The following is a 57,671-nucleotide window of genomic DNA, read 5'->3' on the forward strand; positions in this document are numbered from 1 at the left end:
GCCCCAGGCCGGAGTTGAGGCCGCGCCAGCCCCGGGGGCGCGGCCGCCCGCGACTGGAGCCGGGCCGGGGGCCCGGGGGCTTGCCCTCGGATTCGGGAAGGGGCGGGGTAGGGGAACAACACCCCCCGACCGACAGCACGCCGCCGTCCCACCCGCAGCCCGGGCCGGGCGTGTGCGGCGAGGGCCGGGGGCCGGGCCCGGCCCCTGTTCCGCGGCCTGCGAGGGAAAGGCCACCGCTAGCGCCACTGCGTGGCCGACCCGCCCACCCTCGGGGCCACGGCCTCGATCTTCTCGCGAATCTCCCGCATCACCGCCACGATCCGCTCCTCCCGGCCCGCCGCCCCCAGCCGGGCCGTCGGCACCGAGCAGCTGATGGCGTCGACCGCCGGGTCGTCGTACCGCAGGGCGAAGCCGAAGCCCACGATGCCGGTGACGCCCTCCTCGCGGTCGACCGCATAGCCCCGTTCCCGGGTGCGGGCCAGGTCGGCGGTCAGGGACGCCCGGTCCCGGTGGGTCTTCGGGGTCAGCGGCTCCAAGGGGCCGTCCGGCAAGGGGAGTTCGTCGTCGGGGCGTTCCGCGAGCAGCGCCTTGCCGAGGGCTCCGGCGTACGAGGGGAGGCGGCGACCGACCCGGCTGAAGGGCCGCAGGTATTCGTGCGACTCGCGGGTGGCGAGGTAGACGACGTCGCCGCCGTCCAGCCGGGCGAAGTGGATGGTCTCGCCGAGGGCGTCGGACGCCTCGTCCAGGTAGGGCCGTGCGGCCCGCACCCGCGGGTCGCTGTCGAGGTAGCTCGTCCCCGTGAGCAGGGCCCGGATGCCGATGCCGTACAGCGAGCCGGTGACGTCGGTGCGCACCCACCCGCGGTCGATGAGCGTCTGGAGCAGCGCGTACATGCTGCTGCGCGGCACGTCCATCTCCTCGGCCAGCTCCCGGAGCCGGGCGGGCTGGTCGCCGCGGGCCGCGAGCAGTTCGAGGAGCTGCACGGTGCGGCCCGCCGATTTCACTTCGCGTACGCCACCGGTTTCCGCCATGGGTCGCATCGTAATGCTCGGCCGCCGTGCACAATGCCGGCAGGAGGATGCGATGACAGACCCGGACCCACGCGGCCTCGGTCGGGTGTTCAACGAGGTGCCGGAGCTGTACGACCGGGTCCGGCCGGGATACCCCGGTCAGCTGTTCACGGATCTCGCCGCCGTCACCGGCATGGACGAAGGGTCGTCGGTGCTCGAGGTGGGCTGCGGTACCGGGCAGGCGACGCGCTCGCTGGCGGCGCTCGGGTGCCCGGTGACCGCCATCGAGCCGGGAGCGGACATGGCGGCACTCGCCCGCCGACGACTGGCCGCCTTCCGCAATGTCGAGGTCGAGAGGTCGACATTCGAGGAGTGGGACGACCGCGGCGGCCGCTTCGACGTCCTGGTGGCCGCGTCGTCCTGGCACTGGGTGGACCCGTCGATCGGCTGGCGGCGCGCGCATGACGTGCTCCGCCCCGGCGGCTGGATGGCGCTGCTCGGCCACGTCGTGGTCCGCCGGCCGGGAGTGCCGGAGGTGTACGCCGAGACGGCCGATCTCCACGAGCGGTTCTGCCCCGGGAACCCGGACTGGGGTCATCCGCCGCTCGAGGACGAGGTGCGCACCACTGACAAGGGCTGGGGGCTGGTCGGCGATCCCGGCGGATGGTTCGGCCCGACGACCGTGCGCTGGTACCCGACCGTGCAGTGGTGCGACGGCGACGGCTTCGCCGATCTCCTCCGCTCGACGTCGCCGTACCGGAGGCTCGACCGCGACGTCCGCGAACCCCTGCTCGACGCCGTCGCCGAGCGCATCCGCACCCGGATGGGCGGCCGGGCACCACGCCGTTATCTGAGCGTCCTCCGCGCCGGACGGCGCGCCGGGTGAGACCGCGGCGGTGTTCTAGGATTTCGAGGGAAAGTCCGGAGCAAGCGAGGAGTTCGTCGTGGGGCAGCCGCGGTACGTGGTGATCGCCGACGACCTCATGAAGAAGCTCGCCGCCGGGCGGTGGCCCGTGGGCGAGCTGCTGCCCACCGAGCCCGAACTGGCGGCCGAGTACGGCGTCTCCCGGGAGACGCTGCGGCGGTCGCTGCGCCGTCTGGAGGTGGCCGGGCTCATCTCNGCGGTCGCTGCGCCGTCTGGAGGTGGCCGGGCTCATCTCCCGCCATCCGGGGACCGGCACCCGGGTGGAGCGCTCGACACCGGTGGCCGCGTTCACCACGCACCTGGGGAGCGTGGAGGACCTGACCCAGTACGGCGAGGCCGCCGTGCGGAGCGTCCTGTCGGTGGAGCCCGTGACGGTGGACGCCGAGCTCTCGGCCGTCACCGGACTCGCCGAGGGGGCCCGGCAGGTGTGCATCACCTCCACCCGGCGGGATCCCGGAACCCCTGACGAGGTCGTGTCCTGGGCGCGGGTGTATCTGGAGCCGGGGGACGCCAAGGCCGTCGCCGGGGATCTGGAGGAGAGCGGCCGACTGATCGCCGACTCGATCGAGGCCCGCACGGGGCGTGCCGTGGAGCGGGTGGTGCAGCAGGTCCGGGCGGTGGGCGTTCCGGCGGAGGCGGCGGCGCACCTCGGGGTGGAGCCGGGGAGCCCGGGGCTGGAGTTCGTACGCCGCTACTACGACGCCTCGGGCGCCCTCTTCGAAGTCACGGTGAGCACCCACGCCGGTGACCGGTTCGTCTACGAGACGGTTCTCCAGCGGCGGTAGCGCGACGCGCGACCGCCCGCTCATGTGTGACACACCCCTTGACACACGCCTCGCCATGGCCATCCTTGTCTAGACATGATTTGTGTCTAGACAAGAAGGTGCCGCATGACAGCCCGCACGGCGCAGACACGCTGGTACCGGGGCCTGATGGCGCAGGTCGTCATCGCGATGGCCCTGGGTATCGCGGTCGGCTTCGCCTTCCCCGGCTTCGCGGCCGACCTGAAGATCGTCGGTGATCTGTTCCTGGCGCTGATCAAAGCCGGGGTCGCGCCGCTGGTCTTCTTCACCGTCGTCATGGGCATCGCCTCGGCCGGAGATCTGAAGAAGGCCGGCCGCCTCGGGTTCGTGGCGCTCGTCTACTTCGAGGTCGTCTCCACCGTCGCCCTGCTCCTCGGCCTGGTGGCCGCGAACCTGTTCGGCGTGGGAAAGGGCGCGGGCCACCTCTCCCCCGGCGCCGACGCGGCGCAGGCGCCCTCGGCGGGCGAGGGCGAGCACGGGGTCACCGCCTTCATCCGGGACATCGTCCCCGACAACTTCGTCGGCGCCTTCTCCTCCGGCCAGCTCCTCCAGGTCGTCGTCGTGGCCGTCCTGTTCGGCATCGGTCTGCTGGCGCTCGAGCCGCATATGCAGGAGCGCGTCAACTCCGGCCTCGAAGTCGTCTCGGAGGCGTTCTTCGCCTTCGTCAACGTCGTCATGAAGCTCGCCCCGGTCGGGGCCTTCGGCGCCATCGCGTACTCGGTGGGCACCAGCGGCGGCACGATGCTCCTGGCCCTGACCGAACTCGTCCTCCAGTACTGGCTGGTCGTCGCCGTGTTCGTGTTCGGCGTCCTGGGGCTGGTCTGTCTGCTCGCCGGATTCAACATCTGGCGCATCCTGCGGTACGTACGCGTCGAGATGACGCTCGTACTGGGCACCGCGTCCTCCGAGGCCGCGCTGCCCGGGCTGCTGAAGAAGCTGACCAGGATCGGGTGTTCGAAGCAGAGCGTCGGCCTGGTCGTGCCCACCGGCTACGCCTTCAACCTCGACGGCACCTCCCTCTACCTCTCCCTCTGCACCCTCTTCGTCGCCAACGCCTACGGCATCCCGATGGGCCTGCCCGAGCAGCTCGGCCTGCTGCTCATCATGCTGCTGACGTCCAAGGGCGCCGCCACCGTGTCCGGCGGCACCGCTGACCAGCGGCACCAGGCCCCCGGATCCGACTGACGGCTCGGGTCCGGGGACCTTTCGCGTCGCCGCGGGCGAGTCCCGCCTATTGACGCCCCCGCCTGCACATTCCTAATCTCTATCTTCATACGTAGACGCCATCTACATAGGGAGACGAGTCATGACGGCCCTCACGGCCGATGCGGCGACGACGGCGGCCCGGCTGCGCGACGGGATGGCGAGCGGCGTGCTCTCGTTCCCGCTGACCAGCTTCACCGGCGACAAGGGGGACGAGGGCGGTAAGGGGGGCGCGGGCAACGGCGCGGCCGCGCTCGACGTGCCCGCGTTCCGCGATTACCTCGCGATGCAGATCGAGACCGGCCCGGGCGCGATCTTCCCGGCGTGCGGCACGGGGGAGTTCTTCTCCCTGGACGAGGACGAGTACCGCGAGGTCATCACCGCGGCCGTCCGCGAGGCCGACGGCCGGCTGCCGGTCGTCGCCGGGATCGGCTACGGCTGGGCCCAGGCGGCACGGTTCGCCCGGATCGCGGAGGAGGCGGGCGCGGACGCAGCGCTCGTCCTGCCGCACTATCTGGTGAAGGGCCCGCAGTCGGGGCTGGTCGAGCAGATCCGGCAGATCGCCGCCCGCACCCGGCTGCCGCTGATCGCGTACCAGCGCGACCAGGTCGCCTTCACCATGGACGGGCTGCGCGAGCTGGCCACGATCCCGGGTGTCATCGGACTCAAGGACGGGCACAGCGATCTGGACCGGCTCCAGCGCCTGAAGCTGGCCGCGCCGGAGGACTTCCTGTTCTTCAACGGCGCAGCGACCGCCGAGGTCCAGGCCCGCCCGTACGCCAGCATCGGCATCACCGCGTACTCGTCGGCCGTGCACGCCTTCGCCCCCGAGATCGCGAACGCCTTCTTCACCGCCCAGCGCGACGGCGACGACGCTACGGTGGAGCGGCTGCTGCGTGACTTCTACGTACCCCTGGTCGAGCTGCGCGACCGCGTCCCCGGCTATGCCGTCTCGCTGGTCAAGGCCGCGGCGCGGCTGCGCGGGCGGCCGGTCGGCCCGGTGCGCGCACCGCTCGCCGACCCCGGCCCGGACGATCTGGCCGACCTCGAAGCCCTTCTGACCACCGGACTCGACCTCGTGGGAGCCGCACGATGACGCAGACTCAGGCGCAGACGACCGGCACGACCCCCCAGACGCCCGAGGCCCAGGGCCTGACCATCGCCGAGGTGCGGCTGACGCCCATCCTCGTCGCCGACCCGCCGCTGCTGAACACCCAGGGCGTCCACCAGCCGTACACCCCCCGGCTGATCATCGAGGTGGTCACCGAGGGCGGGACGACCGGCATCGGCGAGACGTACGGCGACACCAAGTACCTCGACCTGGCCCGCCCGCTGGCCGAGAAGCTCCCCGGCCACAGCGTGACCGACCTGAACGGGCTCTTCACCCTGGCCGACGAGGTCGCGGTGGACGCCTCCCGGGTCGAGAACTCGGTCGACGTCGGCGGCCTGCGCGGCGTCCAGACGGCGGACAAGCTGCGGCTGTCGATCGTCTCCGGCTTCGAGGTGGCCTGTCTGGACGCCTGGGGCAAGGCGGCGGGCCTGCCGGTGCACGCGCTGCTCGGCGGCAAGGTCCGCGACCGCGTCGAGTACAGCGCGTACCTCTTCTACCGCTGGGCCGAGCACCCGGACGGCGTCGCCTGTGAGCCCGACGACTGGGACGCGGCCGTCGACCCGGCCGGAGTGGTCGCCCAGGCCGAGCGCTTCGCCCGCGACTACGGCTTCACCTCCTTCAAGCTCAAGGGCGGCGTCTTCGAGCCCGACCAGGAGATCGCCGCGATCCGCGCCCTGGCCGAGCGCTTCCCCGGTCAGCCGATGCGGCTGGACCCCAACGGCGCCTGGTCCGTGCCCACGTCGCTGCACGTGGCGGAGGAGCTGCGGGACGTCCTGGAGTACCTGGAGGACCCGACCAGCGGTACGCCCGGGATGGCCGAGGTGGCCGGGTCCGCCGGGGTCCCGCTGGCCACCAACATGTGCGTGACCACCTTCGGGGAGATCCGGGAGGCGTTCACCAAGGGCGCCGTGCAGGTCGTCCTCTCCGACCACCACTACTGGGGCGGGCTGCGCAACACCCGTGAGCTGGCCGCCATCTGCCGCACCTTCGGCGTCGGCCTGTCCATGCACTCCAACACCCACCTGGGCATCAGCCTGGCCGCCATGACGCATGTCGCGGCCACCGTGCCCAACCTGGACTACGCCTGCGACAGCCACTACCCGTGGCAGACCGAGGACGTGATCACCGAGCGCCTCACCTTCCGGGACGGCCGTCTCGACGTCCCCGACGCCCCCGGGCTCGGCGTCGAGCTCGACCGTGAGCGGCTCGCCGTACTGCACCAGCGCTGGCTGGACGACGACGGCACGATGCGGGACCGCGACGATGCCGCGGCGATGCGGGTCGCCGACCCGGATTGGGTGACCCCGGCCATTCCGCGCTGGTAGTACGCCCGCTCGGCCTTCAGTCCGGTCCGGGCCGCCGAGGGGGCGGCCCGGGCCGGATGTGCGCCCGAGGTGTGCGCTCCACCTTGACGTTGAACCGATTCATCGCTTCCATCGTGACCGCACCCCGCGCCTGGGAGCGCTCCCAGGCATCCCACCCCCCTCCGCGAGAGGACCCCGTCCCATGCGCAGACTCTTAGCGTTTGTCATGGCCACGACCTTGCTCCTGCTGGGGCTGAGCCTGAGCACCGCCACCGCCCACGCGGCGCCCGCCGCCCCCACCGCCCCCGCCAAGGCCCTGGGGGACGGCTCGGTGACCGACCCGAACATCGTCTACACCGGCCGCTGGGACCTCAGCTCCGCCACCGCCGCCGTCCCCAACTGGACCGGCGGCTACCTCCAGACCGCGTTCACCGGGACGACGGTGAAGGTCAAGGCCCGGAACGCGGTGAACTTCTACGTCAGCATCGACGGCGGCGCCGATGTCTTCCACGCGGGCGTCAAGGGCACCGTCAACCTCACCCCGACGCCCCTCCCCCAGGGCACCCACACCCTCCGCGTCTCCTACCGCTCCGGTGACACCGTCTTCCAGGGCCTGGTCCTCGACGCGGGCGCGGGCACCACCGCCCCGCGCGTGCCCGGCAAGCTCGTCGAGTTCGTCGGCGACTCCATCACCGCCGGCGCCCTCACCGACCGGCTCGCGCTCGACTCGTACGGCTGGAAGACCGGCGAACAACTCGGCATGCGCCACACCCAGATCGCCCGCGCGGGCTACTGCCTGGTCGGCAAGGACGGCTGCGTGGGCCTGGCCACGCAGTTCTTCAAGACGGGCTCCACCGGCGACCAACGCTGGGACTTCTCGCGCTACCAGGCGAACGCCGTCGTCATCAACCTCGGTACGAACGACATCGGGCACGGCGTCACCGGCGCCGAATTCCAGACGGCGTACACCGCCCTCCTCCGCGACATCCGCGGTACGTACCCGAACGCGGCGCTGTTCGCCGTCCAGACCCTCAAGAAGCGCTACCTGACGGAGACCAAGGCGGCGGTGAGCGCGCGCAACGGCGCGGGCGACGCGAAGGTGACTTACGTCGACACCAGCGGCTGGCTCACCGACGGCACCGACTACGAGGACGGCAACGGCCACCCCAACGAGGCGGGCCACACCAAGTTCGCCAACCGCCTGGCCCCGGTCGTCAACGCCAAGCTGTCCGCTGCCACCGCGAAGGCCGCCGCCCCCGGCCAGCCGGGCGACCCCAACATCAAGTTCAGCGGTCGCTGGGACACCACGACCTCCGCCACCGCCTACACCCCCTACTGGGCGGGCGCGTACTTCCGCACCGGCTTCACCGGCCGCACCGTCAAGCTCAAGCAGCGGAACGCCATCGACCTGTGGGCCAGCATCGACGGCGGCCCCGCCGTCTTCTTCGACGAGGCCAAGGGCACGGTGAACCTCACCCCCACCCCGCTCGCCGCCGGAAACCACACCCTCCAGGTCAACTACCAGGTCATCGCGGGCAGCTACCACGGCGACGCGGTCTTCCAGGGGCTGACCCTCGACAGCGGCGCCACCACCTTCACCCCGTCCGCCCCGAAGAAGCTGATCGAGTTCGTCGGCGACTCCATCACCGTCGGCACCACCACCTCCCAGAACGCCCGCACCGCCTACGGCTGGCTCATCGGCGAACGCCTCGGTGCCGACCACACCCAGATCGCCCAGGGCGGCGCCGCGCTCGTCGACACGGCGGACGACCGGATGAGCCTGGAGCAGCAGTTCACCAAGCTCAACCCCAACGCCACCACGCCCACCTGGGACTTCTCCCGCTACCAGGCGAACGCCGTGGTCATCAACCTCGGCACCAACGACGTGGGGCGCGGCGTGAGTTCGGCGCAGTTCCAGGCGTCGTACACCAGCCTGCTCCGCAAGGTCCGCACCGCCTACCCGGGCGCCTGGATCTTCGCCCTGCGCACCTTCAGCGGCCGCTTCGGCACCGAGACCCAGGCCGCCGTCACCGCCTTCGGCGACGCCAGGGCCAGTTACGTGGACACCACCGGCTGGCTGGCCGCCGGTGACCTCTCCGACTCCGTCCACCCGAACGACCAGGGCCACCGCACGATCACCACCCGCCTGGCCCCTCTCATCTCCGCCAAGCTCGGCTGACGGACCAACCGATGAGTTTCCCGTGCCCCCGAGGTCTACCTCTTCGACGACCGAGCGATCTCCAGAAGGGTGAGGCGATGAGCTACGCGAACGTGGGCGGGCTGTCCCTGTACGTCGAGGAACACGGCTCGGGGCCGGGCGAACCGCTGGTGCTGCTCCACGGAGGGTTCGGGGCGGGCGAGACGTTCGCCCCGGTCCTGCCCGCCCTCTCGGAGCGGCGGCGCGTGTTCCTGGTCGACCTCCAGGGGCACGGGCGCACGGCGGACATCGACCGCCCGCTGCGCCCGGAGCTGATGGCGGACGACATCGCCGCCCTGATCCAGCACCTCGGCTTGGCGCGGGCGGACGTCCTGGGCTATTCGGTCGGGGCGGACGTCGCGCTACGCACGGCCATCCAGCACCCGGACCGGGTGCGCCGCCTGGTCACGGTTTCCACCCCGGCCCGCCGGGACGGCTGGTTCCCCGAAGTCGTGGCGCAGATGGACCAGATGACCGCTGCCGCCGCCGAGCCAATGAAGCAATCCCCCCTCTACGAGCTGTACGCCCGGCTGGCACCCCGGGTGCGGGACTGGCCGGTGCTCGTGGCCAAGCTCGCCGAGATGAAACAGCAGGACTACGACTGGACGTCCGACATCGCGAAGATCACCGCCCCCGTCCTGCTGGTCTACGCCGACGCCGACGCCGTACAGCCCGCCCACATGGTGGAGTTCTTCACCCTGCTCGGCGGCGCCCAGCAGGACCCCGGCTGGGACGCCTCCGCCCGCCCTGCATCCCGGCTCGCCATCCTCCCGGACGCCACGCACTACGACATCCTGATCTCGCCCCTGCTCCCCGGAGCGGTCCTCCCGTTCCTCGACGCGCCCGATGCCGCCACGGCCTGACCCCGCCCGTTCCTCGACGGCTGGAGCTGAGCGCCTGCGGCGGCGTGCCGCGGTTTGACGGCCCGTTGGGCCGTGACGCGTTCAGGCGCCGGGGGCCGTTTCGCGGAGGAAGCGTGTCAGCAGGTCGGCGACCGCGCCGGGTCGTTCCAGGCCTGGCAGGTGGCCGGCCCAGGGCAGTTCCAGGTGGCGGGCGCCGGGGATCCGGTCCGCCAGGTGGGCGGCGATTTCACGGAAGTCCGGCAGGTCGTGCGCGCCCGATACGGCCAGGGAGGGTGCCTCGATCCGCGCGAGGTCGACCTGCCTTTCGGCGGGGGCGAATTCCGCCGTCAGTTGCACCTCGAAGGCGTGCCGCTGCATCCGGCGGACGCGCTCCCTGACCCCGTCACCGGCCTCCGGCCCCAGCCACGTCGCCACGTTCAGCTCGACGGCTCCCGCGAGGTCCCCGGCCTCGAACAGGGCCTCCTCCCGTTCGGCGAAGGACCGCAGCGCGGGGCCGGGCGCGTGTCCGGGCAGCGCGGAGCAGAGCAGCACCAGGGCCGTGACGGCGTCCGGGCGGGCGGCCGCCACCTCCAGGGCAACCTGGCCGCCGTACGAGGCACCGGCCAGTGCGGCCCGCTCGATGCCCAGGTGGTCCAGGAGGTCCATGACGTCCCCGGCGTCACCGTACGGGTGGTCGGCCGCCGGGGAGTCGCCGAATCCCCGGAAGTCGCACCGAATCACCCGGTATCCGGCGGCGGCCAGCACCGGCCACTGCGGGTCCCACATGCGCCGGTCACACACTGAGGAGTGCAGCAGCACCAGGGCCGGACCATGCCCTGACACATCGTGAGAGAGAGTCATCCGGCGGAGGTTAGCGGACACCACGTCCGGAGGACACACCTCACCCGGCCGCCTGGTGTGCCAGGATGCGCAACGCGTCCGCGGATGCCGGGTCGTCCGGGGTGTAGATCTCCAGCCGGTGGTCGGGGCTGTCGGGCTGGAGCCAGACCTGGTAGGACACGTCCAGGGCGCCGACCGTGGAGTGGCGCAGCCGCATGGTGCCGGTGGTGCAGTCGGCGACGTCGCCGGTGGCCCACATCGCCGCGAAGTCGTCGCTGCGCATCGTGATCTCCCCGATCAGCTCGGCCAGGCGCGCGTCCGTGGGGTAGCGGCCCGCGGTGAGGCGCAGGTAGGCGACGTGGATACGGGCGAGTTCGGGCCAGTTGCGGTGCAGGTCGCGGGTGAGGGGGTCGAGGAAGAACATCCGGGGGATCGACGGGCGCCGGGCCGGGTCCCGGGGTGCGTCGAAGGCGATGTGCTCGGCTACGAGGGCGTTGCCTGTGCGGTTCCAGGCGAGGACGTCTCCGCGTCGGCCGAGGACGATCGCCGGGGTGGCCTCGCCGAGGGACTCCAGGAGGGCGAGGACGCGCGGATGGGGCTGCTCCGGCGGCGGTTCGCGGAGGCCGGTCTTCGCGGATTGCCGGGCGAGGTTGTGGAGGTGGACGGTCTCGACCCGGTCGAGCCGGAGCACCCGGGCGAGTGCGCCGAGAACCTGCTCGGAGGCGGTGTCGGCCTGGCCCTGCTCCAGGCGGGTGTAGTAGCCCGCGCTCATTCCGGCGAGCTGGGCGAGCTCCTCACGCCGCAGTCCGGGGACGCGCCGGGAGGTGCCGTACGTGCGCAGGCCGATCTCGGCCGGGGTGATGCGGTCACGGCGGCGCTTGAGGAACGTACCCAGGTTCTCCACGCGGCCGAGCCTAGGCCGTCGTCACGGCCGGTGGGTGTACCTGCTGGGGATACCCACGGCATGGGGATGGCTGCCGCGCCCGGGCCGAACGACGGTCGGCACCATGACTCAACAGCGTGCGCACCACTCCCCCGGCCTGCGGTCGTGGCTCGGGCTCGTGGTGATCCTCGGACCGGTGCTTCTCGTCTCCATGGACGGATCGATCCTGTTTCTGGCGATGCCACGGATCAGCCAGGCCCTCACCCCGACCGCCGATCAGGCGTTGTGGATCCTGGACGTGTACGGCTTCGCCGTCGGCTCCCTGCTGATCGCCTTCGGTAACCTCGGCGACCGCTACGGTCGGCTGAAGCTGCTGCTGATCGGGGCGACCGTGTTCGGCGCGGGGTCCGCCGGGGCGGCGTTCGCACCGGGTCCGGAGCTCCTCATCGTGTGCCGGGCGGTCATGGGCGTGGCGGGGGCGACGCTGCTGCCCTCGGCGCTGGCCGTGTTGAGCGAGCTGTTTCCCGACCCGCGGCTCCGGGCGCGGGCCATCGGCATCTTCGCGGCCGCGTTCGCCGCGGGGTTCGCGGTGGGTCCGATCGTCGGCGGCGCGCTGCTGGAGCGGTTCTGGTGGGGGTCGGTCTTCCTGGTCAACCTCCCGGTCATCGCCGTGTTCGTCGCGGTCGCGCCGGTCCTGCTGGGCGAGGTGCGCGAGACGCGCCGAGGCCGGGTCGACGGGCTCAGCCTGGTGACGTCTGCCGGTGGTCTGCTGCTCACGGTCTACGGGCTCAAGCGCGTGGCCGCGCAAGGGGTGTCGGTCCCGCCGGTCGTGGCGATGGCTTTCGGGGCCGCGTCGCTGATGTGGTTCGCCCGTCGGCAGCGGCACCTCGACCACCCGCTGATCGACTTCTCGCTCTTCCGCGACCGCGTGTTCACGATCGCGATCATCACCGGTCTGCTGCCGCTGGCGGCGTGGTCGGTGGCGGCGTATCTGACCGGTGTCTATCTCCAGTCGGTCCTGGGCCTGACCGTTCTGCACGCGGCGCTCCTGGCGCTGCCCGGTGCGGTCGTCCTCACCGTCGCGTGCGTCGTCACGCCGATGGCCGTCGGCCGCTTCGGCAAGCGGGCCGCGCTCGTCGTGTGCCACTTCTCCATCGCGGCCGGTGTGGTGCTGTTGCTGCCGACCACGGTCGCCGGCGGGGTCGGCTGGTACGTCGGGTCGACGGCGCTCGCGGGCGTCGGCTTCGGCATCTCGTTCAGCGTCGTCGCCGACACCGCGGTCGCGGCGGTCCCCGCGGAACGGGCGGGGGCGGCGGGCGCGATCGCCGAGACCAGCAACGAGATAGGTAACGCCCTCGGGATCGCGCTCCTCGGCTCGCTCGCCGCACTGGTCTTCCGGCTCCAGGGGCCGGACCTCGCCCCCGCGCTCGATGAAACCCTCCAGCTGCCCGGCCTCGCCCCCGCCGCGGCACACGACGCGAAGGCGGCCTTCGTCACCGGTCTGCACACCGTCGCCGCGGTGGCCGGGTTGCTGCATGCCGCGCTGGGGGCCGTAACCCTGCGATGGCTACCCACATCGCGGTCGGCGGGCCGTCGGCGAACTGAGAGGATGGCGCGCACTACAACTGAAGGAGCGTGAAGAGCGTGATCGTGCTCGCCTTGGCCTGCGTCCTGTTGCTCGTCGTCGGAGGGTGTGTCTGCGTCGTGTGGGCGGCGCGGGGCGGGCCGCGTTGGGTGCGTGCGGTGTCCGCCGTGACCTTGGCGCTGGGTGAGGTGGCGCGCGCGTCGGGGCGCGGGAGCCGCAGCGGAAGCGGGAGCACGGGGGACGACGGGGACAGCTGAACGCGACGCCTCGGCGAGACCTCCGCCACCGTGAGGACTGCGGCCACATCGCCCCTGGCCGCGGTCCGGGCGTGGCCGAGGAGTACAGCGCCGAGATCGACCGCGCCAACAGGCTCGGCCAGGAGCCCGGCGGGACGTCACCGACGTCACGCTGACGACGCGGCGCGCAGCAGGCGGAGTTGGCCGATCTCGGTGGCGTTCTTCATGAGTTCGGCGTTCACCCAGCCGACCATGTGGGCGACGGTGTACTGCGGGTCGCCCTGCCAGGGGAACGGGGCGGTGGCGTCCAGTTCGGCGTCGGCGAGCCCGTCCAGCACCGCCAGCCAGTCGTCGCGCAGCCCGCGCAGCCACGCAATGGCCGCCTTCCCGCCACCCGGCCAGACGACCTCGGTCCGCTCCCGGGGCACCCGCCCCCGGGCGTGGTCGATGGTCACGCTCCACCACCAGCCGATGTGCCAGCTCACCCAGCCGATCGTGGGAACCGGAACGGGGTCGGGTTCGGTCTCGGCCCAGTCCGGTGCCCAGGTGCCGTCGGAGGTCCGACGCATCGTCCAGCAGAGGGGCGCAGGTTCCCAGAGGAAGTCCTCGGGCTCAAGGCGCTCCAGGTGGTACTCGAAGAGCGACCAGGTCAGGTCGAACTGCCAGTGCAGCAGCTCACATCGGGAAGCAGGGGAAACACTCATCCGCCGACCCTGGCACGCCATCACCCACCCCGGGAAACGGTTATCACCACCGCGCTCCGACCGCCCTGTGCGGAACATCCACCTTTACCGCAAGTAACTCCAGGTGGCACGGGCGGCAACGAGGACCCGGGAGGCCGGTTTGAAAGCGGGGCAAACCGGTACCCGGGAGCCATGCGATGGGGGTACACGATGATGACCGAGCAAGCCGGACCACGCCAGCTCGTGGAGGACGTGGTCCGGGCCGAGCAGGTCGGTTTCGACTTCTCGGTGACGTCCGACCACTACTTTCCGTGGCTCGATTCCCAGGGGCACTCCCCCTACGCCTGGAGTGTGCTGGGGGCGGCCGCGCAGGCCACGTCGCGGATCCCGCTGACGACGTTCGTCACCTGCCCGAGTGTCCGCTACCACCCGGCGGTGGTCGCGCAGAAGGCCGCCACGATGCAGCTGCTGTCCGAGGGCCGGTTCCGGCTGGGCCTGGGCTCCGGCGAGAACCTGAACGAACACGTCGTGGGCACGCGCTGGCCGTCGGCCGACATCCGGCAGGAGATGCTGGAGGAGGCCGTGGAGATCATCCGCGAGCTGTTCCGGGGCGGCTACGTCAACCACCGGGGCACCCACTTCGACGTCGAGTCCGCCAAGCTGTGGGACCTGCCCGACGAGGCGCCGCCCATCGGGCTGGCCGCCTCCGGAGAGGCGTCCTGCAAGCTGGCCGGGCGGCTGGCGGACATGCTGATCGCCACCGAGCCGAAGCCCGGCCTGGTGGACGCCTTCGAGCGGCACGGCGGCGGCGGGAAGCCGCGCATCGGACAGCTGCCGATCGCGTACGACACCGACCGGGACGCGGCGATCACCCGGGCCCATGACCAGTTCCGCTGGTTCGGCGGCGGCTGGAAGGTCAACTCCGAGCTGCCGGGTCCGGCCTCCTTCGAGGGCGCCACGCAGTACGTACGGCCCGAGGACGTGGCCGCGTCCATCCCGTGCGGCGATGACGCCACCGAGTTCACGGAGAAGATCCGCCCCTTCGTCGACGCGGGCTTCACGGACGTGGCCCTGGTCCAGATCGGCGGGGACCACCAGACCCCCTTCTTCGACTGGGCCGAGAAGCGGCTGCTGCCCGCGCTCAGGGAGCTGTAGCGCCAGGGCGACGCGACCAACACCGGCTGGGCTGCGGGATTCCGCGGCCCGGCCGCTTTTTTGTGTGCGTGTCCGGGATATGGAATCCGGGCCGGGACTTCTTGACCGGCCGGACTTTCCCCTGCTTGTATCGATGCCATGAATCGACAGGACCTCACGCGGCGACGCCACGTCGACCTTGCGCGTGTCTCCAGCGCGTCCTGTTGCTGTCGGGCCTGAGCGAACGCCGACGGATCTCCGCAACGCCCTTCCGCGTCGCCGCCCCTCTCCCTCCTCAGCATCCCTGACCAGACACGGTCCAGGGCCGTTTCGCACCGGCCGCCGCCCTACCGCGTCGCCATCCGCCCTTCGCGCATGACGGCCTGACCGCCACGTGTCGGCCCTTTTCCGCGCGCGCCTGAATTCCCCGCCAGGCGCTGATTCGCCATGCCCGTATGCACATTCCGGGAGTTCCCCATGCCCGCAGATCCCGCCACCGAATTCCGCAACGACCCGCTGCGTTTCGCCTATTGGGTGCCCAATGTCAGCGGCGGTCTGGTCACCAGCACCATCGATCAGCGCACCGACTGGGGCTACGACTACAACCGCGAGCTGGCCGTGCTCGCGGAGAACAACGGCTTCGACTACGCCCTCAGCCAGGTGCGGTACATGGCCGGCTACGGGGCCGAGTACCAGCACGAGTCGACCAGCTTCAGCCTCGCGCTGCTGCTCGCCACCCAGCGGCTGAAGGTCATCGCCGCCGTCCACCCCGGGCTGTGGCATCCGGGCGTCCTTGCCAAGCTGGGCGCCACCGCCGATCAGCTGTCCGGCGGGCGGTTCGCGGTGAACGTCGTCAGCGGCTGGTTCAAGGGCGAGTTCACCGCGCTCGGCGAACCGTGGCTGGAGCACGACGAGCGCTACCGCCGCGCCGAGGAGTTCATCCACGCGCTGCGCACCATCTGGACCGAGGACCACGCCGAAGTGGCCGGGGACTTCTACCGGATCCGTGACTTCTCGCTCAAGCCCAAGCCCCTGAACAGCACGGAGCGCCCGCATCCGGAGATCTTCCAGGGCGGCAACTCCACCGCGGCCCGCGCCATGGCCGGGCGGGTCTCCGACTGGTACTTCAGCAACGGCAAGGACTTCGACGGCGTCACCGAGCAGCTCCGGGACGTGCGCGCCTCCGCCGCCACCGCGGGCCGCCCGGCGCCCCGCTTCGGTCTCAACGCGTTCCTCATCGCCCGCGACACCGAGGCGGAGGCCCGCGACACCCTGCGCGAGATCGTCGCCAAGGCCAACACCGACGCGGTGCACGGCTTCCGCGACGCGGTGCAGCAGGCGGGGCAGTCCACCGCCGACGGCAAGGGCATGTGGCAGGACTCCAGCTTCGAGGACCTGGTGCAGTACAACGACGGTTTCCGCACCGGGCTGATCGGCACCCCCGAGCAGATCGCCGAGCGCATCGTCGCCTACAAGCGGCTCGGCGTCGATCTGTTCCTCCTCGGCTTCCTCCACTACCTGGAGGAGGTCGAGTACTTCGGCAAGCGGGTGTTCCCGCTGGTGCGCGAGCTGGAGGCACAGCTGCCGGACACCGAGCCCGCGCCCGCCCTCACCTGATCCCCGTACCCGCCCCACCGCCCGCCACTTCCCCGAAAGGGACCACCATGGCCACCATCCTGTCCATCTCCGGCTCCCCCTCCGCCACCTCCCGCACCGGCCGGCTGCTGCGCCACCTCGACGGGCGCCTCACCGACCAGGGCCACGAGGTGGTCCCGCTCGACGTCCGCACCATCCCCGCCACCGCGCTGCTCGGCGCCGACTTCGCGCATCCGGACATCGTCCGGGCCACGACGCTGGTCGAGCAGGCGGACGGGATCATCGTCGGCACCCCCGTCTACAAGGCCGCCTACTCCGGGCTGCTGAAGTCCCTGCTGGACCTGCTGCCGCAGTACGCGCTGGCGGGCAAGACCGTGCTCCCGCTGGCCACCGGCGGCACCACGGCGCACGTGCTGGCCATCGACTACGCGCTGCGGCCGGTGCTGTCCTCGATGGGCGCCGCGCACATCGTGCAGGGCTGGTTCACTCTCGACAAGGACATCACCGCCACCCCCGACGGCGGGGTGCTCGTGACCCCCGGCGCGGCCGAGGCGCTGGAGCAGGTCGTCGACCAGTTCTCCGTGGCGCTGGGCCATCAGCCCCTGCTCGCGGCGGCGAGCTGACGGCCGCCATGTCTTCCCTTCCCGAAGCCTCTCCCGAAACCGCCCACCGCATCGCCGACGACGCGGAGGCGCTGGAGGTGGCCGCGAAGCTCGCCGAGGAGTTCCGTACGGGCGCGGCCGGGCGCGACGCGGACCGCACCCTGCCGCGCGCCGAGCTGGACCGGCTGTCGGCGTCCGGACTGCTGGCGATCACCGTGCCGGACGAACACGGTGGCGCGGACGTCTCGGCGGTCACCCTCGCCGAGGTGTTCCGGCTGCTGGCGGCCGCCGACGCCAGCCTCGCCCAGATTCCGCAGAGCCACTTCGTGTACATCAACGTGCTGCGCCGTCAGGGCACTCCGGAGCAGCAGGCGTTCTTCTTCGCGGAGGTGCGGGCGGGCAAGCGGTTCGGCAACGCCCAGTCGGAGGCGGGGACGAAGCACATCCAGGACATCCGCACCCGACTGGAGCCACGGCCCGACGGCTCGTACGAGCTGACGGGCGTCAAGCACTACTCCACCGGCGCCCTGTTCGCGGACTGGATCCCGGTGCTGGCGCGCGGCGCCAACGAAGAGCTGTACGTGGCGTACGTGCCGCGGGAGGCGCCCGGGGTGAGCGTCGTGGACGACTGGGACGGCATGGGTCAGCGTACGACCGCCAGCGGCACCGTACGGCTGGAGGGCGTGGCCGTGCCCACCGACCGCGTGGTGCCGCATCACCTCACCTTCCGCGGCCCCCAACTGCACGGCGCGGTGGCCCAGTTGCTGCACGCCGCCATTGACGCGGGGATCGCCTCGGGCGCCCTCGCGGAGGCGGTGGCGTTCGTCCGCACCAAGAGCCGTCCGTGGTTCGAGAGCGGCTTCGAAACGGCCGCCGAGGACCCGCTGCTCATCCAGCGCTTCGGCGAACTGGCCGTCCAGGTGCGGGCGGCCGAGGCGCTGCTGCACGCCGCCGCGCGCGCGGTGGACACCGCCCGCGCCGATCTCACCGACGATACCGCGGCCGAGGCGTCCATCGCCGTGGCCACCGCGAAGGTGTCGGCGGCCGCCGCGGCGGTGGAGGCGGGCAGCGCGCTCTTCGAGGTGTCCGGCACCCGCTCGGCGCTGGACTCCCTCAACCTCCACCGCCACTGGCGGGATGCCCGTACGCACACCCTGCACGACCCGCCCCGCTGGAAGGTCCAGCACATCGGCCGCTACGTGCTGAACGGCACCCGGCCGCCCCGGCACGGCCTTCTGTAACCCCCTTCAAGCTGTCACATCCCTAGACAAAGCCCCTGATCGGAGCCGCATCCATGTCCCTCACCTTTCACTGGTTCCTGCCCACCAACGGCGACAGCCGCCACGTCGTCGGCGGCGGCCACGGGACCCCCGTCACCGCGGCCGGTGGCGACCGTCCGCCGTCCGTCGGCTACCTCACCCAGATCGCCCGCGCCGCCGAGGACCTGGGCTTCGTCGGGGCGCTGACGCCGACCGGGGCATGGTGCGAGGACGCGTGGCTGACGACCGCGATGGTCAGCCAGAACACCGAGCGGCTGAAGTTCCTGGTGGCGTTCCGTCCGGGCTTCGTCTCCCCCACGCTCGCCGCGCAGATGGCCTCGACGTACCAGCGGCAGACGGGTGGCCGGCTGCTGCTGAACGTGGTCACCGGCGGCGAGAGCCATGAGCAGCGGGCGTACGGCGACTTCCTCGACAAGGAGGGGCGCTACCGGCGCACCGATGAGTTCCTGGAGATCGTGCGCGGGCTGTGGGACGGCAAGACCGTGGATCTGGCGGGCGAACACCTCCAGGTGGCGGACGCCTCGCTGGCCCGGCTGCCCGACCCGGTGCCGGAGGTGTACTTCGGGGGCTCCTCCCCCATCGCCGGTGAGGTGGCGGCGCGCCATGTGGATGTGTACCTCACCTGGGGCGAGCCGCCCGCCCAGGTCGCGGAGAAGATCAACTGGGTCCGGGGTCTTGCGGCCAAGGAGGGCCGTACGATCCGCTTCGGCATCCGGCTGCACGTCATCACCCGCGACACCAGCGAGCAGGCGTGGGCGGAGGCGCGGCGGCTGTTGGACGGCTTCGACCCGGAGACGGTGAAGTCCGTGCAGGCCGGGCTCGCGCGCAGCGAGTCCGAGGGGCAGAAGCGCATGCTCGCGCTGCACGGCGGCGGCCGGGACGGGCTGGAGATCCACCCCAATCTGTGGGCGGGCATCGGTCTGGTGCGCGGCGGCGCCGGTACGGCGCTGGTCGGCAGCCATGAGGAAGTGGCGGAGCGGATCGCCGAATACCACCGGATCGGGATCGACGAGTTCGTGCTGTCCGGCTATCCGCATCTGGAGGAGGCGTACTGGTTCGGCGAGGGCGTGCTGCCGCGCCTGCGGCAGCAGGGGCTGTGGACGCATCCGGCGCGCCCCGCCGCCGCCCCGCAGCCCGCCGCGCAGGTGCCGTTCGCCGCGTCCGGGAGCCGATGATGGCCCACGTGATCGCCACGGAGGCCGAGGCGGCCCGGGTGGCGGCGAAACTGGCCGAGGGGTTCCGTACGGGCGCGGCCGGACGCGACGCGGATCGCAGGCTGCCGCACGCGGAGCTCGACGCGCTGTCGGAGTCGGGGCTGCTGGGCGTCACCGTGCCGCGCGCGCACGGTGGCGCCGGGGTGGGCGCCCGCACGCTCGGTGAGGTCATCCGGCTGCTGTCGGCGGCCGACTCCAGCATCGGGCAGATCCCGCAGAACCACTTCTTCTTCGTGGAGGTCCTGAAGGAGAACGGCACCGAGGAGCAACGCGCCTTCTTCTACGGCGAGTTGCTGGCCGGACGCCGGTTCGGCAACGCGCTGGCGGAGAAGGGCACCCGGCACGCCCTGGAGTTCGCCACCCGGCTGGTCCCGGACCCGGTGGCGGGCGGTTTCCGGCTGACGGGGACCAAGGACTACGCCACCGGCGCGCTGTTCGCGCACTGGGTGCCGGTGTTCGCGCTCGGCCCGGAGGACCGTCTCACCGCTGCGTTCCTGCCGCGCGACGCGCCCGGGCTGACCGTCGTGGACGACTGGGACGGGATCGGCCAGCGCACCACGGCCAGCGGCAGCGTGCGGCTGGAGGACGTGCACGTGCCGGAGGACCGGGTGGTGCCGCATCATCTGACCTTCGAGCGGCCCGAGGTGTTCGGCGCGTTCGGGCAGTTCCTCCACGCGGCCGTGGACACCGGGATCGCCCGGGCCGCGCTGGAGGAGGGCGGTGAGCTGATCCGTACCGTCGCCCGCCCGTGGGGCGAGTCGGGGGCCGACCGGGCGGCCGGGGAGCCGCTGGTGATCCAGAAGTTCGGCGAACTCGCCCTGCTCGTACGGTCCGCCGAAGCGCTGCTGGAGCGGGCCGGGGCCGCCATCGACGCGGCCCGCGCAGCGCCGGGTGACGAGGCCCTGGCCACCGAGGCGTCGATCGCGGTCACCGCGGCCCGCGCCCAGGCCGACACCGCCGCGGTGACGGTCTCCAGCGAGGTGTTCGCGCTCATCGGCACCCGGTCCGCGCTGCGCGGCGGCAACCTCGACCGGCACTGGCGCAACGCCCGCACCCACACCCTGCACGACCCACGCCGCTGGAAGATCCAGCATCTCGGCAACCACGCCCTCAACGGCGTCACCCCACCCGCCAACGGCATCGTCTGAGTCCTGCCAGTCCGAGTCGTTCCAGCGTCGTACCAGGAGGAGCGCGGCCATGAGCACCACCCTGTCACCCCCGGCCACCCACGAGCAGTGGCTCGCCACCGCCCGCGAGGTCGCCGCCGACCTGGCGCGGGACGCCGTCGAACGGGACCGGGCGAACCGCCCGCCCCACGACGAGGCCGCCCGGCTGCGCGACGCCGGGCTGCTGACCCTGCTGATCCCGGCCGAGCGCGGTGGCGGGGGCGCCGACTGGCGCACCGCCTACGCCGTCATCCGCGAGATCGCCGCCGGGGACGGGTCGATCGGCCAACTCCTCGGCTACCACTACCTGTTGTCGTGGAACGTGCGCTTCTTCGGCGGCGCGGCGCACACCGAGCGTGTGGAGCGCGCGGCCGCCGAGGGGCGCTGGCTGTGGGGCGGCGCGTTCAACCCGCGCGATCCGGACGTGGTGCTCGCCCCCACGGGTCCGAGCGGCACGGGCTTCCGCCTCGACGGGCGGAAGACGTTCGCCACCGGCGCCCGGGTCGCCGACCGGCTGGTGGTCGGCGCGACCCGCGCGGACACCGGTGAGCCGCTGGTCGTGTTCGTCGACCCGGACCACCCCGGGGTGGTGCGCAACGACGACTGGGACAACTTCGGGCAGCGGCTGTCGGCCAGCGGCAGCGTGGAGTTCCACGCGGTGCCGGTGGCGGCGGACGACGTCCTGGGCTCGCTCTCGCAGGACGACGGCGTCCTGTCCCCGTTCGCCACCCTGGTGACCCCGGCCATCCAGCTGGTCTTCGTCCACTTCTACCTCGGCATCGCGGAGGGCGCGCTGGCCGCCGCCGCGGAGTACACCCGGACCACCACCCGCCCCTGGCCGCTGTCCGGAGTGGCGTCGGCGACCCAGGACCCGTATGTGCTGGCCACCTACGGGGAACTGGCCGTCTCCGCCCGCGCCACCCGGGCCCTGGCCGACGAGGCGGTGGAGGCCGTCCAACGCGGCCTGGACCGGGGGCACGACCTGACCGGCGAGGAGCGCGGCGAGATCGCCGTCACCGTCGCCACCGCCAAGGTGGCCGCCACCCGGGCCGCCCTGGACATCACCGCCCGCATCCTGGAGGTGACCGGCGCCCGCGCCACCGCCTCCGCGTACGGCTTCGACCTGTTCTGGCGCAACGCGCGCACCCACACGCTGCACGACCCGGTGGCCTACAAGCTGCGCGAGGTCGGCGACCACTTCCTCAACGGCGCCCATCCGCCGTTCACGCTCTACACCTGAACCCCAAGGACCCGTGCCATGGCCCCGCTCTCCCGCAGACAGCTCCTCCGCGCCACCACCGGCGCCGCCGCCCTCACCGCCGCCGGACCGCTGCTCACCGCCTGCGGCACCGCGCAGGGCGACGCGCTGGACCCGACCGCCAAGCCCGATCTGGACGGCGTCACCCTCAAGATCCTTGCCAACCAGCCCAACGCCCTGTCGTTCCGCTACCTCGCGGGCCCCTTCGAGGAGGCCACCGGCGCCAAGCTCAAGGTCACGCCGGTGCCGTACGACAAGCTCACCTCGAAGGCGACGCTCGACGTCCAGTCCGGGGCGGGCCAGTTCGATGTGTTCATGTACTGGTACGCGGCGGTCGGCACCCTGGCCCAGGGCGGAGTCATCGAGGATCTGACCGCGTACATCAGGGCTCACAAGGACATCGAGGAGTCCGACTTCCTGCCGTCGCTGTACGACACGTACACGCGGTGGGACGGCAAGCGCTGGGGCCTGCCGTACGACGGGGACACCCACATCCTCTTCTACAACACCGAGATCTTCGAACGGCACAAGGTCGAGCCGCCCAAGACCTGGGACGACTACCACCACATCGCCGAGAAGATCACCAAGGACGCCAAGGGCAAGTACTACGGCACCATCATCGAGGCCCAGCAGGTGCCGGTCATCCTCGGCTGCGACTTCGCCAACCGGCTCGCCGGATACGGCGGCACCTTCCTCGACCAGGGCGGCTCCGGCACCCCGACCCTCACCTCCCCCGAGGCGATCGCCGCCGCCCAGGCGCTCTTCGACGCCGCCCCGCACGCCCTGCCCTCGCCGCTCCAGATCGGCTTCGACCAGGCGACGCCCGCGTTCCTCGACGGCAAGGGCGCGATGCTCGACTTCTGGACCGACTTCGCCAAGCGCGCCGAGGACCCCAAGCAGTCCAAGGTGGTCGGCAAGTGGGGCGTCACCACCCTCCCGGTGGGCGGCGACAACACCAAGCCGCGCACCTCGCTGGACGCCGGGTTCGGGCTCGCCGTCTCCACGGCGTCGAAGCAGAAGGAGGCCGCCGCCGCGTTCATCAAGTGGGCCACCGCGGCGCAGCAGAACCTGCTGGTGCTGGGCAAGCCGGACGCGGGCGCCGACCCCATCCGCACCAGCACCCTCAATGCCGACGCGTTCAAGAAGGCGTCCCCCGACTCGTACGACGTGGTGCGCACCGGGCTCGCCGGGGACCCGCTGCCGTGGCCGACCGTGCCCAAGTCGCCCCAGCTGCTCCAGCGGCTGGTGGACGAGCTGGCGCTCGGTCTCCAGGGCAAGCAGAGCGCGAAGAAGGCCCTGGAGAACACGCAGCAGGCGTGGCTCACCACCCTGAAGAAGACCTGATCGCGCGTGTCTCGGGCCTTTCACGTACCGCGCTTCCGCGTGCCGCGCGCGCTGGCCGCGCCCTCGGTGGTGTTCCTGCTGGTGTTCGCCGCCTATCCGCTCGTCTATCTCATCGGTCTCGCCTTCACCAGCTCCACGCTGGCCCAGCCGTTGCAGCGCTGGACCGGGTTCGACAACTTCCACGCGGCGCTGGAGAGCCAGTCGTTCAGCGGTTCGCTGTGGCGGTCCGTGGTGTTCGCGGTGGCCGCCGCCTGCGTCCAGCTGGTGCTGGGCACCGCGCTCGCGCTGCTGCTGCGGGCGCGGGCGGCGCGCCCCGGGCTGCTGGGCACGGTTCTGCTGCTGCCGCTGGTCACCCCGCCCGTCATGGTCGGGGTGGCGTGGAAACTGCTGCTCGCCCCGGTCGGCGGGGCACTCAACGGCGTACTGCACGCGTTCGGACTGCCCGGCGTCAATCCGCTCGGCGGCGGCACCGGCGCCTTCGTCACCCTGATCGTCATCGACAGCTGGCAGTGGACGCCGTTCGTGATGCTGCTGGCGTACGCCGCGCTGCTCGGCGTACCGGACGAGCTGCGGGAGGCCGCCGCGCTGGACGGGGCGGGCCGGGTGCGGACGCTGCGTTCGGTGGTGCTGCCGTACATCGAGCCGACCCTGCTGTCCGTGCTGACGCTCAAGCTGGTCATCGGCTTCAAGGTGTTCGACATCGTGTACGTGGTCACCGCGGGCGGGCCCGGCTTCTCCACCACGACCAGCACCTACGACATCCAGCGCACCGCCCTCCAGGAGTTCGACGTCGGCTCCGCGGCCGCCGCCACCGTGCTCTTCTCGCTGGTCATCGGCCTGGTGGTGAGCGTGGTGGCACTGCGCCGCAAGCGACATGAGGAGGTGGCCGTATGAGCGCGGCCGGTATCGGGGCGCGGCGCCGCCGCAGGGCCGGGCTCACGGCGCTGCTGGGGCTGATCGCCCTCGCCACGGTGGTCCCCGTGCTGTACGTGGTGTCGCTGTCCCTGCGGTCGCGGGACGACGTGCTCAACGGCGGGCTGCTGCCGTCCCAGGTGTTCTGGCGCAACTGGCCCGACGCCTTCGGCGCCATCGACCTGGGCCGCTACATGGCCAACTCCTGGACGGTGGCGGCCGGTTCGGTGGTGCTGACGCTGCTGATCGCGGTGCCGGGCGCGTACTTCACCGCGCGCGCCGGACGCAGTGGCGGGCGGCTGGCGGCGCTGGTGCTGTCCAGCTACTCCGCTCCCCCGGTCGTCGCCATCCTCCCGCTGTTCTTCCTGCTGCGGAACCTCCAGCTGAACAACACGGTGGCCGGGCTCGCCCTGGTCGACGGGCTCGCCAATGTGCCGGTGGCCATCTGGCTGCTGGACGGCTTCGTACGGCGGGTGCCCCGGGAGATCGAGGAGGCCGCCTGGCTCGACGGGCTCGGCGCCTGGGCCGGGCTGCGCCGCATCGTCCTGCCGTTGATCGCGCCCGGGGTCGCGGCGGCGGCCCTGATCTGCTTCTTCCTCAGCTACAACGAGTTCCTGTTCGCCCTGAGCTTCGCCCAGGACAGCAGCGCGCAGACGCTGCCGGTGGCGCTGTCCCTCTTCCAGGGCGACAAGAACGTGGAGTTCGGCCAGCAGGCCGTCGTCTCGCTGGTCGGCATCGCGCCCGTCTACGTCCTCGCCGTGGCCGCCCAGCGGTGGCTGGTCGCCGGCCTGTCCTCCGGAGCCGTGAAGTAATGCGCCGCATCCATCTCAACGCCTTCGACATGGCGTGCGTCGGCCACCAGTCGCCCGGTCTGTGGCGCCACCCCGACGACCAGGCCCACCGCTACACCGATCTGTCCTACTGGACCGATCTGGCGCGGCTGCTGGAGCGCGGTGGCTTCGACTCGCTGTTCATCGCCGATGTGCTCGGCGTGTACGACGTCTACCAGGGCTCGCGCGACGCGGCCGTACGCCAGGGCGCCCAGATCCCGCTGTCCGATCCGCTGCCCGCGGTCTCCGCGATGGCCGCCGTCACCCGCCACCTGGGCTTCGGGGTGACGGTGTCGCTCACCTACGAGCAGCCGTACAAGCTCGCCCGCACCCTCACCACCCTGGATCACCTCACCAAGGGCCGCATCGCCTGGAACGTGGTCACCTCCTACCTGGCCAGCGCCGCCCGCAACCTCGGCCTCGGCGAACAGGTCGCCCACGACGACCGGTACGAGGTGGCCGAGGAGTTCCTGGAGGTCTGCTACAAGCTGTGGGAGTACTCCTGGGACGACGACGCGGTGGTCCGAGACACCGAGCGCGGGCTGTTCACCGACCCGGCCCGGATCCGCGACATCGCGCACGAGGGCAAGCACTTCTCCGTCCCCGGCGTCTTCCTCAGCGAACCCTCCCCGCAGCGCACCCCGGTCGTCTTCCAGGCGGGCGCCTCCCCGCGCGGCCGCGCCTTCGCCGCCCGCCACGGCGAGGGCGTCTTCATCAACGCGGTCACCCCCGGGGCCACCCGCCGCGTCGTGGACGACATCCGCGCCAGGGCCGCCGCCGAGGGCCGCGACCCGTACGGCGTGAAGATCTACATCCTGCTCACCGCGATCACCGCGCCCACTGACGAGGAGGCCCGCGCCAAGCACGCCGACCTCGCCTCGTACGCCTCGTACGAGGGCGCACTCGCCCTCTACGGCGGCTGGAGCGGCCTGGACCTGTCCACCCTCGACCCGGACGAGCCGCTGGCGTACGTGGACACCGACGCGGTCCGCTCCGCCCTGGCCATCTTCTCCACGGCCGATCCGTCCCGCGAGTGGACCCCCGACCAGGTCGCCCGCTACCTGGGCATCGGCGGCATCGGCCCGGTCGTCGTCGGCGCCCCGGACACGGTGGCCGACGAACTCGAACGGTGGGTCGAGGAAGCCGACATCGACGGCTTCAACCTCGCCTACGCCACCACCCCGGGCACCTTCACCGACTTCGTCGACCTGGTCGTCCCCGAACTCCGCGCCCGCGGCCGGATGCCCCACTCCTACGAGGGCGCCACCCTCCGCGAACACCTCCACGGTCCGGGCACCCCCCGCGTCCCCGACGACCACCCGGCCGCCCGCCACCGCGCCCTCGCGGCGGCGGAGCGGAGGGCGGCGCGCGGCTAGCCGATGTCCCCCAACGGGCGGGCGGCTGCGAGGAGTTGGTGGGTGCGCCGCTGGACCGCCTGGGGGTAGTTCTCGGCGAAGGAGGCGATGTTCAGGTCGTCCTCGCGGAGGCAGTCGAACAGGACGGTCGGGCCGCGGCCGGTCTCCCGCTCCTCGTCGGTGTAGCACACCATCAGATGCATGATGGCGGTGTCGGGGAGGACGTGGATGCCGGTGGTGGGGTGGGAGCGGGTGGCGAAGCCCCATAGGACGTCGCGCAGGTCGGTGGGGTCGATGTCGTGGTCGAGGACCATGATGCGGGTGACCCACCAGCCGCCGTGCGGGAAGGCGTCGCACGCCTCGCCGATGGCCCGGCACAGCTGCTCGGAGGAGGTGAAGCCGGTGCGCTCGCGCCAGTCGCGGTCGACGGTGACGGCCAGGACGTGAACCGCGGTCTCCGGGATCATCCAGGACGCGGCGATGGGCAGTCCGGCCTCGCGCAGGTAGTGGGTCCAGCGGGCGGAGTGGGTCAGCCCGACGAGGGTGTGGTCCTCGTCGACCGGCTTGCCCGCGCACACCACCGGCATGATCGGGTCGTCGCGGTGGGTGATGGCGGTGACGGTGTACGCGGGCAGCTCCACCTGCCAGTCGGGGACGTAGCCCGCGAACTCGCCCATCGGGCCTTCCGGTATCAGCTCGTCGTGGTTGATGTACCCCTCGATGACGATCTCGGCGGTGGCGGGCACCTCCAGGTCGACGGTCCGGCAGCGGACCAGCTCCACCGGGCGGCCGTAGTAGGCGCCGAGGTAGGCGGCCTCGTCCACCTCCTCGGGCAGCGACATGGTGGACACGAACGGGACGGCGGGCTCGGCGCCGAGGACCAGCGCGAAGGGGGTGCGCTCGCCGCGTTCGCGCCACATGTCGTCGATGACGCCGATGTGCTGCGGCGAACCGGTGAAGGTGGCCATGCGGTGGGCGTCGTGCAGCATGGCCCGCGCGAGGCCCCAGTTGGTCCAGCGGCGGTCGGGGCTGCGCAGCACGAAGGTGCCGATGGTGTTCACGTACCGTCCGCCGTCGCCGTGGTGCAGCAGCGGGAACGGGAAGCGGGTCAGGTCGGCGTCCGCGCCGAGCAGGACGTTCTCCTGGCAGGGGCCCGACGCCACCGTGACGGGCGGGACGGGGGCGGCCGACTGGGCGGCGACCAGCCCGTCCAGCAGTCGCAGCGGCCGGGTGTCCGGGTCGAGCCCGAGGGAGAGCGCGACCCGGGCGTACGGGGTGTCCGGGACGCTGCTGTACGCGGCGGGCGCCGTGAGGACCCGGAAGCCGGGCGTGAAACCCCGGATGCGGGACAGCAGATGGGCCGGGGCGCGGTGCTCGGTGGCGTAGCGGGCGATCGCGCCGATCTCCAGCTCGGCGTCCACCTCGTCGTCGATGACCCGCAGATCGTCGAGCTTGGCCAGGGCGTCCAGGTAGTCGCGCAGACTGGACAAGTGATTCATGGGGTTTCGTCCTCGCCTCGGAGTCAGGATCGGGGTCGGGGTCGGGCGTGCTGTCGGGCGTCGCGCATCCCGTTCCAGCGGACGGCCTTGGGCGTGTCGATGCCGAACTGGTCGAGCACGCGGGTCACGGTGTGGTCGACGATGTCGCCGGCCGTCTCCGGGTGCTGGTAGAAGGCGGGCATCGGGGGCAGGATCACCGAGCCCATGCGGGACAGCGCGAGCATGTTCTCCAGGTGGATGTCGCTCAGCGGGGTCTCCCTGGGCACCAGCACCAGCTTGCGGCGCTCCTTCAGGGTGACGTCGGCGGCGCGGGCCACCAGTCCGTCGGCGAAGCCCATGCGGATCGCCGCGAGGGTCTTCATGCTGCACGGGACGATCACCATGCCGCCCGTGCGGAAGGAGCCGGAGGAGATGGCCGCGCCCTGGTCCTCCGGGGTGTGGGTGACGTCGGCGAGCGCGGCCACCTCGCGGACGCTCATCGCGGTCTCGTACTCGATGGTGGAGCGCGCCCAACGGCTGATCACCAGATGGGTTTCCACCCCGCCGTGCTCGCGCAGCCGCTCCAGCAGCCGCACGCCCAGCACGGCCCCGGTGGCGCCGGTGATGCCCACCACGATCCTGGCGGGCGCGGGGTCGTCCATCGGCAGTGCCATCACGCCTCCTGGTGGCGTCGGAGCACGAGGGCGTCGACGCGGTCGCGGTAGGTGTCGAGGAAGTGGGCAGAGAGCTCGTCGACCGATTCGGCGTCGAAGAGGAGGGTGGGCGAGACGTCGTCGAAGTCCTCGCGCAGCGCGTTGGCGAGCTGGAGGACGAGGATCGAGTCCATGCCGTAGTGGATGAGCGACACCGACGGATCGATCTTCTCCGCCGGGATCTTCAGCGTGGCGGCGGCCTTCTCCTTCAGGTACGCCACCATCGTCGCGGCACGGGCCTCGTCGGAGGGACCGGCCGCGGCGGGCTCATCAGGCGTGGGCTCGACGGCCACGGGCTCGTTGGGTACGGGGGCGGGGTGGGCGTCGGCCACGGGCACCGGCCTGCGGGCGACGCCGTCGCTCTCGGCCGCGATGATCTGCTGTCCGAGCGCCCGGGCCTGCGGCAGGACGAGGACCACCGACAGGAACCCCTCGCCGTGGAGGACGTCCCGCCAGCTCTCGGGCGACAGCGCGGGCGAGCCGGGGATGCGCAGCGACGCGTCCTCGAACAGCCACCAGCCCTCCAGCAGCCCGAAGGTGAGGTGGCTGAACACATCGAACGAGCACAGCTCGTTGAGCAGCAGCCAACCACCGTCGCGCAGGGCCGACTTGGCGTTGCGGAGGGTGGTACGGGTGTCCCGGGTGGCGTGCAGGACGTTGGCGGCTACGACGAGGTCGTAGCCGCCGACCTCGATGCCCTGCCCGGCGAGCGGCTGTTCGGCGTCGAGGCGCGCGGTGTCCAGGTACGGGACGTCGGGCCCGTACTCGCTCTGCGCGTGGTTCAGGAACGCCTTCGACAGGTCGGTGTACGTGTACGTCTCGATGTGGTCCTGGTAGGGGTGCAGCGCCGCGAACAGCCCCACGCTCGTGCCGCCGGTGCCCGCGCCGATCTCCAGGATGCGCAACCGCGCGTCGGGGTGACGGCGCAGCCGCTCGGACACCACGCCGACGGCAGCGTCGGCCATGGCGCGGTTGAAGGTGTCCGCCACGCGGTTGTTCTTGTAGCAGCCCTCGACGAGTTCGAGGGAACCGCGCGGGAACATGATGTCGGTCGGCCGGGTGCGGCCGGTCAGGATGTCGGGCAGGGCGGCGAGCGTGGCGTCGACGAGCCGCAGTTCGGCCCGCTTGTCGGGGTCGGCGGACCACTCGGCGCAGCGCTCCTTCCACTCCTGGTTCAGGGCGTCGAGCGGCGGGGCCGTGGCGGGCATCGTCCGCAGCGCGTGCTCCAGCCAGGTGGTGTACCGGTCGAGGATGCCGCCGCGTGCGCGGAGCGCGGTGAGGTCGGCACCGGGACCGGAGTTGGCGTCGTACGTCTCGCCGTCCCGTACGACGCCCATGGCCGTCAGGTGGCCGCGGGTCATGCGGCCGAGCAGGGCGTCGCGCTCGGCGCGCCAGTCGGCCACCGTCCGCAGGATCTCCTGGCTGTCGGCGAGGCCGGAGCGGGCCATCAGGGCGTCGGCGGGGATGCGGGCGGCCGGGTCGCGTTCGTAGACGGTGAGGCGGGTGGCCGGGTCGATCGGCCGGAGCGCGTCCGGTTCGGTGAGCTTGACGTAGCTGAGCTGCTGCTGCGGGCCGCCGAGCAGGGTGTCGAGCGCGGCCATGGCCTCCGGCGGTTCGATGGACAGCAGCCCCCAGCGGGCCATGCGCTCGCGGTGGAAGTCGGAGGCGACGCTGCCGATGCTGCCCCACCAGCCCCAGTTCATCACCTTCACCGGGCCCGGCCACTGCCCGGACAGGGCGTGGGCGTAGGCGTCGGCGAAGGTGCACCCCGACGCGTAGTTGCTCTGTCCGGCCGCGGTCGTGAACGACTGGATCGAGGAGAAGAAGAGGGCGAAGTCGAGGTCGTCGTCGGCGAACACCGCCGCCATGGCCGCGCTCGCGTCGACCTTGGCCGCCAGGCTCGCGCGGAACGTGTCCTCGTCCATGGTGGCGAGGCCCTGGTCGCGGAGCACCAGGGCCGCCTGCACGACTCCGTCGATCCGCCCGTACCGCTCGATGACCTCGGCGTGGGCGCGGGCCAGGGCCGCGGGGTCCGTGGCGTCGGCGGCGAGATAGCTGACCTCGCCCCGGCCCCGGATGCCACCCAGCTTGGCGTCGATCTCCGCATCGTGCTCACGGCGTCCGAGCCACACGACCCGCGCGCCGTAGCGCTCGACCACATGCTCGGTCCAGGCAGCGCCCAGACCGCCCGCACCACCGATCACGACGTAGACGCCGCCCTCGCGGTAGCGCTGCCCGGTGGCGGTGGCCGCCGCCTCGCACGGGGCCAGTCGGCGGCCGAGCCACTGACCGGCGCGGCGCACCCAGGTGTCGCCGTGTGAATGCGCGGGCAGTGCGGTGAGATCCGCGGGCCACGCGGTGTCGCCGTCCAGGTCGAGCCGGCGGACGGTCCAGTTCGGGTACTCCTGGCCGAGTGAGCCGAAGAGGCCGTGCAGCCCGGCGTGGACGGGCCGGATCTCATCGGTGGCATGGGCCGGGACGGCGCGCCGGGTGACCAGGGTCAGGCCCAGCGACCGGGCGTCGTGCCGGGTCCGCAGCAGCGCCTTGACCATGCGGAAGGCCGCGAGGACACCGTCCTGTTGGGCGGCGACGAGACCGACCGCGTCGGTGACTTCCACACCGGTGTCGGGCGCGATCCACACCAGGTGGCCGAGCGGACCGGCGGCTTGCAGCGCGTCGGCCACCTCGTCGATCGACGCGTCCGGTGCGAGGCTCCACACGGTGGTGTGCGGGCACTGCGCGGTGATCGCCGCCTGCTGTTCTGCGGTGCCGCCGACGACCAGGACGCGGTCCGCGCCGGACGGTACGGGCGCGCCGAACGCGGCGGGCGCGAGCGGCTCCCACACGGGCGCGTACAGCGACGGCACCGGCTCGGGCACCCGGCGCGAGGTGTAGCCGGTCATGGCCACGCACACCGCGCCGGTGTCGTCCACGAGGTCGATGTCGAGCCTGCTGAGGGCCGTGACCGGCTGCGCGCCGTCCGCGACGCGGACGACGGCCCACATCGCCGAGGTGCACGGGGCGAAGAGTTCGAGCCGGTCGAGCGCGAAGGGGATCGCGGTGTCCCGGGGCCCCTCCCCCTCGGCCAGGTGCAGCGCCATCGACGCCTGGATGGCCGAGTCCATCATGGCCGGGTGCAGGACGTACGGCGCGTCCGGCCCGTCCGGCCCGTCCGAGCCGTCGGCCGCGTCGGGGAGGGCGAGCCGGGCGACGACGACGCCGGGGCCGACGTACGCCTCCTCGATGGCGCGCAGCGACGCGCCGTGCACGATGCCCATGGTCCGCAGCGCACCGGCGACGCGTGCCGCGGACACCGTGGTCGGGCAGTCGGCGCGCAGGGACGCGAGGTCGAGGGGCGCCGGGCGCGGGGTGTCCGAGCGCGCGACGCGGCCTTCGCTGTGGACGGACGACTCGGCGGTCCGGGAGGCGACTTCGAAGGAGACACCGCCGTCCCGGACCGGCTTCACCCGGACCTCGACGTCCACGGGCGCGCCCTCGACGGCGAGCGCCTGTACCCAGGTGACGTTGCGCATCCGCAGCGGGGTGGTGGCGGTCGCGCCGAGCGCGTGGACCGCGGTCTCCCGCGCCATTTCGAGGTGGGCCACCCCGGGCAGGGTCCGGCGGCCGTGGACCGTGTGGTCGCGCAGATAGGACTCCTCACCGGTCAGTGTGGCCGTGGCGCGGTGGCCGCCGTCCGCGTCGGGTGCGGGCCGGGGGATCATGGGGTGGCGTACGGCGGGGACTTCGGGGGCGGGTGTCGCCGCCTCGGCCGTCGTCGGCCAGTGGCGCTCGCGGGCGAACGGGTACGTCGGCAGCGGCACCCGGCGCCGCGCGGCCTCGGGGAACACCGCGGCGTAGTCGAGCGCCACGCCCTGGACGAACAGCTCGGCGAGCAGTTCCAGATCCGTGCGGTAGGCGAGCGGTGCGTCGGTGTGCGCCGTACCGCCGGAGCAGCGCCGCAGGGCCTCCTCGCCGAGCCGGGTGCCGTCCGTGCCGTCCCCCGTACCGCTCGCCGCCACCGCCTCTCCGGTGAACGCGCGCGCCCCGCCGAGCCCTTCGTCCAGGACCCGGACCAGCTCCTCGCCATCGCGGACCACGCAGGCGAAGCGGTGTGCGAAGTGTTCGCGCCCGGCGATGAGCGTGTGCGCGATGTCGCCGCAGTCGAGCGCGGGTTCGCGGCGGAGGTGGGCGGCCAGCCGGGTCAGCTGCTGGGCGAGCTGGTCGCGCGAGTGTGCCGAGAGGACGACGAGGTACGCGGGCCGCGGCGCCGGGACCCGCGCCGGGGCGGGCCCTTCGTCGATGACGAGGTGCGCGTTGGTGCCGCTCGCGCCGAACGAGCTGACCACGGCGCGCCGCGGCACACCCGGGGCCGTGTCCCAGCGGTGGGTGCGGGTGCTCACGTAGAACGGGCTGCCGTCGAGCGCCACCGCCTCGTTGGCGGTCTCGAAGTGCAGGGAGGCGGGGATCTGGCGGTGCTTCAGCGCCAGCAGCACCTTGACGACACCCGCGACACCCGCCGCGTGCTGGGTGTGGCCGAGGTTCGTCTTCACCGAACCCAGGGCGCAGTAACCCGCCTTGTCGGTCTCCTCGCGGAACGCCCGGGTGAGCGCCTGGAACTCGATCGGATCGCCCAGCTTGGTGCCCGTGCCGTGCGCCTCGACGAGCTGGATGTGCTCCGCGTCGATGCCGTACGCGTCGTACACCTCGCGCAGCAGGCTCTCCTGGGACGCGGAGCTGGGCGCGGTGATGCCGTTGGTCGCGCCGTCGTGGTTGACGCCCGAGGCGCGGATCACGCCGTAGACGTGGTCCCCGTCGGCGAGGGCGTCGTCCAGCCGCTTGAGCACCAGCGCGCCGACCGCCTCGCCCGGTACGAAACCATCGGCGCGGTGGTCGAAGGTGTGGCAGCGGCCGGTCGGCGAGAGCATCCCGGCGCGCCCGGCCAGGTCGTACAGCCGCGGTGTCGACTGGACGTACACACCGCCCGCGAGCGCCATCGCGGTCTCGCCCGACGCCAGGTCCTTGCAGGCCAGGTCGATGGCGACGAGGGAGCTGGAGCAGGAGGTGTCCACCGCGATGGCGGGGCCCTTGAGGTTGAGGAAGTAGGAGATCCGGCTGGGGATGAACGAGGCCGTGTTGCCCCAGAAGGCCTGGGCGGGCGCGTCCTCGCCCAGCAGCTCCTGGTAGTCGCCGTCCCAGCAGCCGACGTAGACGCCGCAGCGGACGTCGCTCATCCGGTGGCCCGCGTATCCCGCGTCCTCCAGGGCCTTCCAGGACTCCTCGAGCAGCAGCCGCTGCTGCGGGTCCATGATGGCGGCCTCGACGCCGGAGATGTTGAAGAACAGCGGATCGAACTCATCGATGTGGTCGAGGAATCCGCCGCGTGTGCAGCGCTTCGCCGCGCCGGTGTCCGTGGCCTTCAGATCCCAGCGGGTGGCCTCGCCGACGAGGTCACGGCCCGCCGCGAGGTGTTCCCACAGGTCGGCCGGGGAGTCGGATCCGGCGAACCGGCCGCTGATACCGACGATGGCGATCGGCGGTCGTGGCGTTGCGGGTGGTGTGGTGCGCGGTGTCGGTGTCGTGGCCGGGCCCGGTCGGGGCTCGGTGCGGGTGACGACGGGACGGTGGGCGCCCAGGATGTGGGCGATGAGGCGGTCCGCCGTGCTGTGGTCGTAGATGACACTCGTCGGGAGGTCGAGCGCGAGGGTTTCGTTGAGTTCGTGGACGAGGCGGACGCCGAGGATGGAGTCGAGTCCGTAGTCGGCGAAGGCGTGGCCGCCCTCGACCTCGCTCTCCCGCATCGCGAGCGCCTTGGCGAGCTTGTCCCGCACCACGCGGGCCACCTGCGCTTCGAGCGGCTCCTGCGGGGCGGCCGCGGCCGGTTCGATGGGTTGCTCGGTGGGCCGTTCGAGGGCCACGGGTGCCATGTCCGCCACCGGATCGAGGTCCCCGACCCAGTACCGGTCCTTGGCGAACGGATACGTGGGCAGCGCGATCCGCCGCGGCATCGCCGGGGCGTGCAGCGCATGCCAGTCGGGCTCCACGCCCTCGACCCACAGGGCCGCGAGCTTGGCCGCCTTACCGGCCCTGGCCCAGCGCTGGACCAGGAGTTCCCGGAGGTCGTCGTCGGCGGCGATCTCGGCGAGGGCGCCCTGTGCGTGTCCCGCGGTGGCCCGGTACACGCCCGGTGCCCCGTCGCCGCTGTTGCCACCGCCGTCCACGTACGCACGCAGCGCGTCCCGCAGTTCGGGCACCGATGCCGCGACCACCGCGAGCCGTTCCTTCAGGGCCTCGCGCCCGACCTGGAGGGTGAAGGCGAGATCGGCCAGCCGGACGTCCTGGGTGTCGAGGAACGTGGCGAGGCGCCCGGCCGAGGTGTGCAGCTGCTCCGGCGTACGGGCCGAGAGGACGACGATGTGCTCGGCGCCGTCGGCCGTGCCCGTGGGAGGCGGCTGCTCGGTGGCGTACTCCTCCAGGATCACATGCGCGTTGGAGCCGCCCGCGCCGAACGACGAGACGGACGCGATGCGGGGGCCGTCCGGCTCCCACGCCGTCAGCTCGCGCTGGACGAAGAACGGGGTCCGCTCGAAGGCGATGTTGGGGTTCGGCTCCTCGGCGTGGAGGCTCGGCACGAGCTGTCCGTGGCGCAGCTGGAGTACGGCCTTCGTCAGCCCCGCGATGCCCGCGGCGGCCTCCAGGTGGCCGATCGCCGACTTCACCGAGCCGAGTGCGCAGTACTGCGTGTCCGCCGTGTCCTGTCCGAAGGCGAGCGTCAGCCCCTTCACCTCGATCGGGTCGCCCAGCTCCGTACCGGTGCCATGTGCCTCGACGTAGCCCACCTCGCGGGCGGAAACCCCGGCGCGGGTCATCGCGTCCCGGATCAGCTCGGCCTGGGCGCCGGGGTTCGGCACGGTGTACCCGTTGGAACGGCCACCGTGGTTGATGCTCGTCCCGCGGATCACCGCGAGCACACGGTCGCCGTCGGCGAGGGCGCGCGAGAGCGGCTTCAGCAGGACGCAGCCGACGCCCTCACCGGGTACGAAGCCGTCGCCACCGCTGCCGAAGCTGCGGCACCGCGCGTCGGAGGACAGCATGGTGGAGCCGGACAGTTCGATGTAGTCCTGCGGATGCAGATAGAGGTTGACGCCACCGGCGATGGCCAGCTCGCATGCGCCCTGGTGCAGATGCTCGCACGCCTCGTGGATGGCGGTGAGCGACGCCGAGCACATCGTGTCGAGCGTCAGACTCGGCCCGCGCAGATCGAGGACGTACGAGGTACGGGCGCTGAGCGAGGCGAAGGAGACCACCGGGGTCGTCGTCTCCCCCGACGGCAGCCGCCGCACACCGTGGCGGGCGTGGCCCGTCTTGGTGACGCCCGCGAACACACCGACCCGGCGCCGGTGGCGGCGCGCCAGCTCCTCGCGTGCGTATCCGGCGTCCTCCAGCACTTCCCACGACGCCTGGAGGAACAGCCGCTCCTGCGGGTCCATGGCGTACGCGTCGCGCGGCGCGATCTGGAAGAGGAGCGGGTCGAACGCCGCGAAGTCCTCCAGGAAACCGCCCCACTTGCTGTAGCTGCGGCCGGTGGCGACGGCCGTCGCGCGGTCCGGCTCGTAGAAGCCGTCCAGCGACCAGCGGTCGGCCGGGATCTCGCCGACGCAGTCGCGGCCCGCCTTGAGGTTCTCCCAGAAGGCGGTGATGTTCTCGGCCTGCGGGTAGCGGCCGCTCATGCCGATGATGGCGATGGGCTCCCGCACCCCGGGCGAGGGCGAAGGTGAGGGCGAGGGGGCCGCGGGTCGCGGTGCGGGGTCGGGTGTCACGGTGGTGGTCTCCACGGGGGCGGTGTCCACAGGGGCGGTGTCCTCGGGGGCGGTGTCCTCGGGGGCGGTGTCCTCGGGGGCCGGTGACGCATGCTCCGTCGCGAGGTGTCCGGCGACCGCGCGCAGCGTCGGGTGTTCGTAGAAGAGGGTCTTCGAGACATCGCCGTACCGGGCGGCAAGCTCCTTGTTGAGCTGCACGACCATGATCGAGTCGAGTCCCGTCGCACCGATCGGCTCGTCGGCGTCCACGGCGTCACGCGGAACCTTGGTGACGCGTGCGAAGAGGTCGAGGAGGTGGTGCAGCGCCTCGCGCCCGGCACGCTCGGAGGCGGCGCGCCTCGGCCGTGGCCACGGGGCGGGGGCGGTGTTACGCGTACGGGCCGGTGTGCCCGGTGCGCTGAACGTTGCCGAGTGCAGCGCCTGGCCCGGGTCGCCGTAGTGCACCCACACCCGCTCCGCCCCGAGCCGCCACGCGCGGACCAGGGCGGCGAGCCCGTCGGCCGACTCCATGGGGACGAGGCCACGGCTGTGCCAGAGGTACGCGAGCGTCGCCTCGTCCACCGCCATCCCGCCGTCCTTCCACAGCGGCCACGCGATCGACAGGGTGCGCCCGGAGCGCTCCCCTGCGGCGACGCGGGCGGTGCGGAGCGTGGCGAAGGCGTCCAGGAAGGCGTTGGCGGTGGCGTAGTCCGCCTGGCCGGGGTTGCCGGTGAGGGCGGAGCCGGAGGAGAAGGTGAGGACGAAGTCGAGCGGTTCGCCCGCGGTGGCCCGGTCGAGGTGGACGAGGCCGTCGGCCTTGGGCGCGAGGACGTCGTCCCACTCCTCCGCCGTCTTCTTCGCGAGCGTCGCGTCACGGATGACACCGGCGGAGTGCACGATGCCGTGCAGCTCGCCGACTTCCTCGCGGACGTGGGCGACCAGGTGGCGGACCTCTTCCCAGCGCGAGATGTCGGCGCGCTCGTAGCGGGCCACGGCACCGGCGGCGCGCAGCTCGTCGAGGAGCGTGTCGATGCGGCCGTTCTTCGGCCGCCTGCCGACCAGGACGAGGGTCGGGCGCTCCACACCGTGGGCGATGTGGCGGGCGACGATGGCGCCGATGCCGCTCGCGCCGCCCGTGATGAGGTACCTGCCGCCCGCGCGCCACGGGATGCCCGCCGCCGCGTTCGGGGCCGGGACGTCCCAGGTCTGGACGGTGCGTACGCCGTCGTCGTAGCGGATCACCTCGCCGTCCGTGGCGGGTGCGTTGTCCGCGACGAGGGTGGCCACGGTGTCGTCGTCCGTGGCGGCGCCGTCGAGGCCGATCACCTGGCCCATGAACCGGGGGCTTTCGAGCGCCGCCGTGCGCAGCAGGCCCGCGAGGGCCAGCTGGGTCGCGTCGTCGCCGTCCGTCGAGACCACCACCTGCACGAGGGTGGCCCCGCCGCCTTCGGCGGGCTCGGCGGCCAGGTCGCGGACGGCCTCGAAGACCTGCCGTGAGACGTCCCTGAAGCGGCTGTCGAGGCGCTGCTTGGCCGTGGTGACGGCGTGGCAGCGGGCGCCCGGGACCCGTCGCTCGACGGCGGCCCGCGCGGTGGTGGTCGCTCCGCACAGGATCACCAGGTGGCGGGCGTAGGTGTGCTCGCGCGGCGCCGACGGTGCGGGCTGCGGGGTCCACCGGGGGACGAGCAGGGTCGTCCCGATGAGGGGCAGGAGACTCTGCGCCGATGCGTCGGCGTCGGCGTCGGCGTCGGCGTCGGCGTCGGCGTCGGCGTCGGCGTCAGTGTCGGTGTCGGTGTCGGTCTGGGCGGGGGTGTCGGTGCCGGGAATCCAGTAGCGCTCGCGGGCGAAGGGGTACGTGGGCAGATGGGCGCGGAGCGGGGTGTCCGCCCCGTACAGCGTGCGCCACTCGACGGTGCCGCCCTCGGTCCAGCGGGTGAGCAACCGCCCGAGGTCACCGTCCGGCGCGTCGCCGCGTTCGCCGCGCTCCACGAACGCCCGTAGTCTGTCGGCGAGTTCCTCTCGCGAGGCCACCACCCAGGCGGCGCGCCGCTCCATCGCCTCGCGCCCGGTTTGCAGTGTCCAGGCGATCGAGGGCAGCGCATCCGACCGGCCGGGGTCGCTGACGTAGGCGAGGAGTCGGCTCGCGACCTGCCGGAGCTGTTCGTCCGTGCGGGCCGAGATCGGAACGATGACGCTCGCGCCCTCCGACGGCCCGCGGTGGCCGCGCTCGATGGTCCTGGGCACGTACTCCTCCACCACCACATGGCAGTTGGAGCCGCCGAAGCCGAAGCTGCTGACGCCCGCGCGGCGCGGCGTGACCGCGCCACGGCCGTCCCCGCCGCCGTCGCGCGGGCGCGGCCACGGCTCGTTCTCGCGCACGATGTGGAAGGGGCCCTCGTCCAGCTGGATGAACGGGTTGATCTCCGCGCAGTGGCGGGTTGCCGGGAGCACCCCGTGGCGCAGGGCCAGGATCACCTTCAGCAGCCCCGCGATGCCCGCGGCGGCCTCCAGATGGCCGATGTTGGACTTCACCGAGCCGAGACCACAGCCGGCCGTGTCCCCGGCGCCCAGCCGCCGGAAGGCGCCTTGCAGCGCCCGTACCTCGACGGGATCGCCGAGCGCGGTCCCCGTCCCGTGCGTCTCGATGTAGCCGATGGTGTCCGGGTCGAGGTCGCCCAGCGCCGCCGTGACCAGCTCGGTCTGGGCGTCGGCGTTGGGCGCGGTGAGCGAGTTGGCCCGGCCGCCGTGGTTCTCGGCGCTGCCGCGCAGCACCGCGAGGATGGCGTCGCCGTCCCGCTCCGCGTCCGCAAGGGGCTTGAGGACGACGGCGCCGACGCCCTCACCGCGTACGTAGCCGTCCGCGTCCCGGGCGAAGGTCTTGCACCGGCCGTCCGGGCTGAGCATGCCCGCGCGCTGCGCGCTCACGAACGTGTCGACGCTGAGCAGCAGGTTCACCCCGCCCGCGATCGCCACATCGCACGCGCCGGAGCGCAGGGCGTCGAGGGCGCGGTGGACGGCGATGAGGGAGCTGGAGCAGGCGGTGTCGACCGGCTGGCTCGGGCCGCGGATGTCGAGCACGTACGACACGCGGTTGACGAGCATCGAGTGGGCGTTTCCGGTGGAGGTGAACGCGTCCGGCTCCACGCCGTACGTGGTGAGCAGCGTGGCGTAGTCCGTCCCCGACACGCCCAGAAAGAGCCCGGTGTTGGTGGGGAGGTCGGCGCGGGTGTACGCGCTGTCCTCCAGCGCGCCCCACACCGTCTCGAGGGCCAGCCGGTGCTGCGGATCCATCAGCTCGGCCTCGCGCGGATAGATCCGGAAGAAGCCCGCGTCGAATGCGTCCACGTCGTCGAGGACGCCCGCGTGGCGCGGGAAGTCGGCCTCGTCCACGATGCGTGCGTAGGTGGCGTCGTAGCGGTGGACCGGGAACTCCGCGACCGAGTCCTTGCCCTGGAGGAGATTCGCCCAGTAGGTGTCGAGGTCGGGCGCGCCGGGGAAACGTCCCGCCGCGCCGATGACGGCGATGGGCATCGGCGTGTCGTCCTCGCGCCGGTCGGGGGCGGGGCTCGCCACGGGCGCGGCGGCGCTCGCCACCTCTCGGCGCGGCGCCCGTACCGCCTGCGGTGTGCGCGCCTCGTGCGCGGCGCGGACCGGCTGCTCGTACTCCTCGGCGAGGTGGCGGCCCAGCGCGTCGAAGGTGCGGACGTCGAAGAAGACCGCAGGGCTCACGTCGATGCCGAACCGCTCGTGGATGCGCTTCGAGAAGGTCACCAGCGAGATCGAGTCGAAGCCGAAGGCGTCGAAACCCGTGTGGACGTCCAGCTCGTCCGCGTCGAACTTGAGGATGCCCGAGGCGATGCCGCGCAGTTCGTCCACGACGAAGGAGACGATTCCGCCGTCGCGCGGTGTGTCGTGCCGGGGTACGTCCTGACGGGGCACGACCTGACGGGGCACGACCTGACGGGGCACGTCCTGCCCGGGTGCGTCGTGGTCCCCGTAGCGCACGCCCGTCAGCTCCACCGCGACCTCGCCGCCGGGCCCCAGCAGCGTGATGCTCCCGGCCAGGGCGCCGCCTTCGGCGGCCAGGTCGAGCACGGCGTACGCCACCTCCGGGGCGCCGGTGTGGAGGCGGACGTCGGCGGCGTGCCGCCAGGTCTGCCGCTCCCAGTACGGCATCCCGGCGTCCTTCGCCACGAGGTGCGCGCCCTGGTCGAGGGCCGCGAGGACATGCGGGGCGAGGGTGACGTGGGGCTTGGTGCGATCCCGCTGGAGTTCGGGGGCGGTGAGCATGAGCACCAGCCGTCCGTCCCGCAGCCAGAGCGCACTGTCGATCCCGCACAGCATGGGCTCGTAGTCGAGCCCGCCGTCGGCGAGTTCGGCGAGCGTCTGCGGCTGGTCGAGGGTGCGTACGGCGTCGAAGCGGAGGGAAGCGCGGGGCATCGCGGGGCCGGGCGTGCCGTCCGCGCCGACGTCGAACTCCACGACTCGCCTACGCGTCCCCGACGCGTCCTCGGCGAACACCGCGCCCCGGGCCGCCTCGGGGCGTGTCGTGTCCAGCGTGGTGATCAGACGCTCCGTGGCGGTCCACTCGATGGGGCCGAGGACACGGAGGTCGCGCACCCGCACGGCGGCCGGATCGGCGGCGAGTCCGGAGATCCGCGCGGCTGCGAGCGCCACGTCCAGGGCGAACGCCGGGACGATGTCCCGTTCCCTGCCCCGCTGGTATCCGTAGTCGAGCAGGTCGTCGAGGTGGACGTCGAGGGTGTAGCGCAGCCCGTCGACATCGGATGCGTTGCGGCCCAGGAACGGGTGGAGCTTGTCGCGGAGGGCGAGGGGCGCGAGCACGCTCGGCGCGCCGGGCTCCGGAGTCACCCAGCACGACACGCGGTCGAAGGGATAAGCGGGGAGCGAGACACGCCCCAGCCGCCGCGGGTCGCCGAGCCGCGCCCAATCGACGCTCTTGCCGCCCGCCCAGACCGTACCGAGGTCGCGTGCGGCCGCCGCTCGTGGATCGTCGCTGCTCAGCGCGGTGGTGAGGTCACGGTCGCCCGCCAGGTAGCGGTCGATGGCCTCGATGGCGCCGCGCGTGTCGGCCGCGAAGAAGGCCCACCGCCGCGGGAGTTCGTTCTTGCCCACGCGCAGCGTGAACGCGATCGACGGCAGATCGGACTCGTCCGCCTCGGTCAGATACGCGCGGAAACGGGCGAGGGAGGTGTCCAGCGCGGCATCCGTCATCGCCGAGAAGACGAACAACTCGTCGCGTCCGTCGCGGACATCGCGCACGTCGCCGGGCCGTCCCGCGTACTCCTCCAGAATCATGTGCGAGTTCATCCCGCCCGCGCCGATCGAGGTGATTCCGGCGCGTCGGGGATGGGTGACGACACGCCCGTCGGCGGCCCTGACCGCCGCCGGTTCCCATGGCCCGAGTGCCCGCTGAACGCGGAACGGGGTCCCGCCGAAGTCGATGTCCGGGTTCAGTTCGTCGCTGTGCAGGGAGGGCACCAGCTTGCCCTTCCGGAGCTGGAGGATCACCTTCGCGAAGCCGATCATTCCGGCCGCGTGCAGCAGGTGCCCCAGGTTCGACTTGACCGAGCCGAGGGCGCAGAACTGGGTGTCCTCGGTGTGTTTGCGGAACGCGTCGGTGAGCGCCTTGACCTCGATCGGGTCGCCGAGCGACGTACCCGAGCCGTGCCCCTCGACGTAGCTGATCGTCCGCGGGTCCACGCCCGCGTCGTCGATCGCCTTCTCGATCGCCCGCGCCTGCGCGTGGGGGCTGGGCACGGTGAAGCCGTTGCGTACGCCCGCGTTGGTGAGCGCGGTGCCCTTGATGACCGCGTACACCTGGTCGCCGTCGCGCTCGGCCTCGACCAGCGGCTTGAGGACGACGGCCCCCACGCCCTCGCCCAGGATCGTGCCGTCCGCGCCGAGCCCGAAGCTGCGGATCACATCGGAGGTCGCGGTGGTGAAGTGCTCCTGCGAGGAGGAGATGAGGTTGTACGGGTGGAGGAGGAGGTTCACTCCCCCGGCCACGACCATCGGGCACTCGCGGGCGCGCAGCATCTGCACGGCCTGGTGGATGCAGGCCGAGGACCCCGAGCACATGGTGTCCAGGAAGATCGACGGCCCGGTCAGCCCGTAGAAGTACGAGAGCATGTTGGGGAGCGTGCCGGTGTAGCTGCCGCTCGCCGCGGAGCCCCGGGTCAGGCTGTTCTGGAAGCCGTAGAGGCCGTAGTGGTTGCTCATCGCGCCGACGAGCACGCCGACGTCGCCGCCGTACTGCCGCTGGATGGTCTCGCGCGAATACCCGGCGTCCTCCAGCGCCTCGACGCCGGTCTGGAGGAACAGCCGGACCTCCGGCGACATGTGCTCGGCGTCGCGCTTGGAGATGCGGAAGTAGCGGGGGTCGAAGGCGTCGATGCCGCGCAGGAACGTGCCCGTGCGGATGGAGCTCTTGCCGAGGACGGCGCGGTCGCGGCTGTAGATCGCGTCGTGGTCCCAGCGGTCGCGCGGGACCTCTTCGAAACCGTGCCGTCCCTCTTCGAGCAGCGACCACAGCTCGTCCATCGTGTCGGCGCCGGGGTAGGTGCCGGAGATGCCGATGACGGCGATGTCGTGGTAGTCGTCGTCATCGCGGCGCGGGCGGGGCTCCGGGGCTGCCGGGGCCGGGGCCTCGGTGACGGCTACGGATGCGGATGCGGATACGGCCTCGGTGGGGGTTTCGGCTTGGGCCTCCGCACCCAGGATGGTCTCCAGCGTCGCGCGGTGCGAGGCGAGGAAGTAGCCCGCGACGCCTTCGATGGTGACGTACTCGAAGAAGATCGTCTTCGGTAGCGGGCCGAAGAGTTCTTCGAGGCGCGCGGTGGTCTCCAGGATGGCGAGCGAGTCGATGCCGTACTCGACCAGGTTGACCGTGGAGTCCATCGCGGCGGGATCGTGGTGCAGCACCTCGCCGAGGATCCGCGTCAGCAGTTCCTCGGTCGGCTCCGTCAGGTCACCGCCCGCCGGTGTGACGGCCGGTGCGTCGGCAGTTGCGGGTGCGGCGGGTCGCTGCTCGTCGCGCCGCGCGGGCGAGAGCGTGGCGTCCGAGCCGTACGCGACGACGACATGCCCGGGCGCGTCGCCCAGCACGCGGCCGAACACGCGCAGTCCGTCCTCCGTCGGCAGGGGTTCCCAGCCGCGCTGTTTGCGCATCGACTCGCGGGTCACGGCGTCGACCGTCATCCCGCCGTCCGCCCACAGCGGCCAGCTGACGGCGACGGTCCGCCCGGTCCGCTCCCCCACGTCCACCAGGGCCTGCCGATGGTGGGCGAAGGCGTCCAGGAAGGCGTTCGCCGCCGCGTAGTCGCCTTGCCCGGGGTTGCCGTACACCCCGGCGACGGACGAGAAGACGGCGAAGAAGTCGAGCGCGAGGTCGCGCGTGGCGGCGTCGAGGTGCACCGCGCCGCGCACCTTCGGCTCCAGCACGGCGGGCAGCTCGGCCGCGTCCTTGGTGAGGAGGTAGCCGTCGCGCAACACGCCCGCGGCGTGCACGATCCCGTCGAGCGAGCCGTGGTCGCGGGTGATGGCGCGGACGGCCTGCTCCACGTCCTCCCGGCGGCCGACGTCGACGGCCCGGTAGTGCGCGTCCACGCCCGCTGCCCGCAGCTCACGGAGCGCCGCGTCGCTCGCGGCCCCGGCCGCCGACCGCCCGCTCAGGACGACGGTGACCCGGCCGGAGCGCGCGAAGTACCGCGCGACGTGCCGCCCCAGACCGCCGAGTCCGCCCGTCAGCCAGTAGACCCCGCCGTCCTTCAGCGGCGGGACTCGCGGTCCCTCGCCCAGGTCGACATCGACGGGCCGCCACTCCTGGCGGGTGCCGTCGTGGGCGTACCGGACCTCGCCGGCGCCCGCGGGGTCGGCCGCCTCGGCGGCCACGATGGCGGCGACACGCTCGGGCGTGGCGGTGTCGAGCCCGGCGATGCGCACGACACGCCCGGAGACGAGGGGGTTCTCGGTGGCGGCGGTTTGGAGGAGACCGGCGAGCGGGGCGTGGAAGTGGCGGGGTACGCGGCCGTCGACGAGGACGACGACACGGTGCGCGTGCCGGGGGCGCGACCGCATCAGTTCCTGAACGCGGCCGAAGACGACGCCCAGCACGGCGTCGATGCCGTCGGCTACGCGGTCGCGGGTGATGTCGGGCAGGCGCGTGAGCGAGCCGTCGCCGCCCGCGCCCACGGCCGGACCGGCCCCGGCGATGAAGCCGTGCACGGTCGGGTTCTGCGCGTCGGGGCCGCCTTCACTCGGCCCCGACGCCGCCCCGAGCGGTGCGTCCGCCCACTGGCAGGCAGCGGTGACGACACACCCCACACCGCCGCCGGACGTATCGCCACTGGACGCGACCGGGGCCCGGCGCTGGACCAGGCCGCGCAGCCGTACGGCGACGACGCCCTCCGCGTCGCACAGGTCGATGTCGAACGTGTCCAGGGAACCGGCCCCCGCGCGGCGGCGGACCCAGGCCCAGGTGTCGTCCGGGCAAGGGGCGTGGACCTCCAGGGCCTCCAGGGCGAACGGGAGCGCCGGGCCCTGGGGCCGTGCGTCACCGCCGGCCGCCTCGTGCAGCAACAGCACCGATCCCTGAAGCGCCGCGTCCAGGACGCTCGGCGGCAGGACGCCGCCCGTCCCCGGGCCCGGTCGGACGATGCGGGCGACGAGTTCGTCCGTCCCGACGGAGATCTCGGCCAGTCCGCGCATCGCGGCGCCGTACTCCAGACCCTGGTCATGGAACGCGGCGTAGACGTCGTCGGGCGCGCGCCGCGCCGCACACGCCGCACGCCGCGCCGCCAGATCGACCGGCTCCGGCGTGTCGAGCCCGCCCACCTCGGCGGTGCCACGGCTGTGGATCACGCACGACGGGTCGTGCGCCGACGCGCCCGTGTAGACCTGGTAGCCGAAGCCGCGCCCGTCCCCGGGGACGAGACCCACATGGACGTCGAGCGAGTCGTCGTCCGCCACCACGGGCCGCAGAAAGGTGACGTCGCGCAGCCGCAGGCCAGCGGCATCCGCGCCCGCCGCGTCGTGCACCGCCGCCCGGGCCAGCTCCAGATGGGCGGCCGCGGGCAGCACCCGGGCGCCCCGCACCTGGTGTGCGGCGAGGAAGGGTTCGTCTCCGGTGAACGTCGAGCTGTACCGCTGCTCGTGCGCATCGGAGGTGTTCCGCTGGACGAGCGCAGAAGATGGCCGGAGCGGACCGGCATCCCCCTCCCCCGACGCCTCACGCCCCCGGAACCAGTGGCGCTCCCGCGCGAAGGGGTACGTGGGAAGCCGTACGCGCCGCCGCTCCCCATACCCGTCATGCTCCGCGGCCACGTCGACCGTCTCCGTCTCGCCCTCGACCCAGCGCGTCGCCGCGCGCAGCAGCCCGGGCGTGTCGTGGGCGTCCCCGTGCACCGCCGACTCGGCGAGCGCGCCGTCCACGAACGAGGCGAGCGACGCGCCGAGTTCGGACAGGCTCGCGACGACGAACGCGACACGCGCGGGCATCGGCTCGCGGCCGATCTGAAGCGTGTACGCGATGTCGGCGAGCCGCCGCGCCGCGCCGTCACCGGTGTGCGGTGTGCGCAGATGGTCCCGCAGCTGCCGGGCGACCTCGCGCAGCTGCGCGGGCGTCCGGGCGGAGAGCGGCACGACCTCCGGGCCCGCCACGTCATCGACGCGCTCGTCGTCGTCCCGTACGCGTACGTACTCCTCCAGGACCACATGGGCGTTCGTACCGCCGAAGCCGAACGAGCTGACGCCCGCCCGCAGCGGCCCGTCCTGCCGCCCCGGATCGCCCCACGGCTGGGTGTCGCGCACGATGAAGAAGGGGCTGCCGTCCAGCTTGATGAGCTTGTTCTGCGCCTCGAACCCGGCGGTAGCGGGCAGGGTCCGGCCCGCCAGGGAGGCGATCACCTTGGCCATTCCGGCGACGCCCGCGGCCCCCTCCAGGTGGCCGATGTTGGTCTTCACCGAGCCGACCCCGCAAGTCGCCGGGCGCGCCTCGGTGCCCTGCGCCGCGTGCAGGTTCTGGAACGCCCGCTTGAGCGCGATGATCTCGATCGGGTCGCCGACGGGCGTGCCCGGCCCGTGGGCCTCGATGTAGGTGACGGTCTCCGGGCGGATTCCGGCGCGGGTGTACAGGCCCTCGATGAGCTGGGCCTGGGCGACGGGGTTGGTGACCGTGAGGGAGCTGGTCCGGCCGCCGTGGTTGGTCGCGATGCCCTTGATGACGGCGTGGACGGGGTCCCGGTCCTCGATGGCCCGGGCGAGCGGTTTGAGCAGCAGGACGGCGCCGCCCTCGCCGCGCACATAGCCGTCCGCGTCCTGGTCGAAGGCGCGGCTGCGGCCCGTGCGGGAGAGCATCCCGGCCTGGCTGAAGGCGATGAAGTGCTTGGGCGACCAGCACAGGTTGACGCCCCCGGCGAGGGCGAGCCCGCATTCGCCGCGCTGGAGGGCGGACACCGCCTCGTACACGGACACCAGCGAGCTGGAGCAGGCGGTGTCGTTGGTGATGCTCGGGCCCTGGAAGTCGAAGAAGTAGGAGACCCGGTTGGCGATGATGGAATAGGCGGTGCCGGTGGGGAAATAGGCGTCGGTCTTCGCCCGGTCGCGTTCCATCAGCTCCGCGTAGTCCGCGTGGCACACGCCCATGAAGACGCCGGTCGAGGTCCCGGCGAACTCGCTCGCCCGGTATCCCGCGTCCTCGATGGCCTTCCAGGCGAGTTCGAGCGCGAAGCGCTGCTGCGGGTCCATGCTCTCCGCCTCGCGCGGGGAGATGCGGAAGAACGCGGCGTCGAAGCAGTCGGCGTGGTCGATGAAGCCGCCCCAGACGCTGCTGGTCTTTTCGGCGCCGCGCCGCGGATCGCCGAAATGGCGCTCCTTCGACCACCGCTCGGGCGGCACTTCGGAGATGAGCGAGCGGCCCGCGGTCAGATGGCCGAACAGCTCGTGGAGGGTGTCGGCTCCGGGAAGCCGCAGCGCGAGACCGATAACGGCGATGTCATCGGCAGAAGCAGGCGGCATGGCGGCGGGATTCATCGCGTTCCTCCGACGGACAGCCGGGACAGACGGTGGTCGACAGCGGTCCGTATCTCCATGCGCGGTGCGGGCTCCGCGCTCACGCGGTCCTCCTGGTTCCGCACGTACTGGTGGTTGAGGACGGCGGTGGAGAGCAGATAGACGAACGCCTGGTCCTCTTTGGTGCTGATCTCGGGATCGGGAGTCGACATGACCTTGTTGACGAGCTTGCGCGCGAAGACCGGGTCGACGCAGTCGAGGTGGGCGAGTTCGGTGTCCGAGAGCAGCAGTTCCATGTAGTCGGGGCGCCGGTCCTTGAACGCGGCGGCACCCGGTGCACGATACGGCTGTTTGGGCCGGGTGAGGCTGGATTGGGGCAGTTCGCCGTGGAACGCCTTCTTGAGGATGGCCTTCTCCTGGAATCCGTCGTCGTAACCGAGGTTCACGGACGCCGCCGCCCGCACCACGGCCGGGTCGAGGAACGGGCAGCGGTTCTCCACGCTGTGCGCGAGGCCCATCCGCTCGCCCTGCGTGGACAGCAGATAGCCCGCGAGGAGCGTCTTGTACTCGAGCCACTGCGCCTTCTGGGTCGGCGACAGCGCGGCGTAGCCGGGGGTGGTCCGGACGAGGTCGAGGACGTCCCCGAACGGCTCGTCGCGGTCCTTCAGCAGCCGTACCGCGAACCGGCCGTTCTGGTAGCGGAGTTCGTGCGAGAAGAGCCCCGGCAGTCGCTCGGTGGAGAACTGGCTGAAGAGTCCGGTCAGATGCTTACGGTGGCCCGGTCCGAAATGGCCGAGTTCGGGGTAGAGACTGCCGAGCTTGGCCGCCTTCTCCTCGTCCGACAGCTCGTTCCACGACGTACGCAGCAGGGTCTCGCGGAACAGCGAATAGCCGAGGAACGCCTCATCGGCCCCCTCACCGCTCAGGATCACCTTGATTCCGCTGTCCCGCACATGGCGCGACAGCAGATACATCGGAACGAACGCGGTGCGGAAGGCGGGAACTTCGGCGTGATAGACCGCCGCGGGGAAGTTCTCCGCGATGTCGGCGCTCGATATGGCGAGCGACGAGTGGAGCGTGCCGAGGTGCGCGGCGACGCTGCGCTGACTGCCCGACTCGTCGAAGGTCTTGTCCTCGAACTCCACCGAGAAGGTGCGCACCTGGCTGCGGGACAGGTCGGTGGCGAGCTTGGTGACGATGGACGAGTCGAGTCCGCCGCTCAAGTAGACGCCGACCTCGACATCGCTGCGCAGCCGCAGCTCGACGCTCTTGCGCAGCTCCTCGCGGACGAAGGCGGCGGCGTCCTCCTCGGTTCCGGTGAACGGCGGCGCGTCGACGCGCAGCTGTTCGTACGTGCTCAGCGTGCGCCGTTCCCCCCGCACGGTGAGGAGGCCGCCCACCGGGACCTGGCGGATGTCGCGGAACGGGGTGCGGTCGGGCAGCGTCGTCCAGACGGCGAAGATCGACGCCAGCTCCCGGGGATCCAGCTCGAAGCGGAAGCCGGGGAACGCGCGGAACGCCTTCATCTCGGAGGCGAAGAGGAACGCGTCGGGGCGGTCGGCGTAGAAGAGCGGGCGTTTGCCGTACCGGTCGCGGGCGAGGAAGAGTTCGCCGGTGGCCGCGTCCCGGATCGCCAGGCCGAAGGCGCCGTTGAAGCGGGTGAGGCAGGCGGGCCCCCACTGGATCCACGCCTGGAGCACCACTTCGGTGTCGGAGTGGGTGCGGAACGTCCGGCCGAGCCCGCGTAATTCGTCGCGCAGCTCGATGTGGTTGTACAGCTCGCCGTTGAAGCAGATCCAGTACCGCCCGGTGCGGTCTGCCATCGGCTGTGAGCCCCCGGCGATATCGATGATCGACAGGCGGACGGCCCCCATCGCGATGCCGTCGTCGAGGTAGTACCCCGCCTCGTCCGGGCCGCGGTGGTGAATGAGTGACAGCATCGAGGTGATGACCTGCGGCACGGCATCACCCTGGAGTTCAGCGGAAAGGAAACCAGCAAGTCCGCACATGGCAGTGGCAGTCCTCTTACGGGGTCGGGCTCGGCGAGTTACCGGGGGTTCGGCTCGGCGAGCTTGCGGGCCACGAAGTCGTCGATCGAGGAGAGGGAGACGAAGACATCGGTGAGGATGTCGGCCTCGTCCATCTGGAACGCGAACTCGTCCTCCAGGAAGTTCATGAGCTGGATGTAGCCGAAGGAGTCGATGACCCCGGCCTTGAAGAGATCGGTGTCGGCGTCCAAGTCGCCGCCGAACTCGACCAGAAAGCGTTCCTCGAGGTACTGCTGGATCTTCTCTGTCCTGCTCATATCAGGGCCCTGATTTCTCGGTCGGGGACGGGTTTCTCGATCGGGGACGGGTCGGGAACCGCGGCCGCACGGATCTTCTCCACCATGCGAAGGAGCGATTTTCCGCCCACTTCTTCGCAGGCGAACCGGGGGTCGCGGGCGAGCAGATGGCGGACGCTGTCCGTCCAGCGCACCGGTTCGACGAGTTGCCGGCTCAGCGTCGCCACGATCGCGCCCTGTTCGTACGGGCGTCCGCTGACGTTCGCAACCACCTCGGCCGTGGGCTCGGCGAAGGTGAATTCCTTGAGGTAGCGCTCGAACTCCGCGCGGGCCGGCTCCATGTACCGGGAGTGGAACGGCGCGCTGACCCGCAGCGGCGCGAACCGGATGCCGCGCTCCTTGAACGAGGCGTGGGCGGCGCGCAGCGCCTCGGCCGGACCGGCGATGACGAGCTGCGCGTCGGTGTTGAAGCCCGCGATGTCCAGACCTTCGACGCCGTCCTGCCCGAGGATGTCGAGCAGTCGTGGCGCCGGTGTGTCCATCACGGCCGTCATGCCGCCGCCGGAGGCCGCCGCCATCAGCTCGCCCCGCTTCTTGACGAGCCTGAGGCCGGTCTCGAAGTCGAACACCCCCGCGGCCAGCAGGGCGTTGTATTCGCCGAGGCTGTGCCCGAGATAGCAGTCGGCGGGTTGTTCCTCGCGCCGTGTGCGCTCGAACATCTGTAACGCGTTGACGGTGTAGAGCGCGGGCTGTGTGTATTCCGTGCGGGACAGCGCGTCGTCGGGGTTGTCACGGCACAGGGCGACAAGGTCGTAGTCCAGTACGTCACAGGCGAATTGAGTGAGTCCGGGATAGCGCTCGAAGGCATCCTTGCCCATTCCCCGGAATTGCGAACCCTGCCCGGGGAAAAGAATCGCGAAAACCATGGCGCCTTTCAGGTGGACACCAGAAGAAGGGCCGGTTAATGAGGTCGGCCCTAAATCAGCATCGAGGAAACGCGTCGACGCATGCAAGGGGCACTCATGTGGCGAACGTTACACTGTCGCATTTTGCCAAACTAGTGATGTCCCTAGTGCTCCCTGGACAGCGACAGAATTGAGACTGCCCTGACTAATTCGCGTACTTGACAGCCACCGCGCACCACAGGATTACTGAATTCCCGCCCCGCGCCCCCCTCCATCACGCGACCGCGCCACCGGAAGGTCACACCATGAGCGCCCCGATCACCGATCCCTGGCTCCAGCCGCTGCGACCCCCCGCCCAGTCCGCCGCGGTGGCTCCGGAGCGCCGGGACCGGCTGGTGTGCTGGCCGCCCGCGGGCGGCTCCGCCACCTTCTTCCACGCCTTCGCCGCCGCACTCCCGGAGGCCGACGTCTGGGCCGTCCAGCCCCCGGGGCGGGCCAACCGCCGCCGCACACCGGCCGTCACCGTGCCCGAGGAGGCCGTGGACGGCGTCCTCGCCGCGCTCGACAAGCTGCCGCCCACCGATGGGCGGCTGATCTTCATGGGCCACAGCCTGGGCGCCGCCATGACCCACCTCCTGGCCACCCGCGCGCCCGCGCCCCCGGATCTCGTCGTCCTCTCCGCATGGCCGGTTCCCGGCCGGTTCGTACGGCAGCCCCTCGGCAAGCCGGCCGCCGAACTCGACACCGACGACCTCTTCGCCTTCCTGCGCTCCCTGGACACCCCCGGGCTGGCCGAACTGGACGACGCCCTGGTGGCCGAATATCTCCTCCCGCCCCTGCGGTCCGACCTCCTCCTGGGCGAGGGCCTCGCCGCCATGACCGACCGCGCCTGGACCAAGTCCCCGGTCCTCCTCGTCGCCGCGGACGACGACCCGGTCTTCTCCCCCGCCGAGGTCGCTGCCTGGGCCGATGTCGTCGACGTCCGCGAACGCCTCCACCTCGGCGGCGGTCACTTCGCGCTCTCCGCACACGTCGACACGGTGGCGGAGGCCATCCGGCGCGCGCTGTAGCCGCGGGGTCCGGCCGACGGCCGAGATAGTACGCTCCGCCCCCGGAGCGGGGCTGCCAAGATGAGCGAATGATCTACCCAGCCGATACACAACGGTCGACTGCGGATCAGACACGGCTGTTACTGGTCGAGGACGACCGGGAGACCGCAGACATGCTGGCCGAATTGTTCGTCTCAGAGGGCTACGCCGTCGATGTGGCATTCGACGGCCACCGGGGGCTCCATCTCGGTCTCGGCCGACGCCATCAGGTGATGGTCGTCGACCGGATGCTGCCCGGCCTGGACGGCCTGGACCTGGTGAAGCGATTACGGCGGGTCGGTGTCACCACCCGGGTCCTGGTGCTGACCGCGCTGGGCGAGCTGGGCGATCGGGTCACCGGCCTCGACTCCGGAGCGGACGACTATCTGGTCAAGCCCTTCGAGGTGGACGAACTGCTGGCCAGGGTGCGGGCCCTGCACCGGCGCGACCTCGCGGACGCCGAAGTCCTGCCGCTCGGCGACGGGGACGGCGGGCAGCTGGACCTGCGGCGCCACGAGGTCTGTCTCGCCGACGGCAGCCGCGTCGAGCTGTCCTTGCGCGAGTTCGGCCTGCTGCACGCGCTCGCGGACGGCCCCAAGCGGGTGCACGACCGCTCCCACCTGCGCGAGCGCGTGTTTCCCGATACCTCGGCGGAGTCCATCGTCGACACGTATGTCTACTATCTGCGGCGGAAACTGGGCCGTGACGTCGTCCGTACCGTGCGGGGGCGCGGCTACCAGATGGGCACGCTGTGATCTCCCTTCCGGTCCGCCTCCCGCGCCGTACGGCCCCGAGCCCCGAGCGGCGCGGGCTCGCCTCCGCCCAGTGGTCGATCACCCTGCGCATCTCGCTGGTGATGTCGGTGATCATGTTGCTGGTCGTGGCCATCGTCTACTCGGTTGTGCTGTTCGCCCAACGCGCCGACGCCGAGCGCGAGACGCAGTGGGGCATCCGGCACAACACCGTCGACAGCCCGCCGGTCTGCATGTGGATCACCGTGGAACGGGACGGGGTGGTCCGCAGCACCCGCGGCATCCCGGACGGCCTGCCCGTGAAGTCCAGCCTGACCGCGGTCCGCGCGGGCGCGCCCCCGGTGCTGGAGCGGGTGCAGCGCGGCGGTGAGCAGTACACGGTGCGCACCGCGTGGCGCGGCGACGCGGTCGTACAGGCGGCGTACGGCGAACGGTTCCAGCGCGCCGACCGCGAGCATCTGCTGCTGGCCTTCGCGACGGCCGAGGCGATCGGCCTGCTGCTCGTCGCCGCGGCGAGCGGCATGCTCGCGCGGCGGGCGATGACGCCGCTGTCCGAGGCCCTGGACCGGCAGCGGCGGTTCGTCGCGGACGCCAGTCATGAACTGCGCACCCCGCTCACCCAGTTGCACACCCGCGCCCAGCTGATGGCCCGCCGCTGCTCCGGTGCGGAGTGCCCGCAGCAGCTGACGGCCGACCTCCAGCGCCTGGTGACCGGGACCCGGCAGCTCGGTGACGTCATCGACGACCTGCTGCTGTCCGCGCGGCTGTCCCAGTCGCCGGGGTCGCGCGATCCGGTGGACGTCGCCTCGCTCGCCGAGGAGGCGGTGGCCGCGGAGGACGCGCGGGCCCAATCGATGGGGCTGGCCGTGCGGCTGCGGCAGGGCCAGGGGACGCATGTGGTGATGGGCACCGCACCGGCGTTGCGCCGGGTGATCGCCGCGCTGGTCGACAACGCGATGGGGCACACCCCGCCCGGCGGGGAGGTCGTGGTGTCCGTGGACGCCCCGCGTCCCGGTGTCGTGTCGCTGTCCGTACGCGACACCGGGGTGGGGTTCGCGCCCGAGGAGGCCGATCGCCTCTTCGAACGGTTCGCCCGGGGGACGGCCGGGCGGGGCAGGCGGTTCGGGCTCGGTCTGGCGCTGGCCCGGGAGGTGGTCGAGAGCCATCGGGGGCGGATCACCGCCGGAGGGCGGCCGGGGCACGGCGCGCTGTTCACCGTCGAACTCCCGGCGGCACGGACGGCGGACGTGACGGGCGACGCGGCAGGTGACACCACCAGTGACGCGATTCCGCGGCAGCGGTCGATCTCGGCGTGCCTGTCCGTGGTGGCCCGCCAGCCGGGCGGCCCGGGGCGCTGAGCCCCGTCCGAGCGCTCCGCCGACGGCAATACGCACGCCCGCGCTCACGACACCCGCGGGCGGCACCAGTCGAGCGCGCCGCCGTCGATGTCCTCGGCGAGTCCGGCCAGCGGCGAGCCCGGCGCCCACACCAGCCGGGTCCGGCGCCACAGCCGCCCGCCTGCCGGCCGCTTCAGGGTGATGCCCGGGCAGCGGTCGTCCGGTCCGACGAAGACGCCGACCGCGTTCCCGGCGCCGACGATGGCCGCCGCGGTGGTCTGGTCGGCGCCGAAGTACCGGAACCGCGGGGTGAACCCGGCCCGCTCGCAGGCGATCCGCAGGCTCAGGCCGAGGCCGTCGGAGCGGTCTCCGGGGGCGACCCAGATCTCGTCGGCCAGCTCTTCGAGGGTGATCAGCTGCCGGTGGGCCAGCCGGTGGCCGGGGGCCAGTCCGATGAGCACGGGTTCGGTGCCCAGGTCGCGCACGGTGAACTCGCGGACCGCCGGCGGCCCGACGTCGGGGAACTCGCTGATGACCGCGAGCGCGATCTTCTCGGTGCGCAGCAGCTCCAGCACGGCCTGGGAGGAGGGTTCCAGATAGGTCAGCTGTTCGTGGTGCGGCAGCCGCTCTCGGATGAGGGCGGCGATCCGCGGCACCCAGGGGTTGTCCACGCCGCCCAGCGCGACGGCCTGCGGCGGTTCGGCCGGCTGGGCGAGCGTACGCGCCGTGGCGAGCAGATCCCCGAACTCGTCGAGCAACTCCCGGGCCCGGCCCACCACATGGACGCCCAGCTCCGTCGGTACGACACCCTGCGGGCGGCGCCGGAACAGCGGCCCGCCCAACTCCTGCTCGATCCGTCTGAGTTGGGTGGAGAGGCCGGATTGCGCGATTTTCAGCGTGGCGGCCGCGCGGCTGATACTGCCGGATTCAGCCACGGTGAGCACGATCCGCAGGTGGCGCAGACCCATATCCACTTCCTGCCTCCGTCGGTGATGGTCGTGGCCGGAAATAGCCGATGACGAGCACGGCACCGGCCAGGGACAGCAGCGCCGTCCAGGTGGCGGTGACGTACAGGGCGTGCAGATAGGCCCGGTCGGCGGCGGCGAGGAGATCGGGCCGGTGCAGCGACGCCGCCACCGCCCGGGTGGCCTCCGCGGAGTCCAGCGCCCGGTCCCGCAGCCCGGGGGCCAGACCGTCGAGCGCGGGCCGGATCTCCCCGCGGTAGGAGGTGGCGAGCACCGAGCCCAGGACCGCGACCCCGAGCGTGCTGCCCACGGGCCGGGTGGCGGCGCTGATGGCGGCGCCCGCGCCGGTGTACCGCGCGGGCAGGACGGCCATCATCTCCGCCGTCATCGGCGCGACCACCAGCCCGATACCGGCGCCCTGCGCGAGCAGCACCGCGGCGATCGCGGCCACCGGGGTGTCGGCGTCGAAGAACACGTAGGCGCCGAAGGTGGCGCTCGACAGGAGGACTCCGGCGACCGCGCACCAGCGGACGGTCAGCAGCCGGGCCAGCCCCGGGGAGATCTGGTTGCCGAGGACGATGCCGCCCGCGGCGGAGGCCATCACGGCCCCGGCGGCCAGCGCCGACAGGCCGTGCACCCCTTGCAGGTAGAAGGCGCAGTAGAAGAGCTGCCCGGCCAGGCCGAAGAAGAGCAGCAGCAGGGTCACGCTGCCGCCCGCGAAGCGCGGCTCGGTGAACAGGCGCACGTCGAACCCCGGAGCCTCGCGGCGGCTCTGCGTCGTGACGAACACCGCCAGCAGGGCGAGCCCCGCCACCAGCGGCAGCAGCGCGGCCGGGCTCGACCAGCCGGACGGGCGGCCGCCCTGGATGACGCCGTACACCACCAGGCCAAGACCCAGGACGGAGAGCAGCAGCGCCGCCGGGTCGAGCACCCTGCGCTCGGCGTACCGCAGTTCGGGCACCAGCAGCGCCGCACCGGCCAGGCATACGGCCACCACCGGCAGGTTGACGAGGAACACCGAGCCCCACCAGAACCGGGTCAGCAGCGCACCGCCCACCACCGGCCCGAGCGCGACCGCCGCGCCACCGGCGGAGGCCCACACCGCGATGGCCCGGGTGCGGTGGGCGGGCGCGGTGCCGCGGGTGACGAGCGCGAGCGTGGCCGGGGTGATGAGCGCGCCGCCCGCGCCCATGAACCCACGGGTGACGATGAGTTCGGTGGCGCCGGGCGAGAACGCGGCCAGCGTGGAGGCGACGGCCAGGAGCAGCAGCCCGGCGGTCAGGGTGCGGCGCGGCCCGTAGCGGTCGGCGAGGGCGCCACCGGCGAAGCTGCCCGCGGCGAAGACCAGCGAGTACGAGGCGTTGGCCCACGCCAGCTCCGCGGAGGAGGCACCGAGCCCGCGCACCGGGTCGGCGAGGGTTTCCATCGCCACGTTGAGGACCGTGTTGTCCAGCAGGACCAGCGTCTGCGCCAGGACCGCCACGGCCACGGTCCACCACGGGCGCGTGGACCGGTGTGTCACGGTGTCAGCGCTCGTCTGCCCGCGACGAGCGTCCGGGTGACCTCCGCGACCCGGTGGCCGAGGTGTTCCGCGGTGGCGAGGTCGGACGGGTGCACCGTGCCCGACCGGTCGTCCACGGGGGACTGCGCGCCCGCGCCCTGGTAGAAGCCGAGCCGGTTCAGGTCGGATTCGCTGCCGCGGGTGGAGTTCCAGCCGGAGGGCAGGCCGAGGGTGACCCAGAGCATGCCGTGCTGTGCGGCGAGGGTGGCGAAGTAGCCGAGGGTGCCCGCCTTGTCCCCGGCCATGGAGCCGGAGTTGGTGAATCCCGCCGCCACCTTGTCCTGCCAGCGGCGGGTGAGCCAGCGCCGGGCGCTGGTCTCGGCGAAGGTGTGGAAGGCGGCGGAGGCCGTGCCCATGTACGTCGGCGCGCCGAAGACGATCGCGTGGGCCTCGTCGAGCAGCCGCCAGTCCTCATCGGTGATCCGGTCGACCCGGACGAGGGTGACCTTGGTGTCCGGGGCCCGGCTCGCCCCGGCGCGTACGGATTCTCCCAACGTGGCGGTGTGTCCGCGTCCGCCGTGGCAGGCGATGGCGATGTGTACCGGGTCGGTCAGGGCGGTCAAGCCGGCCTCCTCGAAAACGCCGTTCCGGGTCCGGTTCCAGGGGGTGTCCGCGAAGCGTCGGCCAGCCTGCCACAGGAGTCTCAGAGGTTTCTCAGAGCCGCATAACCGCGGAGTGATGGAGATTCGATATCTGCTCGCCTTCGCACGGGCGTGCCATTCTGACCCGGCAATCCCGAAGCACCGTCCACCCGTTGGAAGAGGTGTTCCCGGCACATGACCGATGTGGGTAAATCACTCCGGATGCGGAGGCTCTCCGCCGTGGGGGACGGCAGATATCTCTTCGTCCCGCTCGACCACAGTGTGTCCGACGGACCGGTGGTGCCCCAGGCCCGCTGGAACGGGCTGCTGAGCGCGCTGGTGGACGGTGGCGCGGACGCGATCGTCGTCCACAAGGGCCGGGCGCGCATGATCGCACCGGGCGTCCTGCGCCACTGCGCGCTGGTGGTGCACTTGAGCGCCGGAACGGTGTACGCGGCCGACGCCGACGCCAAGGTGCTCGTCGGCGAGGTGGAAGAGGCCGTACGGCTGGGCGCGGACGCGGTGAGCGTGCACGTGAACCTCGGCTCGGACACCGAACACCGGCAGCTCACCGACCTCGGAACCGTCGCCGCCGCGTGCGACACATGGAACATGCCGCTCCTCGCGATGATCTATCCGAGGGGCCCGCGGATCGCCGATCCGCACGACCCGGCGCTGCTCGCCCACGCCGTCAACATCGCCGCGGATCTCGGCGCCGACCTGGTGAAGACGTCGGTCGCGCTGCCGGTGGACCGCATGGCCGAGGTGGTGGACAGCAGCCCGCTGCCGGTGCTCGCCGCGGGCGGCCCGCCCGACGGCTCGGACCTGATCGGCCACGCGACCTCGTTGATGCTCGCCGGCTGCCGC

General features: G+C 72.1%; 37 protein-coding genes and 1 pseudogene (1 of these 38 running past the window's edge). 25 read left to right on the forward strand and 13 right to left on the reverse strand.

What is annotated here, in order from left to right; genetic code table 11:
• Positions 1-236: 236 nt before the first annotated feature.
• Positions 237-1,031 (reverse strand): IclR family transcriptional regulator, encoded by a 795-nt coding sequence (locus EEJ42_RS17380; protein WP_123100831.1) that lies wholly within the window; start codon positions 1,029-1,031, stop codon positions 237-239.
• Positions 1,032-1,083: 52 nt separating this feature from the next.
• On the opposite strand from EEJ42_RS17380, the gene EEJ42_RS17385 reads away from it, so the two are divergent.
• From EEJ42_RS17385 to EEJ42_RS17415, 8 genes and pseudogenes are all read left to right on the forward strand, one after another.
• Positions 1,084-1,896: a class I SAM-dependent methyltransferase gene (locus tag EEJ42_RS17385; RefSeq protein ID WP_123100832.1), complete on the forward strand. Its 813-nt coding sequence runs from the start codon at positions 1,084-1,086 to the stop codon at positions 1,894-1,896.
• A gap of 97 nt (positions 1,897-1,993) precedes the next feature.
• Positions 1,994-2,074: pseudogene (locus tag EEJ42_RS52860) on the forward strand (GntR family transcriptional regulator); the annotation flags it as partial.
• 79 nt (positions 2,075-2,153) lie between these two features.
• Positions 2,154-2,720: a GntR family transcriptional regulator gene (locus tag EEJ42_RS17390; RefSeq protein WP_246096828.1), complete on the forward strand. Its 567-nt coding sequence runs from the start codon at positions 2,154-2,156 to the stop codon at positions 2,718-2,720.
• Positions 2,721-2,825: 105 nt separating this feature from the next.
• The gene (locus EEJ42_RS17395; RefSeq protein ID WP_246096829.1) at positions 2,826-3,923 is read left to right on the forward strand and encodes a cation:dicarboxylate symporter family transporter; all 1,098 of its coding nucleotides are present in this window, start codon (positions 2,826-2,828) and stop codon (positions 3,921-3,923) included.
• A 121-nt stretch (positions 3,924-4,044) separates the two neighbouring features.
• Positions 4,045-5,037: a 5-dehydro-4-deoxyglucarate dehydratase gene (locus EEJ42_RS17400; RefSeq protein ID WP_123100833.1), complete on the forward strand. Its 993-nt coding sequence runs from the start codon at positions 4,045-4,047 to the stop codon at positions 5,035-5,037.
• On the forward strand, positions 5,034-6,377 hold the full coding sequence (locus EEJ42_RS17405; RefSeq protein ID WP_123100834.1) for a glucarate dehydratase family protein: 1,344 nt from the start codon (positions 5,034-5,036) through the stop codon (positions 6,375-6,377). Before EEJ42_RS17400 ends, EEJ42_RS17405 begins: the two co-directional genes overlap by 4 nt.
• Positions 6,378-6,582: 205 nt before the next feature.
• Positions 6,583-8,535 (forward strand): GDSL-type esterase/lipase family protein, encoded by a 1,953-nt coding sequence (locus EEJ42_RS17410; protein ID WP_184503138.1) that lies wholly within the window; start codon positions 6,583-6,585, stop codon positions 8,533-8,535.
• 77 nt (positions 8,536-8,612) lie between these two features.
• Positions 8,613-9,416 (forward strand): alpha/beta fold hydrolase, encoded by an 804-nt coding sequence (locus EEJ42_RS17415; protein ID WP_123100836.1) that lies wholly within the window; start codon positions 8,613-8,615, stop codon positions 9,414-9,416.
• Between the two features lie 81 nt (positions 9,417-9,497).
• Here EEJ42_RS17415 and EEJ42_RS17420 read toward each other — a convergent pair whose 3' ends face one another.
• On the reverse strand, positions 9,498-10,256 hold the full coding sequence (locus EEJ42_RS17420) for an alpha/beta fold hydrolase (protein WP_123100837.1): 759 nt from the start codon (positions 10,254-10,256) through the stop codon (positions 9,498-9,500).
• 40 nt (positions 10,257-10,296) lie between these two features.
• Entirely contained in the window at positions 10,297-11,139 is an 843-nt protein-coding gene (locus EEJ42_RS17425; RefSeq protein WP_123100838.1) for a helix-turn-helix transcriptional regulator, read from the reverse strand.
• Between the two features lie 103 nt (positions 11,140-11,242).
• Between EEJ42_RS17425 and EEJ42_RS17430 the strand changes: the two genes are divergently transcribed.
• Both EEJ42_RS17430 and EEJ42_RS52865 read left to right on the forward strand, forming a co-directional pair.
• Positions 11,243-12,757: an MFS transporter gene (locus EEJ42_RS17430; protein ID WP_123100839.1), complete on the forward strand. Its 1,515-nt coding sequence runs from the start codon at positions 11,243-11,245 to the stop codon at positions 12,755-12,757.
• A 5-nt stretch (positions 12,758-12,762) separates the two neighbouring features.
• Positions 12,763-12,960 (forward strand): hypothetical protein, encoded by a 198-nt coding sequence (locus EEJ42_RS52865; RefSeq protein ID WP_123100867.1) that lies wholly within the window; start codon positions 12,763-12,765, stop codon positions 12,958-12,960.
• 146 nt (positions 12,961-13,106) lie between these two features.
• On the opposite strand, the gene EEJ42_RS17440 is transcribed toward EEJ42_RS52865, so the two are convergent.
• Positions 13,107-13,643: a DinB family protein gene (locus EEJ42_RS17440; RefSeq protein WP_123100840.1), complete on the reverse strand. Its 537-nt coding sequence runs from the start codon at positions 13,641-13,643 to the stop codon at positions 13,107-13,109.
• Positions 13,644-13,814: 171 nt separating this feature from the next.
• Here EEJ42_RS17440 and EEJ42_RS17445 point away from each other — a divergent pair, with 171 nt between their 5' ends.
• The 11 genes from EEJ42_RS17445 (at position 13,815) to EEJ42_RS17495 (ending at position 26,334) form a co-directional block, all read left to right on the forward strand.
• Complete coding sequence (locus EEJ42_RS17445; RefSeq protein ID WP_123100841.1) at positions 13,815-14,777, forward strand: LLM class F420-dependent oxidoreductase; 963 nt, start codon at positions 13,815-13,817, stop codon at positions 14,775-14,777.
• Between the two features lie 456 nt (positions 14,778-15,233).
• On the forward strand, positions 15,234-16,373 hold the full coding sequence (gene sfnG, locus EEJ42_RS17450) for a dimethylsulfone monooxygenase SfnG (protein ID WP_123100842.1): 1,140 nt from the start codon (positions 15,234-15,236) through the stop codon (positions 16,371-16,373).
• Between the two features lie 47 nt (positions 16,374-16,420).
• Entirely contained in the window at positions 16,421-16,975 is a 555-nt protein-coding gene (gene ssuE, locus EEJ42_RS17455; protein WP_123100843.1) for an NADPH-dependent FMN reductase, read from the forward strand.
• An 8-nt stretch (positions 16,976-16,983) separates the two neighbouring features.
• A complete protein-coding gene (locus EEJ42_RS17460; protein ID WP_123100844.1) occupies positions 16,984-18,195 on the forward strand; it encodes an SfnB family sulfur acquisition oxidoreductase in 1,212 nt (403 codons plus the stop codon).
• A gap of 53 nt (positions 18,196-18,248) precedes the next feature.
• Positions 18,249-19,409, forward strand: a complete 1,161-nt coding sequence (locus EEJ42_RS17465; protein WP_123100845.1) for an LLM class flavin-dependent oxidoreductase — start codon at positions 18,249-18,251, stop codon at positions 19,407-19,409.
• Positions 19,409-20,596 carry an SfnB family sulfur acquisition oxidoreductase gene (locus tag EEJ42_RS17470; RefSeq protein ID WP_184503141.1) on the forward strand — a complete coding sequence of 396 codons (1,188 nt, stop codon included), beginning with the start codon at positions 19,409-19,411 and terminating at the stop codon, positions 20,594-20,596. Before EEJ42_RS17465 ends, EEJ42_RS17470 begins: the two co-directional genes overlap by 1 nt.
• A gap of 49 nt (positions 20,597-20,645) precedes the next feature.
• A complete protein-coding gene (locus EEJ42_RS17475; protein ID WP_123100847.1) occupies positions 20,646-21,854 on the forward strand; it encodes an acyl-CoA dehydrogenase family protein in 1,209 nt (402 codons plus the stop codon).
• 18 nt (positions 21,855-21,872) lie between these two features.
• Complete coding sequence (locus EEJ42_RS17480) at positions 21,873-23,216, forward strand: ABC transporter substrate-binding protein (RefSeq protein WP_123100848.1); 1,344 nt, start codon at positions 21,873-21,875, stop codon at positions 23,214-23,216.
• A gap of 6 nt (positions 23,217-23,222) precedes the next feature.
• Positions 23,223-24,110 carry a carbohydrate ABC transporter permease gene (locus EEJ42_RS17485; RefSeq protein ID WP_123100849.1) on the forward strand — a complete coding sequence of 296 codons (888 nt, stop codon included), beginning with the start codon at positions 23,223-23,225 and terminating at the stop codon, positions 24,108-24,110.
• Positions 24,107-24,940: a carbohydrate ABC transporter permease gene (locus EEJ42_RS17490; protein WP_123100850.1), complete on the forward strand. Its 834-nt coding sequence runs from the start codon at positions 24,107-24,109 to the stop codon at positions 24,938-24,940. Before EEJ42_RS17485 ends, EEJ42_RS17490 begins: the two co-directional genes overlap by 4 nt.
• A complete protein-coding gene (locus EEJ42_RS17495) occupies positions 24,940-26,334 on the forward strand; it encodes an LLM class flavin-dependent oxidoreductase (RefSeq protein ID WP_123100851.1) in 1,395 nt (464 codons plus the stop codon). Before EEJ42_RS17490 ends, EEJ42_RS17495 begins: the two co-directional genes overlap by 1 nt.
• On the opposite strand, the gene EEJ42_RS17500 is transcribed toward EEJ42_RS17495, so the two are convergent.
• The 6 genes from EEJ42_RS17500 to fabD all read right to left on the reverse strand — a co-directional run bounded on the left by EEJ42_RS17500 (position 26,331) and on the right by fabD (position 50,628).
• Positions 26,331-27,812, reverse strand: coding sequence for a UbiD family decarboxylase (locus EEJ42_RS17500; RefSeq protein ID WP_123100852.1), 1,482 nt, complete (start codon positions 27,810-27,812; stop codon positions 26,331-26,333). The genes EEJ42_RS17495 and EEJ42_RS17500 overlap by 4 nt on opposite strands.
• 23 nt (positions 27,813-27,835) lie before the next feature.
• Positions 27,836-28,465: a non-oxidative hydroxyarylic acid decarboxylases subunit B gene (locus tag EEJ42_RS17505; RefSeq protein WP_184503140.1), complete on the reverse strand. Its 630-nt coding sequence runs from the start codon at positions 28,463-28,465 to the stop codon at positions 27,836-27,838.
• Entirely contained in the window at positions 28,465-47,352 is an 18,888-nt protein-coding gene (locus tag EEJ42_RS17510; RefSeq protein ID WP_246096832.1) for an SDR family NAD(P)-dependent oxidoreductase, read from the reverse strand. The genes EEJ42_RS17505 and EEJ42_RS17510 overlap by 1 nt, the downstream gene beginning before the upstream one ends.
• Positions 47,349-49,292: an asparagine synthase (glutamine-hydrolyzing) gene (gene asnB / locus EEJ42_RS52870; RefSeq protein ID WP_246096834.1), complete on the reverse strand. Its 1,944-nt coding sequence runs from the start codon at positions 49,290-49,292 to the stop codon at positions 47,349-47,351. The genes EEJ42_RS17510 and asnB overlap by 4 nt, the downstream gene beginning before the upstream one ends.
• Before the next feature lie 86 nt (positions 49,293-49,378).
• Entirely contained in the window at positions 49,379-49,636 is a 258-nt protein-coding gene (locus tag EEJ42_RS17520) for a phosphopantetheine-binding protein (protein ID WP_123100855.1), read from the reverse strand.
• Positions 49,633-50,628 carry an ACP S-malonyltransferase gene (fabD, locus tag EEJ42_RS17525; protein ID WP_246096836.1) on the reverse strand — a complete coding sequence of 332 codons (996 nt, stop codon included), beginning with the start codon at positions 50,626-50,628 and terminating at the stop codon, positions 49,633-49,635. The genes EEJ42_RS17520 and fabD overlap by 4 nt, the downstream gene beginning before the upstream one ends.
• Positions 50,629-50,825: 197 nt before the next feature.
• Here fabD and EEJ42_RS17530 point away from each other — a divergent pair, with 197 nt between their 5' ends.
• The 3 genes from EEJ42_RS17530 (at position 50,826) to EEJ42_RS17540 (ending at position 53,718) form a co-directional block, all read left to right on the forward strand.
• Positions 50,826-51,590 carry a thioesterase II family protein gene (locus EEJ42_RS17530; RefSeq protein ID WP_123100857.1) on the forward strand — a complete coding sequence of 255 codons (765 nt, stop codon included), beginning with the start codon at positions 50,826-50,828 and terminating at the stop codon, positions 51,588-51,590.
• Positions 51,591-51,658: 68 nt separating this feature from the next.
• Positions 51,659-52,363, forward strand: a complete 705-nt coding sequence (locus tag EEJ42_RS17535; RefSeq protein WP_123100858.1) for a response regulator transcription factor — start codon at positions 51,659-51,661, stop codon at positions 52,361-52,363.
• Positions 52,360-53,718 carry a sensor histidine kinase gene (locus EEJ42_RS17540; protein WP_123100859.1) on the forward strand — a complete coding sequence of 453 codons (1,359 nt, stop codon included), beginning with the start codon at positions 52,360-52,362 and terminating at the stop codon, positions 53,716-53,718. Before EEJ42_RS17535 ends, EEJ42_RS17540 begins: the two co-directional genes overlap by 4 nt.
• A gap of 44 nt (positions 53,719-53,762) precedes the next feature.
• Here EEJ42_RS17540 and EEJ42_RS17545 read toward each other — a convergent pair whose 3' ends face one another.
• Genes EEJ42_RS17545 through EEJ42_RS17555 form a run of 3 tightly spaced genes read right to left on the reverse strand, consistent with a single transcriptional unit; the run spans position 53,763 to position 56,777 of the window.
• Complete coding sequence (locus tag EEJ42_RS17545) at positions 53,763-54,665, reverse strand: LysR family transcriptional regulator (protein ID WP_123100860.1); 903 nt, start codon at positions 54,663-54,665, stop codon at positions 53,763-53,765.
• On the reverse strand, positions 54,625-56,184 hold the full coding sequence (locus tag EEJ42_RS17550; protein WP_123100861.1) for an MFS transporter: 1,560 nt from the start codon (positions 56,182-56,184) through the stop codon (positions 54,625-54,627). The genes EEJ42_RS17545 and EEJ42_RS17550 overlap by 41 nt, the downstream gene beginning before the upstream one ends.
• Positions 56,181-56,777 (reverse strand): flavodoxin family protein, encoded by a 597-nt coding sequence (locus tag EEJ42_RS17555; protein WP_484422008.1) that lies wholly within the window; start codon positions 56,775-56,777, stop codon positions 56,181-56,183. Before EEJ42_RS17555 ends, EEJ42_RS17550 begins: the two co-directional genes overlap by 4 nt.
• A gap of 222 nt (positions 56,778-56,999) precedes the next feature.
• On the opposite strand from EEJ42_RS17555, the gene EEJ42_RS17560 reads away from it, so the two are divergent.
• A protein-coding gene (locus EEJ42_RS17560; RefSeq protein ID WP_123100863.1) for a 2-amino-3,7-dideoxy-D-threo-hept-6-ulosonate synthase crosses the window boundary here: on the forward strand, positions 57,000-57,671 show its 5' portion. Its footprint extends 135 nt past the window's final position; 672 of the gene's 807 nt are visible here — the first part of the coding sequence; it begins with the start codon at positions 57,000-57,002; its stop codon lies beyond the right edge, outside the window.

It is taken from the genome of Streptomyces botrytidirepellens, from assembly GCF_003721215.1.
In the GTDB taxonomy this organism is placed as follows: domain Bacteria; phylum Actinomycetota; class Actinomycetes; order Streptomycetales; family Streptomycetaceae; genus Streptomyces; species Streptomyces himastatinicus.

What these genes read in the sequence shown, in the direction of transcription:
- EEJ42_RS17415 (WP_123100836.1), top strand. Translation starts at nt 8,613, where the DNA reads ATGAGCTACGCGAACGTGGGCGGGCTGTCCCTGTACGTCGAGGAACAC.
- EEJ42_RS17480 (WP_123100848.1), top strand. Translation starts at nt 21,873, where the DNA reads ATGGCCCCGCTCTCCCGCAGACAGCTCCTCCGCGCCACCACCGGCGCC.
- EEJ42_RS17465 (WP_123100845.1), top strand. Translation starts at nt 18,249, where the DNA reads ATGTCCCTCACCTTTCACTGGTTCCTGCCCACCAACGGCGACAGCCGC.
- sfnG (WP_123100842.1), top strand. Translation starts at nt 15,234, where the DNA reads ATGCCCGCAGATCCCGCCACCGAATTCCGCAACGACCCGCTGCGTTTC.
- EEJ42_RS17545 (WP_123100860.1), bottom strand. Translation starts at nt 54,665, where the DNA reads ATGGGTCTGCGCCACCTGCGGATCGTGCTCACCGTGGCTGAATCCGGC.
- EEJ42_RS17460 (WP_123100844.1), top strand. Translation starts at nt 16,984, where the DNA reads ATGTCTTCCCTTCCCGAAGCCTCTCCCGAAACCGCCCACCGCATCGCC.
- EEJ42_RS17500 (WP_123100852.1), bottom strand. Translation starts at nt 27,812, where the DNA reads ATGAATCACTTGTCCAGTCTGCGCGACTACCTGGACGCCCTGGCCAAG.
- EEJ42_RS17530 (WP_123100857.1), top strand. Translation starts at nt 50,826, where the DNA reads ATGAGCGCCCCGATCACCGATCCCTGGCTCCAGCCGCTGCGACCCCCC.
- EEJ42_RS17505 (WP_184503140.1), bottom strand. Translation starts at nt 28,465, where the DNA reads ATGGCACTGCCGATGGACGACCCCGCGCCCGCCAGGATCGTGGTGGGC.
- EEJ42_RS17405 (WP_123100834.1), top strand. Translation starts at nt 5,034, where the DNA reads ATGACGCAGACTCAGGCGCAGACGACCGGCACGACCCCCCAGACGCCC.
- EEJ42_RS17445 (WP_123100841.1), top strand. Translation starts at nt 13,815, where the DNA reads ATGCGATGGGGGTACACGATGATGACCGAGCAAGCCGGACCACGCCAG.
- EEJ42_RS17410 (WP_184503138.1), top strand. Translation starts at nt 6,583, where the DNA reads ATGGCCACGACCTTGCTCCTGCTGGGGCTGAGCCTGAGCACCGCCACC.
- EEJ42_RS17380 (WP_123100831.1), bottom strand. Translation starts at nt 1,031, where the DNA reads ATGGCGGAAACCGGTGGCGTACGCGAAGTGAAATCGGCGGGCCGCACC.
- EEJ42_RS17430 (WP_123100839.1), top strand. Translation starts at nt 11,243, where the DNA reads ATGACTCAACAGCGTGCGCACCACTCCCCCGGCCTGCGGTCGTGGCTC.
- EEJ42_RS17385 (WP_123100832.1), top strand. Translation starts at nt 1,084, where the DNA reads ATGACAGACCCGGACCCACGCGGCCTCGGTCGGGTGTTCAACGAGGTG.
- ssuE (WP_123100843.1), top strand. Translation starts at nt 16,421, where the DNA reads ATGGCCACCATCCTGTCCATCTCCGGCTCCCCCTCCGCCACCTCCCGC.
- EEJ42_RS17520 (WP_123100855.1), bottom strand. Translation starts at nt 49,636, where the DNA reads ATGAGCAGGACAGAGAAGATCCAGCAGTACCTCGAGGAACGCTTTCTG.
- EEJ42_RS17495 (WP_123100851.1), top strand. Translation starts at nt 24,940, where the DNA reads ATGCGCCGCATCCATCTCAACGCCTTCGACATGGCGTGCGTCGGCCAC.
- EEJ42_RS17475 (WP_123100847.1), top strand. Translation starts at nt 20,646, where the DNA reads ATGAGCACCACCCTGTCACCCCCGGCCACCCACGAGCAGTGGCTCGCC.
- EEJ42_RS17490 (WP_123100850.1), top strand. Translation starts at nt 24,107, where the DNA reads ATGAGCGCGGCCGGTATCGGGGCGCGGCGCCGCCGCAGGGCCGGGCTC.
- EEJ42_RS17440 (WP_123100840.1), bottom strand. Translation starts at nt 13,643, where the DNA reads ATGAGTGTTTCCCCTGCTTCCCGATGTGAGCTGCTGCACTGGCAGTTC.
- EEJ42_RS17395 (WP_246096829.1), top strand. Translation starts at nt 2,826, where the DNA reads ATGACAGCCCGCACGGCGCAGACACGCTGGTACCGGGGCCTGATGGCG.
- EEJ42_RS17420 (WP_123100837.1), bottom strand. Translation starts at nt 10,256, where the DNA reads ATGACTCTCTCTCACGATGTGTCAGGGCATGGTCCGGCCCTGGTGCTG.
- EEJ42_RS17510 (WP_246096832.1), bottom strand. Translation starts at nt 47,352, where the DNA reads ATGAATCCCGCCGCCATGCCGCCTGCTTCTGCCGATGACATCGCCGTT.
- EEJ42_RS17470 (WP_184503141.1), top strand. Translation starts at nt 19,409, where the DNA reads ATGGCCCACGTGATCGCCACGGAGGCCGAGGCGGCCCGGGTGGCGGCG.
- EEJ42_RS17400 (WP_123100833.1), top strand. Translation starts at nt 4,045, where the DNA reads ATGACGGCCCTCACGGCCGATGCGGCGACGACGGCGGCCCGGCTGCGC.
- EEJ42_RS17535 (WP_123100858.1), top strand. Translation starts at nt 51,659, where the DNA reads ATGATCTACCCAGCCGATACACAACGGTCGACTGCGGATCAGACACGG.